The organism is Streptomyces endophytica (assembly GCF_026153355.1).
Lineage (GTDB): Bacteria > Actinomycetota > Actinomycetes > Streptomycetales > Streptomycetaceae > Streptomyces > Streptomyces endophytica.
In genome coordinates this window covers 1,439,118-1,496,788 of the sequence record NZ_CP110636.1, presented here as the reverse complement: position 1 = coordinate 1,496,788, position 57,671 = coordinate 1,439,118, and the positions used below count along the sequence as shown (strand labels likewise).

Annotated in this window: 43 protein-coding genes, 3 rRNA genes and 7 pseudogenes (2 of these 53 cut by a window edge); 33 read left to right on the top strand and 20 right to left on the bottom strand. The window is 70.7% G+C overall.

Going from position 1 to position 57,671, the window contains the following annotated elements; all coding sequences use genetic code 11:
- Positions 1–489 carry the 3' portion of a hypothetical protein gene (locus OJ254_RS06785; protein WP_265361642.1) on the top strand. It extends 141 nt beyond the left edge of the window, so the window shows 489 of its 630 coding nt (coding positions 142–630); its start codon lies off the left edge, out of view; it ends in the stop codon at positions 487–489.
- Positions 490–781: 292 nt separating this feature from the next.
- On the opposite strand, the gene OJ254_RS06780 is transcribed toward OJ254_RS06785, so the two are convergent.
- Genes OJ254_RS06780 through OJ254_RS06770 form a run of 3 tightly spaced genes read right to left on the bottom strand, consistent with a single transcriptional unit; the run spans position 782 to position 2,575 of the window.
- Positions 782–1,732 (bottom strand): hypothetical protein, encoded by a 951-nt coding sequence (locus tag OJ254_RS06780; RefSeq protein WP_265361641.1) that lies wholly within the window; start codon positions 1,730–1,732, stop codon positions 782–784.
- Positions 1,733–1,754: 22 nt separating this feature from the next.
- Complete coding sequence (locus tag OJ254_RS06775; protein ID WP_265361640.1) at positions 1,755–2,288, bottom strand: hypothetical protein; 534 nt, start codon at positions 2,286–2,288, stop codon at positions 1,755–1,757.
- Positions 2,285–2,575 (bottom strand): TetR/AcrR family transcriptional regulator, encoded by a 291-nt coding sequence (locus tag OJ254_RS06770; RefSeq protein ID WP_265361639.1) that lies wholly within the window; start codon positions 2,573–2,575, stop codon positions 2,285–2,287. Before OJ254_RS06770 ends, OJ254_RS06775 begins: the two co-directional genes overlap by 4 nt.
- Before the next feature lie 114 nt (positions 2,576–2,689).
- On the opposite strand from OJ254_RS06770, the gene OJ254_RS06765 reads away from it, so the two are divergent.
- From OJ254_RS06765 to OJ254_RS31470, 5 genes and pseudogenes are all read left to right on the top strand, one after another.
- On the top strand, positions 2,690–3,517 hold the full coding sequence (locus OJ254_RS06765; RefSeq protein ID WP_265361638.1) for a class I SAM-dependent methyltransferase: 828 nt from the start codon (positions 2,690–2,692) through the stop codon (positions 3,515–3,517).
- 370 nt (positions 3,518–3,887) lie between these two features.
- Positions 3,888–4,817 carry an RNA polymerase sigma factor SigJ gene (sigJ, locus tag OJ254_RS06760; RefSeq protein WP_265365076.1) on the top strand — a complete coding sequence of 310 codons (930 nt, stop codon included), beginning with the start codon at positions 3,888–3,890 and terminating at the stop codon, positions 4,815–4,817.
- A 153-nt stretch (positions 4,818–4,970) separates the two neighbouring features.
- Positions 4,971–5,921 carry an NAD(P)/FAD-dependent oxidoreductase gene (locus OJ254_RS06755; protein WP_341483574.1) on the top strand — a complete coding sequence of 317 codons (951 nt, stop codon included), beginning with the start codon at positions 4,971–4,973 and terminating at the stop codon, positions 5,919–5,921.
- Positions 5,834–6,130: a hypothetical protein gene (locus OJ254_RS30935; RefSeq protein ID WP_341483573.1), complete on the top strand. Its 297-nt coding sequence runs from the start codon at positions 5,834–5,836 to the stop codon at positions 6,128–6,130. The genes OJ254_RS06755 and OJ254_RS30935 overlap by 88 nt, the downstream gene beginning before the upstream one ends.
- Before the next feature lie 27 nt (positions 6,131–6,157).
- Positions 6,158–6,232 (top strand): annotated as a pseudogene (locus OJ254_RS31470) (pentapeptide repeat-containing protein); the annotation flags it as partial.
- 9 nt (positions 6,233–6,241) lie between these two features.
- Here the strand turns inward: OJ254_RS31470 and OJ254_RS31465 are convergent.
- Together OJ254_RS31465 and OJ254_RS06745 are read right to left on the bottom strand one after the other, a co-directional pair.
- Positions 6,242–7,649 (bottom strand): annotated as a pseudogene (locus tag OJ254_RS31465) (M1 family metallopeptidase).
- 418 nt (positions 7,650–8,067) lie between these two features.
- Positions 8,068–9,581, bottom strand: a pseudogene (locus OJ254_RS06745) (SulP family inorganic anion transporter).
- Between the two features lie 2,173 nt (positions 9,582–11,754).
- Here OJ254_RS06745 and proC point away from each other — a divergent pair.
- Entirely contained in the window at positions 11,755–12,564 is an 810-nt protein-coding gene (proC, locus tag OJ254_RS06740; protein ID WP_265361637.1) for a pyrroline-5-carboxylate reductase, read from the top strand.
- A gap of 100 nt (positions 12,565–12,664) precedes the next feature.
- On the opposite strand, the pseudogene trpS reads toward proC, so the two are convergent.
- A pseudogene (trpS, locus tag OJ254_RS06735) lies at positions 12,665–13,737 on the bottom strand (tryptophan--tRNA ligase).
- 910 nt (positions 13,738–14,647) lie between these two features.
- Between trpS and OJ254_RS06730 the strand changes: the two are divergent.
- From OJ254_RS06730 to OJ254_RS06640, 19 genes and pseudogenes are all read left to right on the top strand, one after another.
- Positions 14,648–16,175 (top strand): 16S ribosomal RNA (locus OJ254_RS06730).
- Positions 16,176–16,477: 302 nt separating this feature from the next.
- A 23S ribosomal RNA gene (locus tag OJ254_RS06725) occupies positions 16,478–19,600 on the top strand.
- Positions 19,601–19,676: 76 nt separating this feature from the next.
- Positions 19,677–19,793 (top strand): 5S ribosomal RNA (gene rrf / locus OJ254_RS06720).
- The 16S, 23S and 5S rRNA genes sit together here, the layout of an rRNA operon.
- A gap of 221 nt (positions 19,794–20,014) precedes the next feature.
- Positions 20,015–21,075 (top strand): annotated as a pseudogene (locus OJ254_RS06715) (saccharopine dehydrogenase family protein).
- The gene (locus OJ254_RS06710) at positions 21,072–21,719 is read left to right on the top strand and encodes a TetR/AcrR family transcriptional regulator (protein WP_265361636.1); all 648 of its coding nucleotides are present in this window, start codon (positions 21,072–21,074) and stop codon (positions 21,717–21,719) included. The pseudogene OJ254_RS06715 and the gene OJ254_RS06710 overlap by 4 nt, the downstream one beginning before the upstream one ends.
- 40 nt (positions 21,720–21,759) lie before the next feature.
- Positions 21,760–22,938 (top strand): cytochrome P450 family protein, encoded by a 1,179-nt coding sequence (locus OJ254_RS06705; protein WP_265361635.1) that lies wholly within the window; start codon positions 21,760–21,762, stop codon positions 22,936–22,938.
- Between the two features lie 41 nt (positions 22,939–22,979).
- On the top strand, positions 22,980–23,174 hold the full coding sequence (locus OJ254_RS06700) for a ferredoxin (protein ID WP_261956333.1): 195 nt from the start codon (positions 22,980–22,982) through the stop codon (positions 23,172–23,174).
- 3 nt (positions 23,175–23,177) lie between these two features.
- Positions 23,178–24,362 (top strand): NAD(P)/FAD-dependent oxidoreductase, encoded by a 1,185-nt coding sequence (locus OJ254_RS06695; protein WP_265361634.1) that lies wholly within the window; start codon positions 23,178–23,180, stop codon positions 24,360–24,362.
- A gap of 691 nt (positions 24,363–25,053) precedes the next feature.
- Positions 25,054–25,632 carry an acyl carrier protein gene (locus OJ254_RS06690; RefSeq protein ID WP_265361633.1) on the top strand — a complete coding sequence of 193 codons (579 nt, stop codon included), beginning with the start codon at positions 25,054–25,056 and terminating at the stop codon, positions 25,630–25,632.
- Positions 25,633–25,677: 45 nt separating this feature from the next.
- Positions 25,678–26,982, top strand: a complete 1,305-nt coding sequence (locus tag OJ254_RS06685) for a beta-ketoacyl-[acyl-carrier-protein] synthase family protein (protein WP_265361632.1) — start codon at positions 25,678–25,680, stop codon at positions 26,980–26,982.
- 8 nt (positions 26,983–26,990) lie between these two features.
- A pseudogene (locus OJ254_RS06680) lies at positions 26,991–27,590 on the top strand (beta-ketoacyl synthase N-terminal-like domain-containing protein); the annotation flags it as partial.
- A 236-nt stretch (positions 27,591–27,826) separates the two neighbouring features.
- Positions 27,827–28,186: a hypothetical protein gene (locus OJ254_RS06675; protein WP_265361631.1), complete on the top strand. Its 360-nt coding sequence runs from the start codon at positions 27,827–27,829 to the stop codon at positions 28,184–28,186.
- A complete protein-coding gene (locus OJ254_RS06670) occupies positions 28,183–29,469 on the top strand; it encodes a beta-ketoacyl-[acyl-carrier-protein] synthase family protein (protein WP_265361630.1) in 1,287 nt (428 codons plus the stop codon). Before OJ254_RS06675 ends, OJ254_RS06670 begins: the two co-directional genes overlap by 4 nt.
- A gap of 132 nt (positions 29,470–29,601) precedes the next feature.
- Positions 29,602–30,858 (top strand): beta-ketoacyl synthase N-terminal-like domain-containing protein, encoded by a 1,257-nt coding sequence (locus OJ254_RS06665; RefSeq protein WP_423835847.1) that lies wholly within the window; start codon positions 29,602–29,604, stop codon positions 30,856–30,858.
- Between the two features lie 22 nt (positions 30,859–30,880).
- Entirely contained in the window at positions 30,881–33,766 is a 2,886-nt protein-coding gene (locus tag OJ254_RS06660; RefSeq protein ID WP_265361629.1) for an aminotransferase class III-fold pyridoxal phosphate-dependent enzyme, read from the top strand.
- A 32-nt stretch (positions 33,767–33,798) separates the two neighbouring features.
- Positions 33,799–34,545, top strand: a complete 747-nt coding sequence (locus tag OJ254_RS06655; RefSeq protein WP_265361628.1) for a 3-oxoacyl-ACP reductase family protein — start codon at positions 33,799–33,801, stop codon at positions 34,543–34,545.
- 13 nt (positions 34,546–34,558) lie between these two features.
- Positions 34,559–35,389 carry an SDR family NAD(P)-dependent oxidoreductase gene (locus OJ254_RS06650; protein WP_265361627.1) on the top strand — a complete coding sequence of 277 codons (831 nt, stop codon included), beginning with the start codon at positions 34,559–34,561 and terminating at the stop codon, positions 35,387–35,389.
- On the top strand, positions 35,379–35,705 hold the full coding sequence (locus tag OJ254_RS06645) for a thioesterase domain-containing protein (protein ID WP_265361626.1): 327 nt from the start codon (positions 35,379–35,381) through the stop codon (positions 35,703–35,705). Before OJ254_RS06650 ends, OJ254_RS06645 begins: the two co-directional genes overlap by 11 nt.
- Positions 35,693–36,274 (top strand): thioesterase II family protein, encoded by a 582-nt coding sequence (locus OJ254_RS06640; protein ID WP_265361625.1) that lies wholly within the window; start codon positions 35,693–35,695, stop codon positions 36,272–36,274. The genes OJ254_RS06645 and OJ254_RS06640 overlap by 13 nt, the downstream gene beginning before the upstream one ends.
- Here OJ254_RS06640 and OJ254_RS06635 read toward each other — a convergent pair.
- From OJ254_RS06635 to OJ254_RS06605, 7 genes are all read right to left on the bottom strand, one after another.
- The gene (locus OJ254_RS06635) at positions 36,164–37,711 is read right to left on the bottom strand and encodes a type VI secretion protein (RefSeq protein ID WP_265365074.1); all 1,548 of its coding nucleotides are present in this window, start codon (positions 37,709–37,711) and stop codon (positions 36,164–36,166) included. The two genes, OJ254_RS06640 and OJ254_RS06635, sit on opposite strands and share 111 nt — an antisense overlap.
- 158 nt (positions 37,712–37,869) lie before the next feature.
- On the bottom strand, positions 37,870–39,300 hold the full coding sequence (locus tag OJ254_RS06630) for an ATP-binding protein (protein WP_261957498.1): 1,431 nt from the start codon (positions 39,298–39,300) through the stop codon (positions 37,870–37,872).
- Between the two features lie 29 nt (positions 39,301–39,329).
- Entirely contained in the window at positions 39,330–40,895 is a 1,566-nt protein-coding gene (locus OJ254_RS06625) for an SCO6880 family protein (protein ID WP_265361624.1), read from the bottom strand.
- Complete coding sequence (locus tag OJ254_RS06620) at positions 40,892–42,208, bottom strand: hypothetical protein (protein ID WP_265361623.1); 1,317 nt, start codon at positions 42,206–42,208, stop codon at positions 40,892–40,894. The genes OJ254_RS06625 and OJ254_RS06620 overlap by 4 nt, the downstream gene beginning before the upstream one ends.
- A complete protein-coding gene (locus OJ254_RS06615; protein WP_265361622.1) occupies positions 42,198–43,058 on the bottom strand; it encodes a DUF8175 domain-containg protein in 861 nt (286 codons plus the stop codon). The genes OJ254_RS06620 and OJ254_RS06615 overlap by 11 nt, the downstream gene beginning before the upstream one ends.
- 661 nt (positions 43,059–43,719) lie before the next feature.
- Positions 43,720–44,028, bottom strand: coding sequence for a hypothetical protein (locus tag OJ254_RS06610; protein ID WP_030415911.1), 309 nt, complete (start codon positions 44,026–44,028; stop codon positions 43,720–43,722).
- Positions 44,029–44,318: 290 nt separating this feature from the next.
- Positions 44,319–44,441 (bottom strand): hypothetical protein, encoded by a 123-nt coding sequence (locus OJ254_RS06605; RefSeq protein ID WP_265361621.1) that lies wholly within the window; start codon positions 44,439–44,441, stop codon positions 44,319–44,321.
- Between the two features lie 174 nt (positions 44,442–44,615).
- Between OJ254_RS06605 and OJ254_RS06600 the strand changes: the two are divergent.
- Positions 44,616–45,634 (top strand): annotated as a pseudogene (locus tag OJ254_RS06600) (C40 family peptidase).
- Between the two features lie 203 nt (positions 45,635–45,837).
- Positions 45,838–46,563: a phosphatase PAP2 family protein gene (locus tag OJ254_RS06595; RefSeq protein ID WP_265361620.1), complete on the top strand. Its 726-nt coding sequence runs from the start codon at positions 45,838–45,840 to the stop codon at positions 46,561–46,563.
- A 106-nt stretch (positions 46,564–46,669) separates the two neighbouring features.
- Here the strand turns inward: OJ254_RS06595 and OJ254_RS06590 are convergent, their stop codons facing one another.
- Positions 46,670–48,277 carry an FAD-binding oxidoreductase gene (locus OJ254_RS06590; RefSeq protein WP_265361619.1) on the bottom strand — a complete coding sequence of 536 codons (1,608 nt, stop codon included), beginning with the start codon at positions 48,275–48,277 and terminating at the stop codon, positions 46,670–46,672.
- 145 nt (positions 48,278–48,422) lie between these two features.
- The gene (locus tag OJ254_RS06585) at positions 48,423–48,602 is read right to left on the bottom strand and encodes a hypothetical protein (RefSeq protein WP_423835846.1); all 180 of its coding nucleotides are present in this window, start codon (positions 48,600–48,602) and stop codon (positions 48,423–48,425) included.
- Between the two features lie 173 nt (positions 48,603–48,775).
- Here OJ254_RS06585 and OJ254_RS06580 point away from each other — a divergent pair, with 173 nt between their 5' ends.
- Together OJ254_RS06580 and OJ254_RS06575 are read left to right on the top strand one after the other, a co-directional pair.
- Positions 48,776–49,642, top strand: coding sequence for an SCO4651 family lipoprotein (locus OJ254_RS06580; protein ID WP_265361617.1), 867 nt, complete (start codon positions 48,776–48,778; stop codon positions 49,640–49,642).
- 124 nt (positions 49,643–49,766) lie between these two features.
- Positions 49,767–49,979 carry a hypothetical protein gene (locus tag OJ254_RS06575; protein WP_423836002.1) on the top strand — a complete coding sequence of 71 codons (213 nt, stop codon included), beginning with the start codon at positions 49,767–49,769 and terminating at the stop codon, positions 49,977–49,979.
- Positions 49,980–49,986: 7 nt separating this feature from the next.
- Here OJ254_RS06575 and OJ254_RS06570 read toward each other — a convergent pair whose 3' ends face one another.
- A complete protein-coding gene (locus OJ254_RS06570; protein ID WP_265361615.1) occupies positions 49,987–50,403 on the bottom strand; it encodes a metal-sensitive transcriptional regulator in 417 nt (138 codons plus the stop codon).
- 194 nt (positions 50,404–50,597) lie between these two features.
- Between OJ254_RS06570 and OJ254_RS06565 the strand changes: the two genes are divergently transcribed.
- Together OJ254_RS06565 and OJ254_RS06560 are read left to right on the top strand one after the other, a co-directional pair.
- A complete protein-coding gene (locus OJ254_RS06565) occupies positions 50,598–51,218 on the top strand; it encodes a DUF47 domain-containing protein (RefSeq protein ID WP_265361614.1) in 621 nt (206 codons plus the stop codon).
- A 10-nt stretch (positions 51,219–51,228) separates the two neighbouring features.
- On the top strand, positions 51,229–52,227 hold the full coding sequence (locus OJ254_RS06560) for an inorganic phosphate transporter (protein WP_265361613.1): 999 nt from the start codon (positions 51,229–51,231) through the stop codon (positions 52,225–52,227).
- Between the two features lie 135 nt (positions 52,228–52,362).
- Here the strand turns inward: OJ254_RS06560 and pstB are convergent, their stop codons facing one another.
- The 4 genes from pstB to pstS form a co-directional block, all read right to left on the bottom strand.
- Positions 52,363–53,139: a phosphate ABC transporter ATP-binding protein PstB gene (gene pstB / locus OJ254_RS06555; RefSeq protein ID WP_265361612.1), complete on the bottom strand. Its 777-nt coding sequence runs from the start codon at positions 53,137–53,139 to the stop codon at positions 52,363–52,365.
- A gap of 52 nt (positions 53,140–53,191) precedes the next feature.
- Entirely contained in the window at positions 53,192–54,274 is a 1,083-nt protein-coding gene (pstA, locus tag OJ254_RS06550) for a phosphate ABC transporter permease PstA (RefSeq protein WP_265361611.1), read from the bottom strand.
- Positions 54,271–55,260, bottom strand: a complete 990-nt coding sequence (gene pstC, locus OJ254_RS06545; protein WP_265361610.1) for a phosphate ABC transporter permease subunit PstC — start codon at positions 55,258–55,260, stop codon at positions 54,271–54,273. Before pstC ends, pstA begins: the two co-directional genes overlap by 4 nt.
- Before the next feature lie 133 nt (positions 55,261–55,393).
- Entirely contained in the window at positions 55,394–56,518 is a 1,125-nt protein-coding gene (pstS, locus tag OJ254_RS06540) for a phosphate ABC transporter substrate-binding protein PstS (RefSeq protein ID WP_265361609.1), read from the bottom strand.
- Between the two features lie 447 nt (positions 56,519–56,965).
- Between pstS and OJ254_RS06535 the strand changes: the two genes are divergently transcribed.
- On the top strand, positions 56,966–57,671 hold the 5' portion of the coding sequence (locus OJ254_RS06535) for a C40 family peptidase (RefSeq protein WP_265361608.1). The gene runs 395 nt beyond the window's last position; only the first 706 of its 1,101 coding nucleotides appear in the window; it begins with the start codon at positions 56,966–56,968; the stop codon falls past the right edge of the window.

Sequence of the window (57,671 nt, the reverse complement as noted above, 5' to 3'; positions counted from 1 at the left end):
TGGTTCTCCACCTACATCGGGGTGACGCTCCTCGCGCTGATCTTCACCTTCCAACGGCTGCCGGAGCGGAGGCCCGGTCCCGGCTCCGCGTACCTGCGGAGCCTGGCGGCGTACTCCCTGGTCGTCGGCCTGTGCGTGGCGATCACTCTGGCGCCCGCGCTGCAGCGCTGGGCGTGGCTGTTCCCCATGCCGGGCACGCGCGCCGCGTGTCCTGCGGTGGGCAGGTACGAGGGCATCCGGGCGGAGGCCGCGCTCGCGAACCTGGCCGGTCGCGACGGCGTCGCCCTGGCTCATGCGCGGGCGGCCCAGAGCCATGTCGCCGTCGCCGACTGCCTGTCGGCCACCACGACCCTGTGGCTGCCCGTGTACGGCGCAGGGGCGGCCGTACTGACGGGCCTGTGCGTCTGGTCTCTCGACCGCGCCCGGACAAGGAAGGCGGCGGTCACGGCCCTGGCCCCGGCCCCGGCGCCGTCCGACCGGAGCGGGTGACGTGCGGGGGTCCGCGGAATGCACCTCTCCGAGGAATGGACCTCTCCGCGGAAGGCACGCCTCCGCGGAAGGCACGTCTCCGCGGAAGGCGCGGCTCCGCGGAAATAGGCCGCACCTCGGAATTCGCCGCACCTCGGAAGTTCGCCCCCCAGACCCGGAATACCTCTCACCGCGCCGGAGTTGTGGACCCGCAGGGGGCGCGTTCGTCCCCTACGGGATCTGTTCGCCCGCCCCCTAGCTAGGGCCCAGGCCCCCCGGCCCTCGGCCCCCCAGCCCCACCCCCCGAGGCCACCTACCGAGCGGAACCCTCCCCGTACCGTTCCGCCATCGCCGCGAACACCGCCCGCTGCTCCCACCGCGTCTCGTCGAGCATCGTCACCACGCCGTACGACGTGAGGTCGGCGCCCTTACGGGTGTTGAACGCGGCGAAGGTGAACCACAGCGCGGTGTCCACGCCCTCCTCCTCGAAGACGTCCAGCAGCTCGCCGAAGTAGCGCACCTGCTCGCCCTCGTCCGGCACCGCGCCCGCCGGCGGCTGCCAGGCCAGCCCGCCCCGCTCGCCCGCGCCCCGGTAGGCGCAGGTACCGAATTCGGTCACCGCGACCGGCTTGCCGTGCGCGAAGTGCCCGCGCACCTCCTCGCGGAACCTCGCCGCGTTGTACGCCGCCCGGTACGCGTCCACGCCCACCAGGTCGAACGGCCGCCAGTCGACCTTCTCCCACGGGCCCGAGGCGTAGGTGATCCGCCCGCCGAAACGCCCCCGCACCAGCTCCGCGACCTCGCCGAGGAACGCGTTGAGCCGCTCCTGCACCGGCCCCAGCGACATCCACCAGTCCCGGTCCCCGGTCACCATCGCGTCCAGCCGCTCGCCGTACTTCTCGCCGGGGATGAAGCCCGAACAGAACGCGCTGATCTCGCAGCCGGCGACGAACACCACCTCGGCCCCGCCGGCCCGTACGGCCTCGGCGCGGTCCGCGCAGTCCGCGAAGAACGTCCGCAGCTCCGTCGGCCCCAGGTCCACCGGGAACGGCGCGAACCACACCTCCAGCCCGGCCTCGGCCGCGCAGCGGGCCGCCACGCTCAGCCGCTCCGGATCGCCGCCCGATATCCGCACCGCGTCGCAGTGCAGTTCCCCGGCGATGACCGCCATGTCCTTGCGGACGGCCTCCTCCGCGAAGCTCTTCCGCGAAAGGTCCTCGCCGGGAAGGAAGCCGGTGTCGTAGTTGATTCCCCGTGCGCGCATGGTCTGTTCCGTTCCCCTCGGGTCAGTTTCTGCTGGGTCTGGCGCTGTGGTCGGTGTGGTCGGTGTGGCTGGTGTGGGGTGTGGCGCTGTGGTCGGTGTGGTTGGGGTGGTTGGTGTGGTCGGGGTGCGGCTCAAGGCCGTCCGCCAGCAGGGAGAACGCCAACTCGACGTCCTCGGCGAGCCGTTGGCGGGCTTCGCTGAGTGAGGCGCCGTCGGCCAGCCGGCGGAAGAACGCCTCCTGGAGCGTGACCAGCGACGCGCTGATCTGAGCCGCCATCAGGACGGCGGCCATCTCCCCCTGCCTGCCGGTGCTCCGCTCCCTGCCGGTGCCCCGTTTCCCTCCGGAGTCCCGTTGCCCGCCGTCATCCCCGATCGCTTCGCCCTCATCTCCAATCGCTTCGGCCTTATCCCCGACCGCTTCGGCCTCGGCCTTGAGGGCCTCGGCGAGCTGCTGTCGCTGCTCGTAGAGGAGGGCGTTGGCGGCGGCGCTGAGGGCGGGGCTGTCGAAGATCACCCGGATCCGGGAGACCAGTACCTCGGGGTCGAACCCGGTCATCGGCCCGGCCGCCAGGGCCCGGAAGTGCGCCCGGAGCGCCGCCAGCGGCGACTGTCCGGCCGGCCGCCCGGTGACGATCCCCGCCAGGTCGTCGTCCCCGACCCCTGGAGCGCCAGCGACTCCTTCGTCGGGAAGTACGCGAACAACGTCGCCTTGGCGACCTCCGCGGCCTCCGCGATCTCGTTGACCGTCACCGCCTCGAACCCGCGCTCCGCGAACAATCGCCAGGCCACCGCCGCGATCCGCTGCCGCGTCTGCTCCTTCTTCCGCTCCCGCAAACCAGCCATGACAGGACTATAACCAGACCGAGCCTAAAAATGAACCCGGTCTGGTTTTTGGTCGCGCTCCGGATTTTTGCCAAGCGGCGGCGCGACGGGGCGGCCGCGCGGCAGCATGCCCGTATGACCGGCACCCCGCCCCCGTCCGTGCAGCCGCCGCCCCCGGGCAGCCTCGCCCGCTCCTTCGACGCCGTCGCCGGGCAGTACGCGTCCGCCCGGCCCGGCTACCCACCGGCCCTCTTCGCCGCGATCGAGGAACTGGCCGGACGCCCGCTGGCCGGCGCGCGGGTGCTCGACGTCGGGGCGGGAACGGGCATCGCGACCGGGCTGCTCACGGCGCGCGGCGCGAGCGTGACCGCCGTGGAGCCCGGCGCGGCCATGGCCGCCGAACTGCGCACCGCCCATCCGGACGTCCCACTCGTCCGCGGCATCGGCGAGGCGCTCCCGTTCGCAGGCGGCGCGGGCTTCGACCTCGTCGGCTACGCCCAGGCATGGCACTGGACCGACCCGGCGCGCTCCGTCCCGGAGGCGCTGCGCGTGCTGCGGCCCGGTGGCGCGCTCGCGCTGTGGTGGAACCTGCCCGACCCGGACGTCCCCTGGGCCGCCGAACAGGAGGCCAGGCTCGCCCGCCGGCTCCCCGGCTACCACGCCCACCCGATCGCACCGGAGGCCCCCGCCCTGCTCCGCGGCCTGGGCCTCGGCCTGCGCCCGGAGTGCCGCGTGCTGCACTGGACCCGTCGGGTCCCCCTCGACACCCACCTCGCCATGCTCGGCAGCCGCTCGTACTTCGCGGCCCTCGGCCCGGCGGCGGCCGCCCCCGTCCTGGAGGCCGAACGGGCCGCCCTGCTCGACGTCTTCCCGGACGGCACGGTCGAGGAGGCGTACGCCCTCGACCTCACCGTCGCCCGCCGCCCGCCGATGTCACACCCGGCCCCGCCGCGTCGTCCCTAGGGGCAGGCCCCGGAGGGGCCGGACCTCGACCCGGCGGCGGACCGGGCGGGGCGAGGCGTACGAAGCGAGGGGGACACCGCACGTGGCGGAAGCGAGCAGGCACACCACGGACAGGCACACCACGGACAGGGACACCACGGACGGGAACACCACGGACGGGAACACCGCAGACGGGAACACCGCAGACGGGAACGCCGCAGACGGGAACGCCGCAGACGGGAACGCCGCAGGCGGGGACGCCGCAGACAGGCACACCCCAAACGGGGAAACCACAAACAGGGAAACCGCAGGCAGGGACACCGGCCCGGCTGCGAGCAGCCGCCCCGGCCCGGCCGCGAGCAGCCGCCCCGGGCGCCCGGCCGAGGGCCACCTGGCGGTGTTCGAGGCGGAGCGGGGACGGCTCTGGGGGATCGCGTACCGGATCACGGGGACGGTCAGCGACGCGGACGACGCCGTGCAGGAGGCCTGGCTGAGGTGGCAGGCGCTGCCCGTCGACCCACCCGTGGACAGCCCGCGCGGCTTCCTCACCACCGTCGTCAGCCGGATCTGCTACGACCTGCTGGGCTCGGCCCGGGCCCGCCGCGAACGCTACGTCGGGCCCTGGCTGCCGGAACCGCTGGTCGACGGCACCGGCGCCGACCCGCTGCCCGGCAGCGCGTACGGCGACGCGCCCGAGGACCGGGTCACCCTCGACGAGTCCGTGGGCATGGCCCTGCTCACCGTCCTGGAACGGCTCACCCCCGCCGAACGCACCGCCTTCATCCTCCACGACGTCTTCGCCGTCCCCTTCCCGGACGTCGCCGAGGCGGTCGGCCGCACACCCGACGCGGTACGGCAGCTGGCCTCCCGCGCCCGCCGGCGGGTACGGGCCGAGGCGCCGCGCCGGACCGTCGACCGGGCCGAACACCGGCGCACCGTCGAGGCGTTCCTGTCCGCCGTCATCGGCGGCGACCTCGACGCGCTGCTCGCCGTCCTCGACCCCGAAGTGGTCTGGCGCTCGGACGGCGGCGGCCGGGTGAGCGCCGCGCGCCGCCCGGTGCTGGGCCGCGAGAAGGTCGCCCGCTACGCGCTGGGCCTGGTCGCCCGCGGTGCCGAACGCGGACCGGTGCGGGTCGCGCTCCAGCAGGTCAACGGTGCGACGGGGCTGGTCTTCGCCGACGCGGCGGGGCGCCAGGCCGGGGTGTTCGCCTTCACCGTCCACGACGGACGGATCACGGAGGTCGACGCCGTCGTCAACCCGGAGAAGCTCGGCCACGTCGATCTCGATCTCGACCGGGCGCTCACCCCCGGCCAGGAGTGACGTCCCCCCCCCCCGGCCAGGAGTGACGTCCCCCCTGGCCCGCGCCCCGCTGTCACACTCCCGCCGGCCGTGTCGTCCCCCTTCCGGCGACGCCGCGCCGGCCCGGTGCGACGCCTCCACCCAGGAAGACGACATCCCGCCCAGGAGGACGCGATGAAGAAGCTGAACAAGATCGCGAACGGCGTGACGGACCACCGGCCGCGCGGCGCACGCCCCCGTAAGGCCGCAAGCGGCAGGGTCGTCGTCCTCGGCGGCGGCTACGCCGGCATGATGGCCGCGCTGCGGCTCGCCCCGCACGCGCGCGTGACCCTGGTCGACCCCGACGACCGGCTCACCGAACGGGTCCGGCTGCACGAAGTCGCCGCCGGACGGCCCGAAGTCGCCCATTCCCGGGCCGAGTTGCTGCGCGGCACCGGCGTGGAGCACCTCGCGGCCCGGGCCACCGCCCTCGACCCGGACGCCCGCGTCGTGCATACCGACCGCGGCCGCACCCTCCGCTACGACCGCCTGGTCTACGCCCTCGGCAGCCACACCGACCCGCGCGGCGCCGGGCAGCGGTCCTTCACCGCCGAGACCGCCACCGCCCTCCACCGGCGGCTGCTGACCGGCCCCGGCGCGCTGGCGGTGGTCGGCGGCGGCCTCACCGGCATCGAGATGGCCGCCGAACTCGCCGAGGCCCACCCGGAGTGGCAGGTCCGGCTGCTCACCGGCGGCGAACTCGGGCCAGGCCTGTCGGTCCGCGGCCGGACCCACGTACGGACCGTCCTCGACCGGCTGCACGTCCGCGTCACCGAGGGCCGGCGGGTCACCGACGCGGACGACCTGGACGCGGACGCCGTGGTGTGGACGGCCGCCCTGCGGGCCACCGGGGCCTCGCCCGGGACGCGGGCCTCGACACCGACCCGGCAACCGGCCGCATCCGGGTCGACGCCGCACTGCGCTCGGTCAGCCACCCGGACGTCTACGTCGCCGGTGACGCGGCCGAGGCCCGCTCCCTGCGGGCCGGCACCCTCCGCATGGCCTGCGCCACCGCCCTGCCGACCGGCGCCCACGCGGCCGGCGGCATCATCGCCGAACTCCGCGGCGCCGCACCCCGGCCGCTGACGTTCGCCTACTTCGTGCAGTGCGTGAGCCTGGGCCGGCACGACGGCCTGATCCAGTCCGTACGCGCCGACGACACCCCGCGCGAAACGGTCCTGACCGGCCGCCCGGCCGCCCACGTCAAGGAACAGGTGGTCCGCTCGACCCGCCGCTTCCTCACCCTCACCGCCCGCCACCCGGCGGCCGTCCGCCTGATCCCCAACGTCAGCTAGCGGGCATCCCCATCCTCAGAACACCACCTGTCCGACGCCACCCTCTCCAGCACCACCTTGTCCGAGGCCACCCTCTCCGGCACCACCCTGTCCGACGCCACCCTGTCCGGCTCAGAACACCTTGTCCGGCTTGCCCTTCCCGTACAGCCACGCGTCGAAGAGGGGCTTCAGGTCCACGTCCGTGCGGGCCTGGCAGAAGGCGATGTAATCCTTCGAATCGGCGTTGGAATAGCGGTACTTGGCCGGCCACTCCTTCAGGATCCGGAAGAACGTCTTGTCACCCACGGCCCTGCGGAGCTGCTGGAGCAGCATCGCGCCGCGCTCGTACACGGCCGTGCCGGTGACGTTCTTCGCGGCGCCCGGGCGGCCCGGCGGGAAGTCCCAGCGCTCGTTGTGCGGGTCGTCCTTGTAGAGCGCGTCGAACTGCTGCTGGGGCGTCTTGCCGCCCTCGTGCTCCCCCCACAGCCACTCGACGTACGTCGCGAAACCCTCGCTGAGCCAGGTGTCCTGCCAGGTCTTCGGCGTCACCGAATCGCCGAACCACTGGTGCGCCATCTCGTGCACGACGGTCACGGTGTCCGGCGCCCCGGCGTAGACCGGCTTGGTCTGGGACTCCAGCGCGTACCAGTCGATCCGCGGCGGGGTGTGGTCGACGATGGCGCCCGCCGAGGCGAACGGGTACGTCCCGAACAGCCCGCTCTCCCACTTGATGATCTCCGGCAGCCGGGCCAGCGGCTTCCGGCTCGCCGCGGCCTCCGCCGGGTCCACCGCGACGTACAGCGGCAGCCCGCTCGGCGTGCGGGAGGTGTGGACCTCGAACGTGCCGATGGTGGCGGTCGCCAGATAGCTGGCCATCGGCTCCGGGTTGTGCCAGGTGAACGTGGCCTTCCCCTTGGACACCTTCTCCGACCGCAGCTCCCCGTTGGCGACGGCCGTGTAGCGCCGCGGAACGGTGATGGTGAAGTCGTAGGTGGCCTTGTCCTCCGGGTGGTTGTTGCCGGGAACCACGTCATCGCACCGGCCGGCTCCCCCGACACGAACGCCCCGTCGGGCGTCTTGACCCAGCCCTCCGTCGACCCGTCCGGGTCCTTCAGCTCCTGCGGCGTGCCCGCGTACTCGACGGTGGTACGGAACCGGGTGCCCTTCGCGATCCCCACCGGCGGCTGCACCGTGAGCTTGTGGCCCTTGCGGGAGAACGACGCGTCCTTGCCGTCGACGCGGACCGCGGACACCCGCAGCCCCTCCAGGTCCAACTTGAAGGAGCGCAGGTCCTGGGTGGCCCGGGCGGTGATCTCCGCGGTCGCGTCCAGATGCTTCCGCTTGACGTCGTAGGCCAGGTCGAGGCCGTAATGCCGTACGTCGTAACCACCGTTCCCGAGCGCCGGGAAGAGCGGGTCGCCCACCCCGCCACTGCCGCCGTCCCGGTGGCGCTCAGGGCGGCACCGGTGCAGGAGGACAGCAGCAGGGCGACGGACAGCGCGGCGGTCGCCCCGCAGCGACGAAGGGGCCGGCGGTTCACAGCGCTCCTCGGGGTCGATGGTCACCAGCTCCTGACCCTACGGTCATTTCCGCCGGAACGCCGCTCTGTTGTTGTAAGGGCCCTTCGATGCCGTAAGGCCCGATAGCTGCCGTAACGGTCCGCCGGTGCCGTAACGCTCCGCCGGTGCCGCAACGGCCCCGTAGCTGCCGCAACGGCCTCGTCGGTGCCGCAACGGCCTCGTCGGTGCCGCGATGACCTTCTGCCGCCGTAGGGCCCCGCTGCCGGCGGTATCGGCTCGTCGGGGGCCTACGGGACCACGGCTCTACGGCTCTACGGCTCTACGGCTCTACGGCTCTACGGCTCTACGGCTCTACGGCCCTACGGCCCTACGGCCCTACGGGCTACGGATCTACTGGTTCACGGGCTTACGGGCTTATGGGCTTATGGGCTTATGGGCTTACGGCGCCACGGACGGCGTGGTCCGCCGCGCCGTCCCATCCGTCCCATCCGTCCCGTCCGGCCCGCGGCGCTGCTCCTCCCAGTTGCCGAGCGCGGCCGCACACGCATGATCGAGATGGCGCAGCCCGGACAGATCCAGCTCGATCTCCCGGTCCCGGGGCAGCGCCTCCAGCTGGTCCAGCAGCTTCGGCAGCCGCAGGAACGTCGCATGGCCCACGGCCCGCACCCGGATCGGCCCACTGCCCTCCAGGCCGGTCACCTCCAGGTGCACCTGCGAGGTCGCCCACGCCGACTTGGCGACGGCCAGCAGCAGCCCGAGCAGCACCCCCTCGAACATATTGGTGGCCACGATCGCCACCGCCGTCGCCGCCAGCACCACGGCCTCGCCCCGGTGCTCCCGCCACAGCGGCCGCAACGTCCTCACCGGCAGCAACTTCCATCCCGCGTGCACCAGTACGGCCGCGAGCGCCGCGATCGGAACGATGCCCAGCGCCGCCGGGAACGCCGCCGCGAACACCAGCAGCCAGACCCCGTGCAGCACCCGCGACGCCTTGGTCCGCGCCCCCGCCTGCACATTGGCGGCACTGCGTACGATCACCGCGGTCATCGGCAGCGCGCCGAGCAGGCCGCACACCGTGTTGCCCGCGCCCTGGGCCAACAGCTCCTTGTCGTAATTCGTCTTCGGCCCGTCGTGCAACCGGTCCACCGCCGCCGCGCTGAACAGCGACTCGGCGGAGGCGATCAGCGCGAAGGCGAGCACGGTGCCCAGCACCCCGGCCACCGCACCGGCCTCCACCAGCCGGGCGACATCCGCCCCGCCCGGCGGCTGGACCACCTCCAGCAGCCCGGAAACCTCCACCCGCGCCACCGGCAGATCCAGCACCGCCACGGCGACGGTGGCCAGCGCCACCGCGACCAGCGGCGCGGGCAGCACCCGCGCAGCCCGCCGCCACTTCGGCCAGAGCACCAGCACCGCCAGCGTCGACGCCCCGACCGCCAGTGCCACCAGCGCCGGGTCGGACCCGATGGTGTCCACCGCGAGGTCCGGCAGCCCGCCCAGGTTCGCCGGCCCGTTGCCCGGCGCCTTGGCGTCCACCAGCGCGTACAGCTGCCCGGCGATCAGCACCAGCCCGATGCCCGCCAGCATCCCCTGGACGACCGCGACGGAGATCGCCCGGAACCAGCGCCCCAGCCGCAGCGCCCCCATCACCAGCTGCAGCACCCCGGCGCTCAGCACCAGGACGCCCAGCGCACCGAGCCCGTACTCCTGCACGGCCTCGTAGACCAGCACGGTCAGCCCCGCGGCCGGCCCGCTGACCTGCAGACTGCTGCCCGGCAGCAACCCGGTGAGCAACCCGCCGACGATCCGGTGACCAGCCCCAACTCAGCCGGCACCCCGGACGCCACGGCCACCCCGACACACAGCGGCACGGCGACGAGGAACACCACGAGCGAGGCGGTGACATCGGCCCGGACATGGGACGGCCGCGCCGCACGGGGCGCCCGCGCCACACGCGCCTCATGAGGCCGTGCGACGTCGTGCCGTGAAGGTCGTGAAGGTCGTGAAGGCCGCGAGGGCGAGTCCTTCCGGGACGACGTGCCCTGCCGGAAGGAAGTGTCCTGCCGGGACGACGTGCCCTGCCGGGACGACGTGTCCTGCCGCGGTGATGCGCCCTGCTGGGATGACTGGGGTGACGTGTCCTGCCGGGACGATATGGACGGCTGGACGGAACGTCCGCGACGTACTCGGAACCTACGCATGAGATGCCTCCAGCGAATCGGAACGCGGCGGCCCAGCACACGGACACACACGGCAGGCACGAACCAGGACGGCCGGATACGGGCACGAGGCCGCGCACGGGCGCGTACGGGTCCGCACCGGCACGCGCGAACCGCGCGGCAGGCGCCATGAAGGGTGCGGAGCGATGACGGCTGGATTCCGTCGAATGCGCGGGCCGGGGGAGGGCCCTGGGGCAGCTCTCTGCTCTCAGCTCTCAGCAGCGGAAAACGAGGTGGTGGACCGGCAGTTCACCCGATCGCGACAACGGCACGGCCTGACGCCCTGTCAGCGGCGCAGTGATCGCCGTCCCGCCCTCAACGGTCCGCACGGGCGCGGCAACCGACACCGCGTTCCCCGACGGCACGGGAGCACACAGCGAACCGGAGGACCGCCCACCCCGCCGCCCCGGACAACGCCCCCGGGCCGCCTGCGGATGCTCGAACCCCTCCCCAACCACCGGCCCCTCAGCAACCGTTCGCCGAGACTCAACCACTCGCCCAGACTCAACTGTTCGCCCAGACTCGGCCGCTCGTCCGAACTCGGCAGAACGCCCCGACTCGGCAGATTGCCCCGACTCGGCATATCGCCTTGCCTCAGAACCGTCCACGCGCCCGGATTCACCGACGGTGTAGCCGCCCGCATCCGGCTCCCCGTGCCCGGCCGGCGAGGCCGAAGCGCCCCGCCCGCCCGCCCCGTATACACCCGCGCCAACGGAGGAAAGCGAGCCCAACGCCGGTACGAACGCCACAACGAGGCCCACGACAACGATCACGACGATCAACAGGAGCCGGCCGAGGCCGCCGACCCGGATCTTCGCCATCGTCGCCCCTTCCGGCGCGGCTGGACAGGTCACCCCATTGTGTCGAGCCTCAGCCGCCAAGCCGCCACTTATCAGGTAACCACCCTGTAAACGCGGAGTTATCCAACAGGACGGAATGGTTCCGTTCGCGCCAGCGCCCGCCGGCGCACCCCACCCACCCCCACACGCCACCCCGCACCCCACTTCCACCCCCACTCCGGCCCACCCTCACTCCGGCCCACCCTCACTCCGGCCCACCCCCACTCCGGCCCGCAACGCCCCAGGTAGCCCCCGGCCCCGGAACGCCCACCCAGCTCCACCCCACCCCACCCCCTCTCACTCTCTGCTACTCTCAACAGGAACTAATCACTCTCCGTAATTGTTGCCAGAATAAGGAGGCAGCGGCGCCGGCCCAGAGGCACCCCCGCAGCCACCCCCAACCGAAGAACAACCGAAGAACGCTCAACCAAAGACGCACCGACGCATCACCCCACCCCCCCCGCCCCTCACACCCCACCCCAGCCCTCACACCCCACCCCTCACACCCCCACCCCAGCCCTCACACCCCACCCCTCACACCCCGACCCCAGCCCTCACACCCCGCCCCTCACACCCCGACCCCAGCCCTCACACCCCACCCCTCACACCCCGACCCCAGCCCCAACAACCGCCCCAGCCCACAACCGCCTCCACGAACCGCCCGCCGCACCGCCACCCCGCCGCCGACGTACGCCCCGCCACCCCACCCCGCCGCCCCGCCCCCAGCGCCCCAGCCCCCTCCCGCATCCCCACACCCCCGCCCTGCCGTCCCCCCCACCTCTGCCTACATCACGTGTCACGTGCCCATGCCACGTGTCACGCGCCGGCCACCGGCCAGGCGCGGCCCGTGCCGCGGTCCACCCAGCGGAACGCGCCGCCGCCGGCCAGCCCACGGTGCGAGGATGACGGACGACAGCACGCACACGGGTGGCAGCGGTCAGCGGCGGACCAGCGGGCGGACCACAGGCACAGTCACCCCGCCACCGCCACCGCCCCCCCCGGCCACCACACGCACGCACCAGAACAAGCAGCACCGGCACAGCGCAGCGGAAAGGCGAACCGGCACCATGACCCAGAAGGTCGCAGTCCTCGGCACCGGAAAGATCGGCGAAGCCCTCCTCAGCGGAATGATCCGCGGCGGCTGGGCCCCCTCCGACCTGCTGGTCACCGCCCGCCGCCAGGAGCGTGCCGCCCAGCTGCACGACCGTTACGGCGTCGAAGCGGTCAGCAACGCCGAGGCCGCCAAGTCCGCCGACACCCTGATCCTCACCGTCAAGCCCCAGGACATGGGCACCCTGCTCCGCGAGCTGGCCCCGCACGTGCCCGCCGACCGCCTGGTCGTCAGCGGCGCGGCCGGCATCCCCACCTCGTACTTCGAGGAGCGCCTGGCCGCCGGCACCCCGGTCGTGAGGGTCATGACGAACACCCCGGCCCTGGTCGACGAGGCGATGTCCGTCATCTCCGCCGGCACCCACGCCACCGCCGCTCACCTCACCCTCGCCGAGGAGATCTTCTCCACCGTCGGCAAGACCCTCCGCGTCCCCGAGAGCCAGCAGGACGCCGCGACCGCCCTCTCCGGCTCGGGCCCCGCGTACTTCTACTTCCTCGTCGAGGCCATGACAGACGCCGGCATCCTGCTCGGCCTGCCCCGCGACAAGGCCCACGACCTCATCGTCCAGGCCGCGATCGGCGCCGCCGTGATGCTCCGCGACAGCGGCGAACATCCGGTCAAACTCCGCGAGAATGTCACCTCGCCGGCCGGCACCACCATCAACGCCATCCGCGAACTGGAGAACCACGGCGTCCGCGCCGCCCTCATCGCCGCGCTCGAAGCCGCCCGCGACCGCAGCCGCGAACTGGCCACCGGCAACGGCTGACGGGTCCCCCCCCGCCACCCTTGTCACTGTGGGCCCCGGCAACGAGGTGCCCGCCCCCAAGGGCGGGCACCCGAATACCTACGCCTTACGCCCCAGGCCCTTAAACCCCCACGCCCCTAAACTCCCACCCCATAGCCCGATAAGCCGCGTCCACCCGTGGCTTCGCCAAGCCGCGGGCCCGGTCGGCTCCGGCGCGCAGGACGTCGTCGACGTACGCCGGGTCGGCCGCCAATTCCGCATGGCGTTCGCGTAGCGGTCGCAGGGTTTCCACCACCGCGTCCGCCACGTCCTTCTTCAGGGCCCCGTACGACGCGTAGCCCTCGGCCAGCCGCTCCGGATCCCCGTCCGTACAGGCGGCCAGCACATCCAGCAGGTTCGCGATGCCCGGCCGCGCCTCCGGCTCGTAGACGACGTCATCGCCGCCGTCGGTCACCGCCCGCATCACCTTCTTCCGCACCACCTCCGCCTCGTCCAGCAGAAAGACGGTCCCCGCCGTCGGGCGTGCGACTTGCCCATCTTCGACGTCGGTTCCTGCAGATCCATCACCCGCGCGGCAACCCGCGGAGGCATCGCCTTCGGTACGACGAAGGTCGCCCCGTACCGCTGGTTGAACCGCACCGCGAGGTCCCGGGTCAGCTGCACGTGCTGGGTCTGGTCGTCCCCGACCGGCACCTCGTCCGTTCCGTACGCGAGGATGTCCGCCGCCATCAGCGTCGGATACGTCAGCAGCGACAGCCGCACACTTCCGCCGCGTGCCTGCTCCCGCGCCGCCTTCTCCTTGTACTGGATCATGCGCCGCATTTCCCCGTCGGTGGCGGTGCACTCCATCAGGTACGCCAGTCGCAGATGCTCATCCACCTGGCTCTGCACGAAGACCGTGCACAGCTCCGGGTCCAGCCCCGCCGCCAGCAGCAGCGACGCGGCCTGCCGGCTCAGCCGCCGGACCCGCGCCGGACCGTGTTCCACGGTCAGCGCATGCAGATCGACCACGCAGAACAGCGTGTCCGCCCGGTGCTGGTCCTCCGCCACCCACCGCCGCACCGCCCCGAGATAGTTCCCCAGCGTCAGATGCCCCGTCGGCTGCACCCCGCTGAACACCCGCACGCGTCCGCCGCGCCCCCGCACCAGGTCGCCCCCGGCCACGCAGGCCTGCTCCCGCACCAGTTCCTTCATCCGTCATCTCTCCCGATTCCCGCACTCCCGGAGCTCCCGGGGTGCGCATCGAGACCGCCGAACTCGCCGGCCGGCTACGAGAAGCAGAAACGCGAACGGCCGCCGAAGCGGCGGCCGTGGTCATGCATGCGCTGTGGTCGGCCGCCGTCAGGCGGGCCACCACTGCTGTACGAGCGCATGCGTAGTCATGCCGCCCAAAGTACCGGGCAAATCCGCGCCCGGCACGGGTTTGAAGCACCTCACCCGCTCGTGTAGTGTTCTCCGAGTTGCCACGGAGCCGAACGGCCCCAGGCGACCATCCCGCCGCCTCGCGGCACACCACTACTGCACGGTCCCTCACCGGGAACAATTTCGGCATGCCGAAATTCGGACCGCGGCGCGATTATGCGTCGACGAGGAATTCCGCTAACGTAGTGGACACGCCGAAAGGCGCGGCAAAACCCCCTCCGACGGGGAATCGGAAACGAATTCGGACCGGTCAACGGAACGAACAAGGTCTGATAGAGTCGGAAAGGCCGAAAAGCGAAAGCGAAGCGGCCGAGCCCGCTCCAACAGGGCACCGGAGACGGAAACGGATCTGGTAAGGTTGGAACCGCGAAGAAGCCGAAAGGCCGAAACGCACCGGCGAAAATCAGGACCGCGAGGATCTGATAGAGTCGGAAACGCAAGACCGAAGGGAAGCGCCCGGAGAGCCTGGTGAAACAGGCACAAAGGAAGCGTCCGTTCCTTGAGAACTCAACAGCGTGCCAAAAGTCAACGCCAGATATGTTGATACCCCGTCTACCGGACCGGATGGTCTGGTGACGAGGTTCCTTTGAAGAAAAACACAGCGAGGACGCTGTGAACCGAGGGATTATTCCTCCCTCTGGTTCCGCTCAACGCGAGTGTTCACCGGGAGTACCCGGAAGCATTCACGGAGAGTTTGATCCTGGCTCAGGACGAACGCTGGCGGCGTGCTTAACACATGCAAGTCGAACGATGAACCTCCTTCGGGAGGGATTAGTGGCGAACGGGTGAGTAACACGTGGGCAATCTGCCCTTCACTCTGGGACAAGCCCTGGAAACGGGGTCTAATACCGGATACGACACGGGGTCGCATGACCTCCGTGTGGAAAGCTCCGGCGGTGAAGGATGAGCCCGCGGCCTATCAGCTTGTTGGTGGGGTGATGGCCTACCAAGGCGACGACGGGTAGCCGGCCTGAGAGGGCGACCGGCCACACTGGGACTGAGACACGGCCCAGACTCCTACGGGAGGCAGCAGTGGGGAATATTGCACAATGGGCGAAAGCCTGATGCAGCGACGCCGCGTGAGGGATGACGGCCTTCGGGTTGTAAACCTCTTTCAGCAGGGAAGAAGCGAAAGTGACGGTACCTGCAGAAGAAGCGCCGGCTAACTACGTGCCAGCAGCCGCGGTAATACGTAGGGCGCAAGCGTTGTCCGGAATTATTGGGCGTAAAGAGCTCGTAGGCGGCTTGTCGCGTCGGATGTGAAAGCCCGGGGCTTAACCCCGGGTCTGCATTCGATACGGGCAGGCTAGAGTTCGGTAGGGGAGATCGGAATTCCTGGTGTAGCGGTGAAATGCGCAGATATCAGGAGGAACACCGGTGGCGAAGGCGGATCTCTGGGCCGATACTGACGCTGAGGAGCGAAAGCGTGGGGAGCGAACAGGATTAGATACCCTGGTAGTCCACGCCGTAAACGTTGGGAACTAGGTGTGGGCGACATTCCACGTCGTCCGTGCCGCAGCTAACGCATTAAGTTCCCCGCCTGGGGAGTACGGCCGCAAGGCTAAAACTCAAAGGAATTGACGGGGGCCCGCACAAGCAGCGGAGCATGTGGCTTAATTCGACGCAACGCGAAGAACCTTACCAAGGCTTGACATACACCGGAAAACCCTGGAGACAGGGTCCCCCTTGTGGTCGGTGTACAGGTGGTGCATGGCTGTCGTCAGCTCGTGTCGTGAGATGTTGGGTTAAGTCCCGCAACGAGCGCAACCCTTGTTCTGTGTTGCCAGCATGCCTTTCGGGGTGATGGGGACTCACAGGAGACTGCCGGGGTCAACTCGGAGGAAGGTGGGGACGACGTCAAGTCATCATGCCCCTTATGTCTTGGGCTGCACACGTGCTACAATGGCCGGTACAATGAGCTGCGATACCGCGAGGTGGAGCGAATCTCAAAAAGCCGGTCTCAGTTCGGATTGGGGTCTGCAACTCGACCCCATGAAGTCGGAGTTGCTAGTAATCGCAGATCAGCATTGCTGCGGTGAATACGTTCCCGGGCCTTGTACACACCGCCCGTCACGTCACGAAAGTCGGTAACACCCGAAGCCGGTGGCCCAACCCCTTGTGGGAGGGAATCGTCGAAGGTGGGACTGGCGATTGGGACGAAGTCGTAACAAGGTAGCCGTACCGGAAGGTGCGGCTGGATCACCTCCTTTCTAAGGAGCATCTAGGCAGCCGCAAGGTTGTCCAGAGCCATAACGCAGGCGAATGTCCTGCGGTGGTTAGCTCATGGGTGGAACGTTGACTACTCGGCACGGTCGGTTGGGATCATTAGTACTGCTTCGGCGTGGAACGTGAGTTTTCAACTGGTCGGGTCGGGCACGCTGTTGGGTATCTGAGGGTACGGACTGTGAGTCTGGACCTTCGCGATGCCGGCCCCAGTGAACTCAGCCTTCGGGTTGGGGTGGTGGGTGGCTGGTCGTTGCTTGAGAACTGCACAGTGGACGCGAGCATCTGTGGCCAAGTTTTTAAGGGCGCACGGTGGATGCCTTGGCACCAGGAACCGATGAAGGACGTGGGAGGCCGCGATAGGCCCCGGGGAGCTGTCAACCGAGCTTTGATCCGGGGGTGTCCGAATGGGGAAACCCGGCAGTCGTCATGGGCTGTCACCCGCTGCTGAACACATAGGCAGTGTGGAGGGAACGCGGGGAAGTGAAACATCTCAGTACCCGCAGGAAGAGAAAACAACCGTGATTCCGGGAGTAGTGGCGAGCGAAACTGGATGAGGCCAAACCAGTCACGTGTGATACCCGGCAGGGGTTGCGTGGTTGGGGTTGTGGGATCTCTTTTCTGCAGTCTGCCGGCTGTGGGACGAGTCAGAAACCGTTGATGTAGGCGAAGGACATGCGAAAGGTCCGGCGTAGAGGGTAAGACCCCCGTAGCTGAAACGTCAACGGCTCGTTTAAGAGACACCCAAGTAGCACGGGGCCCGAGAAATCCCGTGTGAATCTGGCGGGACCACCCGTTAAGCCTAAATATTCCCTGGTGACCGATAGCGGATAGTACCGTGAGGGAATGGTGAAAAGTACCGCGGGAGCGGAGTGAAATAGTACCTGAAACCGTGTGCCTACAAGCCGTGGGAGCGTCGCGTTGAGTCTTCGGATTCAACGTCGTGACTGCGTGCCTTTTGAAGAATGAGCCTGCGAGTTTGCGGTATGTTGCGAGGTTAACCCGTGTGGGGAAGCCGTAGCGAAAGCGAGTCCGAATAGGGCGTTGAGTAGCGTGCCCAAGACCCGAAGCGGAGTGATCTAGCCATGGGCAGGTTGAAGCGGAGGTAAGACTTCGTGGAGGACCGAACCCACCAGGGTTGAAAACCTGGGGGATGACCTGTGGTTAGGGGTGAAAGGCCAATCAAACTCCGTGATAGCTGGTTCTCCCCGAAATGCATTTAGGTGCAGCGTCGTGTGTTTCTTGCCGGAGGTAGAGCACTGGATAGGCGATGGGCCCTACCGGGTTACTGACCTTAGCCAAACTCCGAATGCCGGTAAGTGAGAGCGCGGCAGTGAGACTGTGGGGGATAAGCTCCATGGTCGAGAGGGAAACAGCCCAGAGCATCGACTAAGGCCCCTAAGCGTGTGCTAAGTGGGAAAGGATGTGGAGTCGCAGAGACAACCAGGAGGTTGGCTTAGAAGCAGCCACCCTTGAAAGAGTGCGTAATAGCTCACTGGTCAAGTGATTCCGCGCCGACAATGTAGCGGGGCTCAAGCACACCGCCGAAGTCATGTCATTGCGATATTACTCCTAACGGGGATCGTGATGGGTAGGGGAGCGTCGTGTGCCGGGTGAAGCAGCCGTGGAAACGAGTTGTGGACGGTTCACGAGTGAGAATGCAGGCATGAGTAGCGATACACACGTGGGAAACGTGTGCGCCGATTGACTAAGGGTTCCTGGGTCAAGCTGATCTGCCCAGGGTAAGTCGGGACCTAAGGCGAGGCCGACAGGCGTAGTCGATGGACAACCGGTTGATATTCCGGTACCCGCTTTGAAGCGCCAAACATTGAATCAGGCGATGCTAAGTCCGTGAAGCCGCCCTGAGCTCTTCGGAGCGTAGGGGAGTGGTGGAGCCGACGAACCAGACTTGTAGTAGGTGAGTGATGGGGTGACGCAGGAAGGTAGTCCAGCCCGGGCGGTGGTTGTCCCGGGGTAAGGGTGTAGGCCGTGTGGTAGGCAAATCCGTCACACGTTAAGGCTGAGACCTGATGCCGAGCCGATTGTGGTGAAGTGGATGATCCTATGCTGTCGAGAAAAGCCTCTAGCGAGTTTCATGGCGGCCCGTACCCTAAACCGACTCAGGTGGTCAGGTAGAGAATACCGAGGCGTTCGGGTGAACTATGGTTAAGGAACTCGGCAAAATGCCCCCGTAACTTCGGGAGAAGGGGGGCCATTGCTGGTGATGGAATTTTCTTCCTGAGCTGGTGGTGGCCGCAGAGACCAGCGAGAAGCGACTGTTTACTAAAAACACAGGTCCGTGCGAAGCCGTAAGGCGATGTATACGGACTGACGCCTGCCCGGTGCTGGAACGTTAAGGGGACCGGTTAGTCATGATTCGTCATGGCGAAGCTGAGAACTTAAGCGCCAGTAAACGGCGGTGGTAACTATAACCATCCTAAGGTAGCGAAATTCCTTGTCGGGTAAGTTCCGACCTGCACGAATGGCGTAACGACTTCTCGACTGTCTCAACCATAGGCCCGGTGAAATTGCATTACGAGTAAAGATGCTCGTTTCGCGCAGCAGGACGGAAAGACCCCGGGACCTTTACTATAGCTTGATATTGGTGTTCGGTTCGGCTTGTGTAGGATAGGTGGGAGACTTTGAAGCATCAACGCCAGTTGGTGTGGAGTCATTGTTGAAATACCACTCTGGTCGTGCTGGATGTCTAACCTGGGTCCGTGATCCGGATCAGGGACAGTGTCTGGTGGGTAGTTTAACTGGGGCGGTTGCCTCCTAAAGGGTAACGGAGGCGCCCAAAGGTTCCCTCAGCCTGGTTGGCAATCAGGTGTTGAGTGTAAGTGCACAAGGGAGCTTGACTGTGAGACTGACGGGTCGAGCAGGTACGAAAGTAGGGACTAGTGATCCGGCGGTGGCTTGTGGAAGCGCCGTCGCTCAACGGATAAAAGGTACCCCGGGGATAACAGGCTGATCTTCCCCAAGAGTCCATATCGACGGGATGGTTTGGCACCTCGATGTCGGCTCGTCGCATCCTGGGGCTGGAGTCGGTCCCAAGGGTTGGGCTGTTCGCCCATTAAAGCGGTACGCGAGCTGGGTTTAGAACGTCGTGAGACAGTTCGGTCCCTATCCGCTGTGCGCGTAGGAGTCTTGAGAAGGGCTGTCCCTAGTACGAGAGGACCGGGACGGACGAACCTCTGGTGTGCCAGTTGTCCTGCCAAGGGCATGGCTGGTTGGCTACGTTCGGAAAGGATAACCGCTGAAAGCATCTAAGCGGGAAGCCTGCTTCGAGATGAGGGCTCCCACCTCCTTGAGAGGGTAAGGCTCCCAGTAGACGACTGGGTTGATAGGCCAGATATGGAAGCCGGGTAACCGGTGGAGTTGACTGGTACTAATAGGCCGAGGGCTTGTCCTCAGTTGCTCGCGTCCACTGTGTAGGTTCTGAAGTAACGACCGTTGAGTCATGCTCCGGTTGGTTAACTTCATAGTGTTTCGGTGGTCATAGCGTTAGGGAAACGCCCGGTTACATTTCGAACCCGGAAGCTAAGCCTTTCAGCGCCGATGGTACTGCAGGGGGGACCCTGTGGGAGAGTAGGACGCCGCCGAACAAATTTTGATAAAGCCTCGCCCCGAGTTGAAGTAATTCAACTCGGGGCGAGGCTTTTTTGCGTTCTGGGGCGTCGTGGCGTTCCGGGGGCGTCGTGTGGATGGGGGACGGGCGGTCGGTGGGCCTGGGCGTGGGGCGTGGGGGCAGGTCGTGGGCCTGGTCCGGTCGGTGTGACGTAGATCGTTGTTGTGATTCTAGGTCGCGTGACCTAGTCTCGGGGTTGTGGACGATGACATCCAGCTTGATGTGACGGGCCCGGTTCTTGTGGTGGGTGGCTACGGGACCGTAGGCGGGGACTTGGCGCGGCTGGCGGCTACTTCGTGGCCGTTGCTCCTGACGGGGCGTACGCCGGAACGTGGGGCGGCGCTGGCCGAGGAGGTCGGTGCGGCGGTGCGGCGGTGGGATCTGAGTGATCCGGAGCCGTTCTCGGCGAAGGTGCGGGCCGTGATCAGCACGGTGAACGACCCTGAGGACCGGGTGCTGTTGGCGGCGATCCGGGGTGGTGTCCCGTATGTGGACATCACGCGGTGGACGGCGCGGCTGCAGCGGGCGGTCGCGGTGGCGGCGGTGAACCCGCCGAAGGCGCCGGTGCTGCTGTCGTCGAGCTGGATGGGCGGGGTGACGGCGCTGGTCGCGGCCGCGCTGGCGGCCGAGGTCGGCGGGGCGTCGGCGGTGGAGATCGCGATCCGGTACGACCTGAAGGACCGGGCGGGCACGGACTCGGTGGAGTTCATGGACCGGCTGGGGCTGGACTACGAGGTGACCGAGGGCGGGCAGCGGCGGATGATCATGCCGCTGTCCGGGGCCGGTCATGTGGCCATCGGGGAGCACCGGACGAAGGTCGCGCGGATCGACACGCCGGAGCAGTTCACGCTGCCGCTGGTGCTGGGGGTGGACACCGCCCTCACGCGGATCGGGTTCAGTGCCAACTCGTCGACGTCGACGCTGCTGGCGCTGAAGAAGACCGGGTTCTTCCGGTGGGGGCGTGGCGAGAAGTTCCAGTCGACGCGGCGGTCGATGCTGTATTCGCCGGGTGAGGGCGGCAGCGCGTGCCTGCGGATCGATGTGCGCGGGCGGGGCGGTGAGCGGCGTACGGCCGTGCTGACGGATCCGGCCGGGCAGGCTCATCTCACCGCGCTGGGCGGGCTGTTGGGGCTGCGTCGGGTGCTGGGTGAGGACGGGGCGGCCGCGCCCGCGGGGTGGTGTTCCCGGAGATGACGCCGGTGCCGCAGGACGTCGTGGCGGCGCTGGAGAAGGCCGGCGTCGGGGTTGAGGTGTCATGAGCGAGGAGAAGGACGGCGGGGCCGGTAAGGGCTCGACGCTGACGCGGCAGGGGAGTATCCGGCGGACGAGTCTGCTGGACGCGGCCGAGGCCGTGCTGGTGGCCAAGGGGTCGGATGCCTCGTTGCGGGCGATCGCCGGTGAGGCGGGGGTGCGGGTCGGGCATCTGCAGCACTATTTCCCGACCCGGGCCGATCTGATCAAGGCCGTGCTGGAGCGGGCGCTGGAGCGTTCGCTGGAGCGGCTGGCGGAGACGACGGGGCTGCGGATGGTGCGGGACGACCCGTCGGCCATCGAGCTGCCGGCGGGGCAGGCGAACCCCGACGAGGTGGTGGGGGTGGTCCTCGCCGAGCAGGAGGATCCGCAGCTGGTCCGGCTGTATGTCGAGGTGTGGGCGCTGGCGGCGCGGGACGACGAGATCGCCACCGTGGTGCGGGAGTTCTACCGGAAGTACGTGGCCCATGTGGAGGCGTACGTCCAGCAGGGGCGGCCGGACTGGCCGGGTGAGTTCTGCCGGGCCCGGGCCGAGACGTTCGTGGCGCTGGTCGAGGGGGCGGCTCTGATGCGGTCGGGGATCGCCGGCAGCCGGTCGTCGTCGATGGATGCGCAACTGGCGCAGTTTGCCGTGCAATTGCTCCGGGACTGAGCGTTCCGGGCCAACCAGGGGGATCAGGGGGAAGTACGTCATGACCGAAGTGGTGGATCTGGCCGAGCTGGCGTCGACGGCGGGGCTGGAGCAGGAGCTGGACCGGCTGGCGAAGCGCCATGGGATCATCCGCACCCGGCAGTTGAACGGGCAGGAGACCTGGACGGTGCTCGGGGCGGCGCTGACGCGGGAGCTGTTGAGCGATCCGCGGCTGTCCAACGACGTGCACACGCATGCCCCGCACGGGGCGCTGGTGCCGGGGATGGCGGTGGCGCTGCTGGAGCAGGACGACCCGGATCATGCGCGGCACCGCCGGCTGGTGAGTGCGGCGTTCGCGTCGCGGGCGGTGCGGCAGCTGGAGCCGCGGATCGCGGAGATCACCGACCAGTTGCTGGACAAGCTGGGGGACCGCGGTACGGCGGACTTCATCGAGGAGTTCACGTATCCGATGCCGCTGGAGGTGATCTGCGAGCTGCTGGGGGTGCCGGCGGAGGATCGGGATCCGTTCCGGCAGTGGGCGATGGACATCTCGGCGGCGCCGTCGTTGGAGGCGATGCAGTCGGCGGCCGCGGAGCTGTTCGGGTACTGCATCGGGCTGATCGGGGCGAAGCGGGAGCGGCCGACGGAGGATCTGCTCAGTGAGCTGATCGCGGCGCGGTTCGAGGACGGGAGTGCGCTCAGTGATGAGGAACTGTCGTCGTTCGCGGCGGTGTTGCTGATCGCGGGGCATGACACGGTCACGAATCTGCTGGCCAACGCGTTGCACGATCTGTTGGCGCATCCGGAGCAGTTGGCGGCGCTGCGGGCGGATCCGTCGCTGGTGGGTGCGGCGGTGGAGGAGGCGTTGCGGTTCCGGGGGTCGGCGATGACGACCGTGAACCGGGTGGCGCTGGAGGACGTCGAGGCGGGCGGGGTGGTGATCCGTAAGGGGGAGCTGGTGCGGTTCCTGCTGAACGCGGCGAACCGGGATCCCGAGGTGCGGGACGATCCGCATGCGTTCGACCTGGGGCGGGCGACCGCGCAGCATCTGTCGTTCGGGGTGGGGCCGCACTTCTGCCTGGGGCAGCGGCTGGCCCGTCAGGAGGCGACGATCGCGCTGACCGAGATCCTGCGGCGGTTCGGCACGCTGGAGCTGGCGGTGCCGGCGGAGGAGGTGCGGTGGCTGCCGTCGGATGCGATCCGGGGGCTGGTGGAGCTGCCGCTGCGGTACGAGCGCTGACGCGGTATCAGGAGCAGGGTGAGAACGGTGGGGGCAGCGGGATGGTGGAGATCCGGGTCGACCGGGACGTGTGTGACGGGCTCGGGCAGTGTGCGCTGGTGGCGCCCGAGGTGTTCGCGCTCGATGACGACGAGCGCCTGGTGGTGGCGCCGGAGGTGCCGGACGGGCTGGCGGGTAAGGTGGCCGCCGCGGTGCGGGCGTGTCCGGTGCGGGCGCTCGTGGTCGAGGGGGCCTGAGCGTTGCGCGAGGTCGTCGTGGTGGGGGCGGGGCTCGCGGGGGTGCGGGCCGCGGGGGCGCTGCGGGCCGAGGGGTTCGACGGCCGGTTGACGGTGGTGTCGGACGAGCGGGAACTGCCCTATGACCGGCCGCCGCTGACGAAGCAGGTGGTGGCCGGGACGATGACCGGGGACGACATCCGGCTGGCGGGTGAGGGGGAGTTCGGGGCCCGCTGGATCCGGGGGACGGCGGCGGTCGGGCTGGACCGGGAGCGGCGGCGGGTGCGGCTGGCCGACGGTGCGGAGCTGCCGTATGACGGGGTGGTGCTGGCGCCGGGTGCGAAGGCGCGGGAGTGGCCCGGGGCCGGGGTGCCGGACGGGGTGGTGACGGTGCGGGGGCTGGCGGACGTCCGGCGGTTGCGGGCGGAGGTGGCCGGCGGGGCCGATGAGGTGGTGATCGTCGGTGCCGGGTTCGTCGGGGTGGAGCTGGCGTCGTCGCTGAGCGGGCTGGGGGTGAAGGTGACGCTGGTGGAGCCGTTCGGTGTGCCGCTGCGGGCGCTGGGCGGCACGGTGGCGGAGGTGGTGTCGGCGGCGGCGGGCCGGGCGGGGGTGGTGCTGCGGCTGGGTGTGGGGGTGCGGGGTTTCGCGGCGGCCGGGGGTGGCCGGGTGCGGGCGGTGGTGCTGGCGGACGGGGCGGAGGTGTCCGCGTCGTTGGTGGTGGTGGCGATCGGGATGGTGCCGGCCACGGGGTGGCTGGTGGGGTCGGGGCTGGCGTTGCCGTCCGGGCGGATCCACTGTGACGAGCGGTTGTTCGCGCGGGCCGCGGGTGGTGCGGGTGTGGCGGATCCGGCGGTGGTGGTGGCCGGGGACGCGGCGTGGTGTGAGGCGGTGCGGACGGCGGAGGGGCCGGTTCCGTTGGAGCACTGGAGCAATGCGGCCGCGCAGGGGGAGCTGGCGGGGCGGAATCTGCTGGCGGGGCCGGTGGCGGCCGAGCCGTATGTGCATGTGCCGTCGTTCTGGACGGCTGCGTTCGGGTTGCGGATCCGGTCGGTGGGGCTGCCGGGTACGGGTGACCGGGAGGTGGTGGAGGCGGGGTCCGCGGCGGAGGGTTCGGTGCTGGTGGCGCACTACCGGGGGGAGCGTCTGGTGGGTGCGGTGAGTGTGAATCAGGGGAAGCTGCTGCCGGGGTATGCGCGGCGGTTGAATTAGGCGGCCGGGTCGGTTTTTGGGCCGGGTTCGGGCCGGAAAAACTGGCCCGCGGGTATGTGAATCCCACGTTAAGTTTTTCATTACCACGGAACCTTTTGAGTTGACCCCGCGGGGAAGAGATTGGGTCACGTGACCTATCGCACATTTCCGTGACGCTTCTGGGGAGCTCTGGTAACGTTTTTATCGCGCCTCCGGGAGAGGCGGTGCAGGTCCTTTCGGCGGGCCACGACGAGGTGGCCGCCGACGTTTTACGGCCTGTTCCTGTGTAAGCAGGTATCGGGGGGATCATTTGCTACGGGGGATGGCATGTGTCACGCGTTCAGCGATGTCTGAAGCGATGTCTGAAGCAATGTCCGTAACGATGTCAGGTGGCCGGGCTTCCCGCTTCCCGGGAGAGTGCCCCGGCGTTCCGCGGCCCATGGCCGAGTGTGCCGCGCTGGCGGCCGCCGCCTCTTGCCGGGCGTACTGAGCGGAATTCTCCGACGGTTTTCCGGTAATTCATTCCGGCTTTGCGAAGCCGTTCCGTGTAAAAGCGTCGCGGTGCTCAGTCGTGTCCTCTCACCGCACTTTCCTTCCGGTTTTCGGCCGGTCGACGAAACGTGCCGCCAGGTAATTTCCGCTGCCGTTTTCCAGTGTTTCCATGGCCGGTAAAAGGTGGCGTGCAGAGTGCTTTCGAAACGAGGAGAGAACCATGCAGAACCCGTACGAGGCAGACCGCATCCACGACATCGTCCGCGAGGGACTGGCGCAGGTGCTGGGCAGCAGCGTCGATGAGATCACCGCGGACGCCACCCTCGTCTCCGACCTCGGGGCCGAATCCCTCGACCTGGTCGAATTCCGCTTCGAGATGGAGACCAAGCTCGGCGTGGCGCTGCCCAAGTCCAATGTGCTCGACCAGCTGGCGTCGGCGCTCGGCGGGTCGGAGCAGCTCTACGACGAGCGCGGCGGGATCTCCGAGCTGGCCGCCGAGGTGCTGCGGCGCAGCGCGTTCGGCTACCGCGAGGAGCAGGTGCACGCCGGGATGCGCCCGTACGAGGTCGCCGCGGCGGCCACCAGCGCGCACTGGGCGGCGTTCACCCACCGGATCTTCGACCACCTTCCCGAGGCCTGCACCGAGTGCGCCGCGGACAAGGCGCAGATCGCGCCGTCCGGCAAGGTCCAGTGCGCCGGCTGCGGTGCCGCGCTGGAGGCGGCCACCGGTGACGAGGTGATGGCCGAGGGCGTCCGTACGGCGCTGGCCGCGCTGGGGCACGCCCAGCCCGTCGGCTGACCCCGGCCCGCCGCCGAAGGCGTTCGACGTGCGAAAGGAAAGCAAGTGAACCCCCACATACCCGCCGGGGCCGGTCATGAGGTCGTGGTGACCGGTATCGGCCTGGTGGCCGGTCGACTGACCGACCCCGAGGCGCTGTTCGACCATCTCGCGCAGGGGAACACCCTCATCGCCGAGCACCCGCTCCACAAGGAGTGGGGCGTGCCCTGCGCCGTCTCGGCCCACATCGACCCCGAGGTGCGGCGGTCCCTGGAGGAGGCGGTGCCGCCGGAGGCCCGCCCGCTGGGGCCGGCCGGCGCGCTCGCCTGGCACGCCGCCGCCCAGGCCTGGGAGCGCAGCGGGCTGCCGCGGCGCCTGGACTCCGAGCGCGGCGGCGTCTTCCTCGCGTGCAACCGCATGGTGATGGAGCCCGACGAACTCGCCGGTCTGGCCGGCCATGTGGACTTCGAGGCGGGTGCGCTGGACCTGGACGGCTATCTCGACGCGGGCGGGCCTGACCCGCGGCGGCACGAGCGGGTCCAGCCGGACACCGCCACCGCGCGGCTGGCCGACTACTTCGGTGCGGCCGGGGTGCTGGAGACGCACGCGGACGCCTGTGCCGCGGGCGGGATGGCCATCGGCAGCGCGTACCGCTACATCCGCAGCGGCACCCTCGACGTGGCGCTGGCCGGGGGCGCGGAGAGCCTGACGACGCTGACCTCGGTCGCCGCGTTCTACGGGATCGGTGCGCTGGCGCCGGCCGGGGAGCGGGCCGCGGCGGAGCTCAGCCGGCCGTTCGACAAGGACCGTTCCGGGTTCGTCATCGGGGACGGCGCCGCGTTCCTGGTGCTGGAGTCGCGGGCGCACGCGGAGGCCCGGGGCGCCCGGGTGCTGGCCCGGATCGCGGGCTACGCCGGGGTGACCGAGGCGGTGAAGATGACGTCCAGTTCCCGCGACGGCTCCGACTACGCCACCTGTATCCGGGCGGCGCTCGCGGACGGCGGGCTGACCCCGGACGACATCGACCACGTCAATGCGCACGGCACCTCGACCGAGGCCAACGACACCTGCGAGGCGGCGGCGCTGCACACCGTGTTCGGACAGCGGGTGGGCCGGATCCCGGTGACCGGCAACAAGTCCGCCATGGGGCATTCGCTGGCGAACAGCGGGGCGGCCGAGGCGGTGCTGTCGGTGCTCAGCCTGCAGCGGCAGGCCGTGCTGCCGACGCTCAACTTCCACGAGCCGGACGAGGTGACCCGCGGTCTGGACATCGTCACCGAGCAGCGGCACACGCCGGTGACCACGGTGCTGTCCAACTCCTTCGGCTTCGGCGGGCAGAACTGCTCGCTGATCCTGGCGCAGGCGGGGTGAGCGGCGCGATGACGAACCTCGATGCGGTGCGGCTGACCGCACCCGGCTTATACACCGCGGCGGGCGCGGACCCCGCGTCGCTGTGGGAGGCCCTGGTGGCCGGCAAGGACACCGGCCGGCCCGACGAGCTGCTCGCCGAGGCCTGGCCCGGCGCGGGGACCGCGTTCCTCGTGGACGACCCGGACGCGGCGACGCTCGGTGTGCACCGGCGGGTGCTGCGCACCTCCGAGAAGCAGGCCCGGATGGCGCTGTACGGGGCGCGGCTGGCGCTGACCGGGCCCTCGGTGACCGGCCCGGTGGGCGGGGAGGGCTGGGGGCTGTACCTCGGACTGCCCACGGTCGACGAGCAGTTGTTGCGGTTCTCCGCCCTGGACGGGCTGCGGCGGGCGGCGGACGAGTCGCCCGGTGCGGTCGCGGCGCTCTACGGTCGGGAGGTCCCGCCGTTCAGCGGGCTGTCGCACCTCAACAGCACGGCCGCGGCGCACATTTCGGCGGTGTTCGGGCTGACCGGTGCGATGGCCGCGTACTCCCCGTTCTCCGACGCGGGCCTGGTGGCGCTGGTCGACGGGGTGCTCTCGGTCGCCGAGGGCGAGAACGAGGCGGCCGTCATCGGTGCGGTCAGCCCGAAGGTGCATCCGCTGCTGTTCCCGCAGTACGAGGAGCTGGGCTGGACCGGCGCCGCCCCGGGGAGGGGGCCGCGTTCCTCGTCGCCCGGCGTGCGCAGGACGTACCGGGGGCGCAGGACGTACCCGCGGCGCCCGAGGGTCCGGCGGTGCGGCTGGCCGGTTACGGGCGCGGGTTCGGTGCGGACGGTGCGGACCGCACCGAGGCGCTCGCCGAGGCGGTGCACGCGGCGCTGGCGATGGCCGGTACCGACGCCGCGGGGATCGGCTGGGTGCTGCCGGACGCCGGGTGGACGGCGGCCGGCGAGCAGGTCCAGCGGGCCGCGCTCGACCGGGTCTTCGGGCCGGCCGGCGCCCGGCCCGCGGTGGCCGGGGCCGAGCGCGCCACCGGTGTGCTCGGGCCCGCCCATCCGCTGGCCCATGTGGTGCTGGCGCTGCACGGGCTGGCCACCGGGCGGCTCCTCGCGGACGACGGGGAAACCGTCCGCGAGGAGCCGCTGCCGGTCTCCCGGGTGCTGGTGCTGGCCTGCGGCGCACGCGGTCAGGTGTGTGCCGTCGTACTGGAAGGAGCCGGATCATGAGCCGCCGCGTCGTGGTGACCGGACTGGGCGCCGTCTGCGGACTGGGGCTCGACTGGCAGACCATGTGGGAGGGCCTGTGCGAGGGCCGCTCGGCGATCCGCGGCTGGCAGCCGCCGGGCGTGGACGACTTCCCGGTGCGCTACGCGGCGCCGGTCGACGACGCGGCGTTCGCGGCGCGGTACGGGGCCGACGAGGACCCGGGGCCGGTGGAGCGGCGGGTGCGGTTCGGGCTGGCGGCGGCCGGCCAGGCGCTGGCCGACGCCGGTCTGGCGGCCGGTGGGGACGGGACGCGGCCGGCGGGCCGGATCGGCACCGCGGTCGGCTCGGGCGTACCGGAACGCGACCCGCTGGAACTGCTGCCGGCCCTCGGCGAGGACGGGCAGCCCAGCTGGCGGGCGCTGTACGCGCGGCGCGACCAACTGGACCGGGCCAGCGGCCTGTTCTGCACCAATGACGCGCTGGCCGCCGGGATCGCGGCCCGGCACCGGCTGCGCGGCCCGGCGCTGAACTTCAGCACCGCCTGCGCGGGCGCCACGCACGCCATCGGGCACGGGTTCCGGATGATCCGGCGCGGTGAGGTGGACGCGATGGTGGTGGGCGGCGCCGACTCGGTGCTGAACCTGCCCACCATGACCGGGCTGCACCTGCTGGGGGCGCCGTCCACGTCCGAGCTGTTCGGGGACCGGCTGTGCCGCGCCTTCGACCGGGACCGCAGCGGTCTGGTCGCCGCCGAGGGCGCCGCGATGCTGGTGCTGGAGAGCGAGGAGAGCGCCCGGCGGCGCGGCGCGACCGTCTACGCCGAGGTGGCGGGTTTTGGGAGCTCCCTGGATGCGTATCAGGTCACGGCTCCGCATCCGGACGGTGTGGGCGCGGCGCTGGCGATGCGCCGGGCGCTGGCGGACGGCGGCGTGGCCCCGGAGGCGGTGGACTCGGTCAATGCGCACGGTACGTCCACGCCCCTGAACGATCCGATCGAGACCCGGGCGATCAAGGACGTCTTCGCCGGCGGCGAGCACTACCGGAAGCTGGCGGTGACCGCCAACAAGACGATGCTCGGGCATCTGATCGCCGCGGCCGGCGCGCCCGAGCTGATCGCGACGGTGCTGTCCGTGCGCGACGGCATCGTGCCGCCCACGCTCAACCTGGAGAACCCCGACCCGGCCTGCGATCTCGATTACGTCCCGGACAAGGCCCGGCACCAGGAGGTGTCGGTGGCAGTGAGCAATTCCTTCGGCTTCGGCGGCCTCAACGCCAGTCTGGTGGTACGCGGTTATGACGACTGACCTCCCGAGTACGAACCCCTCGGACGAGCTCCACGACGACCCCAACCCCCACACCCCCACACCCCCCACACCCCCGGCACCTCGGCCACGGCCTTCGACCCGGACGCGATCGTCGTCACCGGCATCGGCGCGGTGCTGCCCACCGGGCGCGGCCCCGAGGCGCTGTGGTCGGCCTGGCGGCAGGCGCAGCCGGCGCTGTCGCCGTACCGGGACCCGTACGTGCGGACCCGGAAGATCAGCCACTTCGGGCACGTGCCGGACGCGCTCCAGGAGGAGAGCCGGGACAGCGTCCCGCACAAACTGCGCAAGTTCGGGACGCCGTTCACGTTCAACGCGGTGCTCGCCGCGCAGGACGCGATGGCGGCGGCCGGGGAGAGCTGGCAGCAGGTGCCGGAGGAGCGGCGCGGGCTGTACGTCGCGCAGGACGACTCCACCGACCTGAGCGCGGCGGCGTTCCACAAGGCGCTGGACAACGCCCGCACGGACCACTCGCCGGAGGCGGGGGTGAACCTGACGCGGCTGGTGGCGGAGGCGTTCGGCAACGCGGCCACCTTCAACCCGTTCACCGTCATCCGGGCGCTGAACAACAACACCCTCGCGCTGATCAGCATCGCGCAGCGGTTCCGGGGCGACTGCGCGGCGTTCGTCCAGGACGCCGGGGCCGCGCTGGGCGCGCTGCAGCGGGCGGCCTTCACGCTGCGCGAGGGGACGTGCGACACCGCGCTGGTGGTCGGCGCCGGCAGCTACAACGAGCCGCTGAAGCTGGCCGCGCAGTACCGCGCCGGCCATCTGACGCCCGGCGGGCCCGACGGGGCGGCGGTGCGCAGCTTCGACGCGGAGCGGGACGGCACCGTGCTGGCCGAGGGCGCGGTGGCGCTGGTGCTGGAGCGGGCCGGGGACGCGGCGGCGCGCGGGGCGCGGCCGCTGGTGACGTTCCTGGGCGCGGCGCTGCGGCCGGCGGTGGACAGCGGCGTCGGCCCGTCCGCCCTCGCCGAGGGCCCGCGCGGGCTGCTGGCCGAGCACGGCCTGACGCCCGACACCCTCGGCGCCCTCCTCGCCGACGGCAAGGGCACCGTCCGGCACGACGCCGCGGAGGCGGAGCTGCTGCGGGCGCTGCTGAAGGACAGCGGGGTGCCGGTCGGCTCGCTGCGGCCGGTCACCGGCACCCTCGGTGCCGCCGGGCCGCTGGCCGAACTCGCCCTGGCGCCGCACCTGTTCGCCACCGGGGAGCTGCCGCCGATCGCGCATCTGCGGACGCCGCCGGACGACGGCACCGACTTCGTCATGGGTGCGCCCAGGAAGCGGCGGATCGACTCCGTCCTGAGTCTGCACAGCACCTTCAACGGGTTCGCCGGAGCCCTGCTGGCCCAGCGGCCGCACACGGACTGACGCACGAGGGGACCACCAACACATGTCGCAGTTCACCGAGTTCGTGCAGCCTCAGATGGGCCGGATCTTCACCGCCCTGGGGCTGGACGTGGAGTACGTCCGGGCGGCGGGCAACACCCTCCACCACCTTGACGAGCAGGGCGCCGAGGTGCCCGTCCTGGACCTGATGGGCGGCTACGGCTCGCTGATCCTGGGCCACAACCACCCCGAGATCGTCGCCCACGCGCACGATCTGCTCGACCAGCGGCGGGCCGTGCACGCCCAGTTCTCGCTGCGGGAGGAGGCCGGCCGGCTCGGCGCCGCGCTCAGCGACGTCGTCCGCCGGGAGACCTCCGTCAAGGAGCCGTACGTCGCCACGTTCGGCAACAGCGGCGCGGAGGCCGTCGAGGCGGCCGTCAAACACGCCGAGCTGGTCCGGGTCCGGGCCGTCGCGGAGCTCGCCGACTCCGTCGCCGCCCATGTGGAGCGGGCGCGGGAGGCGGTCGGCCGGGGCGAGGCCGTCGTCGACGCGGACGCCTTCCACGCCCCGGCGGTGCGGGAGCGGGCGCCGGAGGGCGAGGGCATCGAGGCGCTGCTGGCGGCGGTCGGCGCGCACAACGCGGCGGCGCTGGCCACCCGGCCGCTGTTCCTGGCGCTGGAGCGGTCCTTCCACGGCAAGCTCGTCGGCAGCGTCCAGCTGACGTACAACAGCGGCTTCCGGACGCCGTTCGCGCACCTCGGGACGCGGGTGCGGTTCGTGCCGATGGACCGGCCCGAGCTGCTGGACGACATCGCCGACGAGGAGCGGGTGACGCTGCTCGACGTCGAGACCGACGGCGGGCGGGTCCGGGTCGTCGAGCGGGACCTGCCGGTGATCACCGCGTTCCTGGTGGAGCCGGTGCAGGGCGAGGGCGGCATCCACGCGCTGACCGTCGAACAGGGCCGGGCCATCCGGCTGTTCTGCAACAAGGTCGGCACCGCGCTGATCATCGACGAGGTGCAGAGCGGCCTGGGCCGCTGCGGCGCGTTCCTCGCCAGCTCGCTGATCGGGCTGCGCGGCGACTACTACACGCTGTCCAAGTCGCTCGGCGGCGGCCTCGCCAAGATCTCCGCGATGCTGGTGCGGAAGTCGCTGTACCAGGGCGAGTTCGACATCATCCACAGCTCCACGTTCGCCATGGACGACTTCTCCTCGGGCGTGGCCCGGAAGGTCGTCGAGCTGCTGGAGGCCGGCGACGGGCAGCTGTACCGGCAGGTCACCGAGCGGGGCGAGCGGCTCACCGCGGTGCTGAACGACCTCAAGGCCGCCTACCCCGACGTCATCGAGGACGTCCGCGGCAAGGGCCTGTTCCTCGGCGTGCAGCTGCGCGACCAGGGCGGGGCCCGCTCGATGGTGCTGCGCGGCAGCGCGTACACCGGGTCGCTGGGCTATCTGCTCTCCGGCTACCTGCTGCGGCAGGAACGCATCCGCATCGCGCCGACCGGCAGCGCCGGCAACGTGCTGCGCATCCAGCCGTCCGCGTACCTCACCGACGAGGAGATCGAGCAGCTGCGCGGGGCGCTGGACCGGCTGTGCCGCATCCTGCGCCACGAGGACACCCTGCACCTGGTCCACCCGGCCAGCGACCGCCGGATCCCCAAGCCGCGCGCCGAGATCCGGGACTTCCGGGGCGCGCTGCCCGGCTACGAGCAGGACGCGCCGCGGCCGGTGACCGGGCCGGTGCGCAAGGTCGCGTTCCTCAACCACCTCATCGAACCGGCCCACCTGCGGCAGGTCGACCCGGCGCTCGCCGACCTGAGCGACGCCGCGCTGCGCTCGTTCGTCCTGGGCATGGACCCGGTCAAGAAGGCCGCGCCCTATCCGGGCATACGGATCGACTCGCCGCTGGGCAGCGCCGTGGAGTTCGCGCTCTACCCGCTGATGGTGTCGTCCGAGCAGATGGGCGGCTATCTTGCGTCCGGTGACGTGACGGGGATCCGCGCGGACATCGAGGAGCGGGTGCAGGCGGCCCGCGACGACGGCTGCGCGGCGGCCGGACTGGGCATGTACACCTCGATCGTCACGAACAACTGCACCTCGCTGCAGGTCCCGGGCATCGCGCTGACCAGCGGCAACGCGCTGACCGTGGCGATGGGTGTGCAGGCGATGGAGCGGGGCGCGCGGGACCGCGGCTGGAAGGTCGAGGACGCCACGCTGGCCGTGGTCGGCGCGGCCGGCAACATCGCGTCGGTCTACAGCCAGCTGTTCGCCGAGCGGCTCGGGCGGATCGTGCTGGTCGGCAGCCGCCGCGACGGCTCCGTCCGGCGGCTGCGCAACACCGTGCACGGCATCTACCAGGAGTGCTGGTCGCGGATCGCGGCCGGCGGCGAACTGACCGGCATCCCGGCGCGGCTCGCGGAGGAGCCGCTGATCACCAAGTGGCTGGCCGAGGGGCCGGGCGGCGACGACGCCGGGCGCGGCCGGGCCATCGCCGAGCACCTTCAGGAGCGCTACGGCAGCGACCCGTTCCTGACCGTCACCCAGGACAGCGCGGCGCTGCGCGAGGCGCAGCTGGTGCTTGCCGCCTCCAACAGCCCCGAACCGTTCCTGACCGGCGAGCACTTCGCCGACGGCGCGGTGATCTGCGACATCGCGGTGCCCAACAACGTGGTGCCGGGTGTGCCCGAGCAGCGGCCCGACCTGGCGTACATGCTCGGCGGGATCGTCGCCACGCCGAACGGCGAGAGCCTGCACCCGTCGGCGCGCGCCTTCCTGGAGGCCGGCCAGCTGTTCGCCTGCATGGCGGAGACCGCGCTGATGGGCCTGGCGGGCCTGGACCAGCACTACTCGTACGGGAACATCAGCCGCCAGCAGGTCATCGACATCGCGGCGCTGGCCGACGCGCACGGGCTGCGGCTGGCCGACTACAAGAGCGCCCACTCGGTCTGAGACCGGACCGCACCGACTTGCGAGAGGACATCATGGAATTCGAAGGCCAGGTGGCGCTGGTGACCGGCGGCAGCCGGGGCATCGGCCGGGCCATCGCCCTGAAACTGGCGGAGGGCGGCTGCGACATCGCGCTCAACTACCGCAGCGCCACCCGCGAGGCGGAAGCGGCCGCCGAGCGGATCGCCGCGCTCGGCCGCCGCGTCGAGCTCATCCAGGGGGACGTCTCCGACCCCGACGTGCCGCAGCAACTGGTCGCGGGCGTACGCGCCGCCTTCGGGCGGATCGACGTCCTGGTCAACAACGCCGGCATCACCCGCGACGAACTGCTGGTCAACCAGAGCCTGAAGGACATCGAGCAGGTGCTGGCCACCAACCTCGTCGCGCCGATGCTCACCGTCCAGGCCGTGGCGCCCCTGATGATGCGCCAGCGCTACGGCCGGATCGTCAACATCTCCTCGTCGGCGGCCTCCAAGCCGGGCCGCGGGCAGTCCAACTACGCGGCGGCCAAGGGCGGTCTGGAGGCGTTCACCAAGGCGATGGCGGTGGAGCTCGCGTCCCGCGGGATCCTGGTCAACGCGGTCGCCCCCGGCGTCATCAACACCGAGATGACCGACACCATCCGCAGCCACGGCGAGGACGAGATCATGCGCCGGCTGCTGGTGAAGTCCTACGCCGAACCCGAGACGATCGCCGACGCCGTGGCGTACCTGGCAAGCCCGCGCAATACGTACGCGACGGGCGAGGTGCTCCACATCGACGGCGGCCTGAAGATGGCGTGAGGGGACGACGACCATGACCGATGACGTGACAACGACCGGGGTTCCGGGCGGGCCGGGCGGCGGTCCGGCGCCCGGCGAACTGGCCGGGAAGACGGCCGTGGTGACCGGCGCGGCCCAGGGCATCGGCCGGGAGACGGCCCTGCTGCTGGCGGAGGCCGGCGCCGCCCGGCTGATCCTCCTCGACCGGGACGCCGGGCAGCTGGAGACGGTCGTCAAGGAGGCCGCCGGCCTGGGCGCCACCGCCGTGGCGGTCGCCGCGGACCTGCGCGACCGGGAACTGGTCCGCAGGCGGCTCCGCGCCGAACTGCGGGCCGCCGGCACCCTCGACATCCTCGTCAACAACGCCGGCGTGGCCGACGAGAACGGGCCCGACGACGAGACCACCTGGCTGCGGGTGCTGGACATCAACCTGCACGGCACCTTCGCGGTCACCGCGGCCTGCCTGGAATACCTCGTCGCCCACGGGCGGATCGTCAACGTCTCGTCGATCCTCGGCAAGGCCGGCAAGATGCGGAACACCGCCTACTGCGCCTCCAAGCACGGCCTGATCGGCTACACCAAGGGCCTCGCCCTGGACCTCGCGGCCCGCGGCATCACGGTCAACGCCGTCCTGCCCGGCTGGATCGACACGCCCATGCTGCGCCGCGAACTCGCCGCGCAGGCCGACGAGATCGGCGCCGACCCGGCCCGGATGCTGCGCCAGGCCCGCAAGGGCATCCCGCTGCGCCGGCTGGTCGAGGCGCGGGAGGCCGCGGAGCTGATCGGGTTCCTGGTGTCCGGCCGGGCGGCGGCGATCACCGCGCAGAGCCTGACCGTCGACGGGGGCTACACCCGTGGAATGTAGCCGGTGGCTGCGCAGACTGGGCCCGGCGCCGCCCGCGGACGGGGCGCCGCCGGCCGCCCGGGTGGTGTGCTTCCCGCACGCCGGCGGTGGCGCGGCCGCGTTCCGGCCGCTCGCCAAGGCGGTGGCGGCGGCCGCCGCCGAGGAGGGGGCCGGCCCGTACGAGGTGCTGGCGGTGCGCTACCCGGGCCGCCACGACCGCCTCCACGAGGAGCGCCTGGAGGACCTGCGCGAGCTGGCGGCCCGGGCCTTCGGGGACTGCTGCCGCTCGCCGGGCGGCAGCCCCTGGTCCTGCTCGGGCACAGCATGGGCGCGCTGATCGCCTACGAGGTGGCCCGGCTGCTGGAACGGACCGGCGCCGGCCTGCCGCTGCGGCTCATTGTCTCCGGTGCCTGGGCGCCCTCCCGGGTCCGCGGCGGCACCGTCCACCTGCGGGACGACGACGGGCTGATCGAGGAGATCCGCCGCACCCGGGGCACCGACCCCCGGGTGCTGGACGACCGGGAACTGCTGGCCATGGCACTGCCCGTGGTCCGCAGCGACTACAAGGCCGTCGAGACCTACCGGCACCGCGCCGGCCCGCCGCTCGACACCCCGCTCACCGCGCTGGTCGGGGACGCCGACCCGCTGGTGGCGGTGGACGACGCGGCGGCCTGGCGCGCGCACACCGCCGGGGACTTCCGGCTGCGGGTCTTCCCGGGCGGCGACCACTTCTACCTCACCGGGCACTGGCCGGACCTGGCGCGGGCCGTCGTCGCGGCACCGGACCGGGCGGCCTCAGACCGGCAGGGAGCGGTGCGGCCAGCGGGCCCGGGCCTGCTCCGCGGAGCGCAGGGTGGCGAGCGTCAACAGGCCGCGCGTCCGGCCCGCCTCCAGCAGGTCGGGTAGCGCGGGCAGCGGCGCGAGGGCCGCGATGTCGTCCAGGACGAGGGTGAGTGGTGGGTCGAGCCGACCGGCGGATGACCGTTCGGCCATGCGGCGGCCGTGCTCGACCACGTACGAGAGGAGTGCGGTGAGCAGCGGCATCGCACCCGGGTCGGTACGCGGATCCTCGACGGGCTCGCCTACCACGTAGAGCGTTCCCCCTTCGTCGATGAATGATTCGAGAAGGAGCGAATCCGCGCGCAGCGGATTGCAGGCGTCCCGGATGTGGATCGACGACAGCGCGCCCAGCGCCCGCCCGACCAACTCCTTTGCCGCTTCCCGGCGTTCGGCGTGCGCGGTGAGCACCGACTCCAGCTCACCGGCCTGCCCGGCGGACGCCTGGGCGCTGGTGCGCAGGATCCGCACCGGTTCCTGCGCGCCGCCCGCGGCGTGCGCCCAGCGGTGCAGCTGCCGGAACGGCCGGCCGTCCACCGCGGCGGCGTGCAGCCAGCAGCGCAGCAGTGTCTCCGCGGCGTCCGCGAGCGCCGAGTCCAGCGAGCTGGTGGGGCGTACGGGGGCCAGCAGGGCGGCGGCGCGCGCGGCCGCGGTGGCGAGGTCCTCGCAGCCGGCGGTGGGCGACCAGCGCATCCGGGCCGGGGTGTCGAGGCGGTGCGTGGGGTCGTAGGTCAGCAGTGGACCGAGCTTGGCCCGGGCGTCCTTGGTCCCGGCCCACAGCGCGGGGTCCGTGGTGGCCACGATCAGCGCGCCGGGGGCCGCGGCCGCGACGGTGCTGGCGGCGGCCCGGGCGGCGGCCCGGTCGGCGGTGAACTCGACGCGGGGGAGCGCCGGTTCACCGGGCGCGGCGACCGCGCCGGGCCCGCCCGGGGACGCGGTGCGCTGCTCGGGGACGGGGCCGGGCGGGGCGGGGGCGGCCGCATCGGCCGGTGTCCCGGGAACGGTCTGCGCGTCCGGTACGGCCGGGGCTTCCGGGACGGCCTGCGCGTCCGGGACGGCCGGTACGGGCTGTGCGGCGGGGGCGGCCGGTGTCGCCGGAGCGGCCGCCGCGACCGGCTCGGCCGGCGCGTCCTCGACGAGCCCCGCCCGTGCCGCCCGTGCCGACGCCCGGGCCCTGGCCCGGCGGGCGGCCCGTACGGCGCGGTAGCGGGTGACCGTACCCATCGTGAAGATCGTCAGGACCAGCAGGACCATCAGCTCGCCGATGAGGATGCCCCAGAACAGGCCGTACCCGGAGAGCTGGCCCTTGGGGGTGCCCGGCCAGGCGGCGGCCATGTCGTGCGGCGCGGACACCAGATGGCGCAGGGCCAGCGGCGTACCGGAGTAGTCGACGCCCGCCGGCCAGGCGCCGTGCGCGAACAGCCCGGCCAGCCCGGTCGCCGTCCACACCAGCAGGGTCAGGCCCAGCAGGAAGGCGAGCAGGCCGACCAGCAGGGAGTCCGGGATGCCCCGGCCCCGGCCGCCGTGCCGGTCGCGGGGGTGCGGGCGGTCCGGGCGGTCCGGGTGGTGCGGACCTCCGTACCACCCGTCCCGGTCGTCGTCCCGCCGGTCGTCGTACCGTTCGCCGTGCCGGCCGTCGTAGGGCCCGTCGTCGTATCCGCGCCTCACGCCACCGTCTCGCTCGACTCGTCTCTCCACCGGCGCTCCATCGCCATCGCCTCGGCGCGCGCCTCGGCCTCCGCGTCCGCCGCCGCGTTGAGGGCGGCCCGGGTGTCGTCGTCCGCCGGCAGCGGGGACGACTCGGTCATCGCCCGGTCGGTGTAGACCAGCGGCCGTTCGGCCTCCGTGATGAGGTGCTTGACGACCTGGACGTTGCCGTTGACGTCCCAGACCGCGATGCCGGGCGTGAGGGTCGGGATGATCTCCACGGCCCAGCGCGGCAGGCCCAGCACCCGGCCGGTGGCCCGCGCCTCGTCGGCCTTCTGCGCGTAGATGGTCCGGGTCGAGGCCATCTTCAGGATCGCCGCGGCCTCCCGCGCGGCCGCGCCGTCCACCACGTCCGACAGGTGGTGGACGACCGCCACGAACGACAGGCCCAGCCGGCGGCCGAACTTCAGCAGCCGCTGGAAGAGCTGCGCCACGAACGGCGAGTTGATGATGTGCCAGGCCTCCTCGACCAGGAAGATGCGTTTCTTCCGGTCGGGGCGGATCCAGGTGTGTTCCAGCCAGACGCCGACGATCGCCATCAGGATCGGCATCGCGATGGAGTTGCGGTCGATGTGCGAGAGGTCGAAGACGATCAGCGGGGCGTCCAGGTCGATGCCCGCCGACGTCGGCCCGTCGAACATGCCGCGCAGGTCACCGTCGACCAGCCGGTCCAGCACCAGCGCCACGTCCAGGCCCCAGGCCCGCACGTCGTCTATGTCGACGTTCATCGCCTCGGCCGACTCGGCCTCCGGATGCCGCAGCTGCTCGACGATGTCCGTCAGCACCGGCTGCCGGTCGGTGATCGTCTCGTTGACGTACGCATGGGCGACCTTGAGGGCGAAGCCGGCCCGCTCGTCGAGGCCGTGACCCATCGCCACCTCGATGATCGTCCGCAGCAGGGCCAGCTGGCCGGTCGTGGTGATCGACGGGTCGAGCGGGTTGAGCCGGATGCCGCCGTTGAGCGCCGCGGTCGGGTCCAGCCGGATGGGAGTTATCCCCAGCTCCTGGGCGATGAGGTTCCACTCGCCGACGCCGTCCTCGCCCTGCGCGTCGAGCACCACGACCTGCCGGTCCCGGAACCTCAGCTGCCGCAGCACGTACGTCTTCTCCAGCGCGGACTTGCCGTTGCCGGACTCGCCGAGCACGAGCCAGTGCGGGGCCGGCAGCTGCTGGCCGTACAGCTGGAACGGGTCGTAGATGTAGCCCTTGCCGCTGTAGACCTCACGGCCGATGATCACGCCGGAGTCGCCGAGGCCGGGCGCGGCGGTGGGCAGATAGACCGCCTGGGCCTGTCCGGTGGAGGTGCGTACCGGCAGCCGTGTCGTCTCCACCTTCCCGAACAGGAAGCTGGTGAACGCCTCGGTGAGCGCTCCGAGCGGATCGAGCATGGCCATGACGTACGCGCCTCCCAGCGGCTTTAGCGGCGGATCCCGGTCGCGAACGGCAGGGTGTTGACGAACGCCCGGTGGTGCTCCCGGTCGCACCACTCCAGCTTGAGGTACGACTTGCCGGCCGACGCCCGGATGGTCCGCTTGTCCCGGGCCAGTGCCTCCGGTGACCGGGACGAGACGGTGAGGTAGCCGACGAGGTTGACGCCGGCCGCGCCGGACGCCAGGTCCTCGCCGCGCTGGTCGACGCGGCCGTGGTGGGCGACGTCCCGCGGGTCGACCACCCGGTTCATCTTCGCCGCGCGGCTCGCCTCGGCGTCGTCGTTGGTCTTCTCCGTCAGCATCCGCTCGATGGCGACCTCGGTGGGCTCCAGGTCCATGCAGACCGCGACCGTACGGATCACGTCCGGGGTGTGGACCAGCAGCGGCGCGAGGAAGTTGACGCCCACCGGGGTCAGCGGCCACTCCTTGACCCAGGCGGTGGCGTGGCACCAGGGCGCCCGGGTCGACGACTCCCGGGTCTTCGCCTGGAGGTACGTCGGCTCCATCGCGTCGAGCTCGGCCGGCCAGGCGTTGCGCTTGCTCATCGCCTGGATGTGGTCGATGGGGTGGTCCGGGTCGTACATCGAGTGCACCAGGGACGCCAGCCGGGCCTGGCCGAGCGGCTGGCGGACCCGGATGTCGGCCTCCGCGAGCCGGGCGCAGATGTCGGTCAGCTCACGGGCCATCACCACCGCGAGCCCGGCGTCCCGGTCGAGCTTCTTGCGCAGCAGCCCGCCCTGGTGCATCCGGCCGGCCCGCGCCATGGTGTGCGCCTCGGAGGCCAGCTCGCGGGTGTAGTGCATACAGGCGACGAGGTACGCGCGGTGCTGCTCGCTGCTCGTCGACACCATCGACTGCAGCTGGTCGTAGGAGTCCCGCAGCCACTGCGGGGACGTCCGGTCGCCCCGCTGGGCGACGTCCTTGGCGTGCGCGTCCGGGTCGGCCGGGAGGGTCCGCGCCAGCATCTGCAGCCGCGTCACGAAGCCGTCGCCGTTGGCCACGTGCTTCAGCAGCGTCCCGAACCGGTCGACCAGCGCCTCCTGGTCCTCGCTGTCCCGCAGCCCGACGCCCGGGCCCTCGATCTCGATCGCGGCGGTCACCGTCCGCCGGTCGGCGTGCAGCAGCACCGCGATCTCGTCCGGGCCGAACGGCGCGCTGAGCCAGTTGATCCGGCCGATGCCGGGCGGCGGGCCGATCTCCACCTCGCGGCCGTCCAGCCGGGTGCCGGCCTCCGCCGCGCCGGAACGGTAGACCGCGCCGCCCTTGCGGACCGTGCGCCGGAAACTGCGCCGGATCTCGAACCACCGGTAGAACGTACGGCCCTTGTACGGCACGTAGACCGCGGCGAGCCCCAGCATCGGGAAACCGGTGAGGCTCACGATCCGCAGCGGCAGCATGGGCACCAGCAGCCCGCACATCATGCCGAGGAACGCGCCCGCGATGATCAGCGCGATCTCGCCGGTCTCGCGGTTCTTGCCGACGATCGCGTTCGGCCGGGCGCGGCCGATCAGATACGTACGGCGGGGTGCGACCGGGTGGGACTGGGTGCTCAACGCCCGTCACCTCCTGCTGTCTTGCCGGTGCGGGCGCTGCTGCTCGGGCCGGGGCCGGGATTCGTACGGGGAGCGGGGGCGGCGGGGGACGGGCCGCGGCCGCCGCCGGTGCGGGAGCTGTGCGCGGCGACGCCGCCGGAGACGGCGTCGGCCGGCCGGGACTGGCCGCCCTGCGCGCCCTGCGGCTGGCCGCCGTCCCCGCCCGCGCGGCGGGTGCTGTGCGTCTTGATGCCCTGCGAGACCAGCGCGGCGGGCGAGCTGAGCACCGCGGCGGCGGCGTTCTCCGCGCCCCGGCTCATCCGGTTGTTCCGCGAGGCGGCGATCTCGTCGCCGAAGCCCGGGACGAACCGGTAGATCACCGCGCTCGCGAAGATCGCCAGCAGGATGATGGCGAGACCGGACACCACCGCCGAGATGGCGTTCGGGCCCTTGTCGCCGGAGAGCGCCCCGGCGATGCCCAGCACGATCACGATCACCGGCTTCACCATGATCACGGCGATCATGATGCCCGCCCAGCGGCGCACGTGCCCCCACATGTTCTTGTCGACCAGCCCGGCGTACACCACCGTGCCGAGCAGCGCCCCGACGTACAGCAGCGCGGCCCGGATCACCAGCTCCAGCCACAGCACACCGGCGGCCAGCACGGAGACCAGGCTGACCACGATCAGCATGATCGGCCCGCCGCCGATGTCGGTGCCCTTGGTGAGCGCCTGCGAGAACGACCCGAAGAAGGTGTCGGTCTGTGCGCCCGTCCCCTTCGCGATGATCGCGGTCACCCCGTCCGTCGCCGACACGACGGTGTAAAGGATCAACGGCGTGAACGCCGACGCCAGCACGGTCAGCCACAGGAACCCGACCGCCTCACTGATCGCCTCCGTCAGCCGCACCCCCCGCACCGCCCGCTTGGCCACGGCGAGCAGCCACAGCACGAGCGTCAGCACGGTGGACGCGGCGAACACGACGGCGTACTGCCGCAGGAACGCCGCATTCGTGAAGTCCACCTGCGAGGTGGCGTTCACGGCCTCGGAAAGCTTGTTCACGATCCAGGCGGCGGCTTTGGCACAGCCTTTGGCTAGGGATTCGAGGGGGTCGAGGGGGTTGTTGTCGAGGGGGTTGGTGGGGGGAGTGCCGCCGCCGGTTTGGTGTTGCTGTTCGCAGTCCTGTTGGGCCGGACCGCTGAAGACGCCACAGCCTGTCGGGGTGGGAGACGGGGCAGCCATGGCGCGCGTCGCCAGCAAGACGGCGAAGGTCTGCGCGCTCGCCAGCAGGGCGAGAACCGAGACCGCACGGCGATGCATCGACTTACCGGGCATACGTGAAACCTCCGTAGCCTTGCACGGCCTTGGTCATGTCCTCCGCCGAGGCAGCGGATTGGTCGCGCCCGATGGGAGCAGGCCCGCTTTTCTGGGTGAAGTCGGTGACCTTCCAGTCCCCGTTCAGCCACTTAAGGTCGAAGGTGTTCGTGTACCAGCTCTCTGTCACGGGATTCTGTGACTTCGTGCCTGCGAGCCCGAACAGGGCGGAGTACCAGACGGAGACCTTGGCAGTGTCGCCCTTGAACGATTCCACCTTGGTGCCGACCGGATTCGCCCGTGAAACGAACGTCATGCCCTTGGGAGCGGTGCCGTCGGGCTTGAGGCCGATCCGGCCGAGGAAGGCGGGGTTGGCGTATGCCTTGTCGAGGTCGTTCTTCCGCGCCGCGGCCACGGACGGCGCGTAGACCGTCTTGGCGATCTCCTGCCGCCTGGCGGCGTTGTACATTCCGTCGCTGCTCAGCGCCACCACATAATTCGCCGCCGCCGACTGCGCCCCCTGTTCCGTCTTGGGGAAGCCCGCGCCGATGCCGCCGTTCTTCGTGGTGACGGGCTTGGTGCCGGTCGGGGTGGTGGGGCGGGCGGGGCCGGGGGCGTTCTTGGGGGAGTCGCCGGAGGTGTCGGAGCCGGTGCTGCCGCTGTCGCCGCGGTTGGCGAAGGCGATGGCCGCGAGGAGCAGGACGATCACGCCGACGACCGTGATGAGGTTGCGGCTGGACAGCCCGCCCCGGGGCCGGCGTCCCGGGCCGTAGGGGTCGCCGCCGCCGTCGGGAAGTCTGGTGCGGGTCTGGCCCGTCTCGGGGCCGCGGTGGCCGTCGCCGCCGTAGCCTCCGTCGTCGCTGAGACTCATCGCCCCTGTGCCCCCTCTGCCTCTGGCGCCGTCGCCGTCCGTGCCGTCGTTGTGCCGCCCACATATGACCGTAGCCGCGCGGGCGGCAGCTCGGGCGCGGGGATACGAGTAGATCTCACGGTGACGGGTCCTCAGATGCGGTGCCGCGGAGGCGAATGGGGGACTGTGGGTTATTTGTACTCATCGCCTCGCTCCGCGTCGGCCGTCGCCCTCTTGCGCCTTTTCGGGCCTTCCTTCCCCCGGATCCACCTGTCCCCGCCCGGCGGGCAACCCAATCGGCCCGCTGGTGGCGGGCGTGCGAAGGGCGCGTGGCGGGCCCGGTGGACCGGGGTGAGTGGGCGTCAGCATGGGGCCTTCACAGGGGGCCTTCGCGGGGGAGGTGCGGCCGGGTGGGAGCGGGCGGGGGCACGGGACGGCGGAGGGAGGACGGGCGGGGGCGCAGGGGGTGCGGCGCGGGGAAGGACGCCTGCTCGGGTGCGCCCAGGGGCGGCGGTACCGGACCGCCCCGGCCGCGGTATCGGACCGGACCGGCCTCGGTGTCGCGCCGCTGCGGCCTCGGACCGCTCCCTGCCCCGCCCGGATTCCGCGCCGCCCGGATTCCGCCCCGCCCGGATCTCGACCCGCCCGGATCTCGACCCGGCCCCGCCCGGCCCCGGCGGCGCTACACCGCCATTCCGTACACGATGGTGAACAGCGTCCCCAGCGAGCCGATGATGAAGACGCCGGTCAGGCCGGCCACGATCAGGCCCTTGCCCTGTTCGGCGCTGAACGTGTCGCGCAGCGCGGTGGCGCCGATGCGCTGTTTGGCGGCGCCCCAGATCGCGATGCCGAGGCACAGCAGGATCGCCACCGCCATGACCACTTCGACCATCACGCGGGCCTCGTTGCCCAGGCTTCCGAACGGGCCCCAGTCCGGGGCGATTCCGCCGATGATGGTGGTGATGTCGCCCTTCTCGGCTGCAAGGACCATGTGTGACATCTGCGCCATGTGTGAACTCACCGCCCCTTTATGGGTCGTTGATGATGCCGCTGCGCCGGCCGGCGCAGGTCGGCCGTTCCCTTCGCCCTCTATCTTCGCTGACAAAGACGCCGTCAGAAGTCGACTTGACGCCTTTCTTCGACGGATCCCATGGGGGTGGCGTGTACGCGCGGGTGCGGACCACCCATTGAGCCGACGGGTCTCACTGTGTGTATCACGGGGGATAACCGTGAGCAATGATCATCGGTGCGGCGGGGAGGTGCCGCGGACGGCCGCTCCGGCTACTTCGGTGCGTGCGTCATGGCGAAGACCATGACGAGGGCCACCAGGTGGATCGCGAAGAGGAAGTACGCCACCCGCCACCACAGGTGACGGTTCATCTGCCGCTGATTGTTCGGGTCCATGGCTCTCGTCCTGGTTCGGGTGTCCCGTGCAGTGTCGCTCATCCGGCGGTGTGCCGGGTGCCGCGCGGGGCGGATGTGAGCGGGATCGCGTCCGGGGCGGCGCGCCCCCTGCGCCGCCGGTGTGACGCGCGACGCGCACCGCACGGCCGGAAAAAGGCAGTGAACCGCGCCTGAATGGGGGAGGGTTGGGGGGTGCGGAAATTCTGGGTGGCCGGTGGGCTCGGGTCGGGGCTGGTGCTCCTGCTCGGGCTGCTCGTGATCGGTACGTACGTGGCGGCGGCCGGGCTGGCCGGGGTCGGCGGGCGGGCGCTCGGGCTGGCGAAGGGTGCGGTGCCGGCCGCGTACCAGGATCTGGTGCAGAAGTGGGGCACGCTCTGTCCGGCCATAAGCCCCGCGCTGCTGGCGGCGCAGCTTTATCAGGAGAGCGGGTGGAACCCCAAGGCGCAGAGCCCGGCGGCCGCGCAGGGCATGGCGCAGTTCATCCCGGGCACCTGGCAGACGCACGGCATCGACGGCAACGGTGACGGGAAGAAGGACGTCTGGGACCCGGAGGACGCGATCCCGTCGGCCGCCTCGTACGACTGCGAGCTGGCCAGTTACGTGAAGAAGGCGCCGGGCGACGCCACGCACAACATGCTGGCCGCCTACAACGCCGGTGCGTACCGCGTCATCCAGTACAACGGCGTCCCGCCGTACCGCGAGACCCAGAACTACGTGAAGACCATCACGACCCTGGCCAAGAGCTTCGAGGCGCCGCGCGGGCCGGTGGCGCCGTCCCGGCAGGCCGCCGGGGCCATCTACTACGCGCAGGACAAGCTCGGCCGGCCGTATCTGTGGGGCGGGACGGGCACGGCCGCGCAGGGCGGGCGGTTCGACTGCTCCGGGCTGACCAAGGCCGCGTACCACTCGGTGGGCATCGAGCTGCCGCGGGTGGCGAACGACCAGTGGAACGCCGGGCCCCATCCGAAGCGGAGCGAGCTGCTCCCGGGGACCTGGTGTTCTTCGCGTACGACCTGAACGATCCGCGCTCGATCCACCACGTGGGCATCTACGTCGGTGGCGGGTACATGATCAACGCGCCGTACACCGGGGCGGTGATCCGGTTCGACAAGATCGACACACCGGACTACATCGGGGCGACCCGCGTCACCTCGGATGGCGCAAAAGCGCTGCCCGCCGCGAACGCTGCGTGAACATAGGGCCCTGAACTGCAGTGATGAGTCAAGCTTCGATAACGTCCTGGTGATCATCCGGTGGAGAGTGGAACGACCGGGGCGGTCATCACGTTTCCTAGGCGTGGGGACGTAGCAGCTCGCAGCAGCACACGCTCGACGACCACGGGGGTTGGCAGCACACGGACGGCGCACGCGCGCGCGAAAGATAAGGGCCGCGGTAGATGGCTGGACTCGCATTCGAGGGGCCGAACCCCGACGTCGACGTGCTCGACGGCATCAACGGCCTCGCGAAGGACGCCCCCCACTGGGTCAACAAGGCCATGGAGTACATCGGCGAGTACGGCATCATCGCCGCCCTCGCTGTGCTGTGCCTGATCGCCTGGTGGTCAGCGCGCCGCCGGCCGGGCGCCGCCGGTTCCGTCGCCGGCCTGGTGTGGGCCCCGCTGGCGGCCGGGATCGCGCTGCTGGCCAACATCCCGATCCGCGAGTTCGTCGAGCGGCCCCGGCCGTTCAAGGACCACGCCGGACTGGCGGTGCTGATCCCCGGCAAGAGCGACTTCTCGTTCGTCAGCGACCACGCCACGCTGACCATGGCGGTCGGCGTCGGGCTGTTCATCGCGCACCGCACCTACGGCCTGATCGGCATCGCGCTGGCGCTCGCGGAGGGCTTCTGCCGCGTCTACATGGGCGTCCACTACCCGACCGACGTGATCGGCGGCTTCGCGCTGGGCACCGCCGTCGCCCTGCTGCTCGCGCCGCTCGCCCAGGCCCTGCTGGTGCCGCTCACCACCGCGATCGGCCGCTCGAAGGTGTTCTGGCTGGTCCGCGCGCCCGGCGTGCCGGCGGACGGCCGTCCCGGCCAGGACGGCGAGGGCAGCCGGGTGGTCGCCTCCGGACCGGCGCTGCCGCGCGGCCCCAAGGAGCGGGACAAGGACCTGGCGGCCTGACGGACGCCCACCGGCCCGGCCCCCCTTACGGGAACGAAGACCTGGCGGATGCGGACGGCCCGGACCCCACGCGGGGGCCGGGCCGTCCGTATGTCCGCCGGCGGGCTCAGAGCGCCTGCGGGAAGGTGCTGAACAGCCGCTGCGGGTCGTAGGTCTTCTTGACCTGGGCGAGCCGTCCGGCGGCCGCCCCGTAGTAGGCGGTCTTCCAGTCGGTCAGGTTCGGGTCGGTGTAGTTCTGGTACGCGGCGCCCGAGGAGTACCGGCGCATCGCGTCATGGAAGGAATCCAGCCACGCTGTGCGGGTGCCGGGCGAGCCGCTCGCCGGCCAGGACGTCAAGTACTGGGCCAGGAACCGCGATCCGCGGTGCACGAACGCGGTGTCGGTGCGGCCCACGCGGTTGATCGCCCCGCCCAGCGCGGTCAGCGCCACGTTCCCGGCGACGCCCTTGCGGCCGCCGCGCTCGATCTGGTCCATCAGGGTCCGGATGCCGGCCGCCGACAGCGAACGGTCGAAGAAGTGCGAACGGGCCGCGTAGGTCTCGCGGCCCAGCTGGCCGCCGCCGGTGTGCCCGGGCAGCGAACCCGGCATGTGGCACTGCGCGGAGGTCTTCGACGAGCAGCCCGCGTAGCTCTCCATGGCGTCCAGGTAGCCGATCGGGGTCAGGTGCACGGTGGACGCCGGGCCGGGGCCGCCCGCCTGGTCGGCGAGCCGGTCCACGGCGTTCTTCAGATCGCCGTACGTCCCCAGGGAGAACGCCGCCACCGACACCCCCGGGGTGCCGCCGGGCCGGGCGTCGAGATGGCAGGCGGACCATATCTCGTCCGCCTGCACCGGCCCCCACTTCTGCCAGGACGCGACCACCTTCGCCGCCTTGGCCCACGGCCAGGTGATGTACGCCATCACCGCGCGCGGCGCCGGATGCGTACGGAAGCGCAGCTCGGTGACCACGCCGAAGTTGCCGTTGCCGGCGCCGCGCAGCGCCCAGAACAGGTCCGCGTGCTGCTTGGCGTCGCAGTCGACGGTCTTCCCGTCCGCCGTGACGACGGTCGCGCCGACCAGGCTGTCGCAGGTCAGCCCGTACGCCCGGGAGACCACGCCGTGGCCGCCGCCGAGCGTGAGCCCGGATATCCCGACGGTGGGGCAGGAGCCCCCGGGTATCGTCACGCCGTGCGCCGCCAGGCCCTGGTAGACGTCGATGAGCTTGGCGCCGGCGCCGATGCGGGTCACGCCGCCGGACGGCGCGCCCACCTTCGCCAGCGCGGAGACGTCGATGATGAGTTTGCCGTTGCCGCTGGACCAGCCCGCGTAGGAGTGGCCGCCGCTGCGGATCGCGACCTGGGTGCCGTACCGGCGGGCGAACGCCAGGCATTCGGCGACGTCGGCCGGGTGCTTGACGTACGCGATCGCCGACGGCTTCAGGTCGTCGTAGCGGGTGTTGTAGAGCCGCCGGGCGGCCGCGTAGGCGGCGTCCGAGGCGCGGACGAGCTTGCCGTCCAGGCTCTTGCCGAGCGCCGTCCAGGAGGCCGGGGTGGCCCGGCCGGCGGCGATCCGTGCGGGGACGGATGCCGCGTTGGTCTGCAGTGCGTCGGAGCCGGCCGTGGCGGAGGAGGAGGCCGCGCCCGTCCCGCCGCTCTTGTTGTCGCAACCGGTGGCCCAGACGACCGAGGTCGCCGCGAGTCCGCCGCCGGTCTGCAGGAGTGTGCGCCGCTTCACTGGGATGGATCCCCTCGATGTCGAACGGTCCTGCCCCGGTTGCCGGTGGCCCGGCTGGTCGTCGCGGGGCGGTCACGGGACCGCTGTTGCTTCCCTCACTAGGCAGATGCGTGAGGGGCGTTGGGGGTTCCCGGAACGGATTCCCTCATTCCACGGGGTGTTCGGGGCGGGGCCCGTCGCCGGCCTCCGACGCGTGCCGCTCCGCGTCCGTCCGCGCCTGGGAGCGGGCGCGCCGGGCCGGCCCGCGCCAGCCGCAGGCGCAGCGGGCCGTGCAGAAGGAGCCGCGTTCGGTGGTGGAGGTCGCATGCAGCGCTCGGTCGGGCACGCGCGCCACGCTACGCGCCTCGGATGTCGCCAGCGTGACGAGCCCCCGCAACGGTCGTTGAACGGATCGGTCGACGGAACGTCAGGCGCGCACGGGCGGGACGTCGGACCCTCCCGAGCGGACCGGCCGGCCAGGCCGGTCCCGAAGACAGCGGCCGAGGGGGCTCGTACGCGATGGTGGTGCAGGACAGGCGGGGCGGCCGGGCGGCCGCCGTGGCCCTGGCGTGCGGGACGGGTCTGGCGGTCGGACTGCTGACGGCGGGCTGTTCCTCCGAAGGCGCCGTGGCCGACGACCACGAGCCGCCCGGCGGGTCCGCCGCCGCGGCCGCCGCCCGGGTCCGCGGCAGCGCCGACGCCCTGCTCCGGGCCCGCTCGGCCCGGGTCCGCACGGCCATGGAGACGGACAGCGGCGGCACCCGCGTCGCCATCCGCGGCACCGGCGGCTACGACTTCACCACCGCCACCGGACGGCTCGTCGTGGTCCTCCCGGACCCGGCGGGCCGGCCGGGCGAGGGCCGCCAGCCGATCACCGAGATCCTCGCGCCCGGCGCGCTGTACATGAAGAACCGGGGGGCCGGGGTGCCGGCCGACAAGTGGGTGCGGGTGGAGACCGCCGCACTGTCCGACGGCAACCTCGTCACCGGCGGCGCCACCGATCCGCTCGCCGCGGCGGAACTGCTGCGCGGCGCACGGCAGGTGACGTACCAGGGCGAGGAGCGGCTGGACGGCGTGCCGGTGCGGCACTACCGCGGGACCACGGACATCGCGGTGGCCGCGCGGGCCGCCTCGGCGCGGAGCGGGCCGGCGCTGGTCGCCGCGGAGAAGGGGTTCACCACCGACGTGGTGCCGTTCGACGTGTATCTGGACGAGGCGGGCCGGCTGCGCAAGGTGCGCGAAAGCTTCCATTTCGCCAATGGCGCGCCCAAGGGGGCATCGGTGACGTCGACCACCGAACTGTCCGGTTTCGGGACGCCCGTCGTGGTCCGCCTGCCGGACCGCCGGGACATCTACGCCGGCAAGATCGCCTCCGCGGCCCCGTAGGGGCCCCGCCCGTCAGGGCCGGTCGCCGGGAGCGGAAATGGTCCTTCCGTGCCATGCGCGCGGCGTGCGCCCGTCCTTACGCTGGCGGTACCACCGCATGCGTGCGAGGCGCCCGGAGGAGGAGGTGTTGTCCGTGGCCGGCCACCGCCATTCGACGGCCCAGGACCACGTGGCCCTCGTGGAGATCGATCTGACCGGTGAGTTGATGATCGCGGCGGCGGCCGCGAGCGAGGACCGGCTCAGCCCGGACCGTATCGACGAGGTGCTGGACGTGGAGGCGAACGGAGCCGGGGGCGGGGCCGGCGGCGGGCCGTCCGGTGCCGCGGGACGTGGATAGCCCGCAGTCAGCTCCGCAGCATCCGCTCGATGGCCTTGGTGGCCTCCTGGACCTTGGCGTCGATGGCCTCGGGCCCCTTGACCGCCGCGTCGGCGACGCAGTGCCGCAGGTGCTCCTCGAGGAGCTGGAGCCCGAACGACTGCAGGCCCTTCGTGCTCGCCGAGACCTGGGTGAGTATGTCGATGCAGTAGACGTCCTCCTCCAGCATCCGCTGCAGTCCGCGGATCTGGCCCTCGATGCGGCGCAGTCGCTTGAGGTGTGCGTCCTTCTGCTGTGCGTAGCCGTGGACGCCGTGGGCCGGGGAGGTTTCTGCGGTATCGGTCACGGTGCGGGTGGTGCCTCGGGGGTCGTTTTCCGGCTGCGAGGAGTGGTCGGCCGCGGCGGCTGCGGTGCGGCCGGTGGTGTCGGCGTCCGTGGTCGTCATGGCCGTCTCCCGTGGTATTTAGGCGATCTATATACCCCTGGTGGGTATATGGTACCGAACTTTGCGGGCACTCGTGGTACCCCGTGCAGAGCATGCTGCCCGATGGGCGACACTGAAGGAATGCCGGTTAGCAGTGGCTGGATGATGCGCCTAGCATCAACTCGACCGAATCCGATGCACCCCGAGGATTTCACGTGCGTTTTCGTCTGACCCCCAGGGAGACGAGCTTCTACGACATGTTCGCCGCCTCCGCGGACAACATCGTCACGGGCTCGAAGCTCCTGATGGAACTGCTCGGGGCGGACGCCTCCGCACGGGCCGAGATCTCCGAGCGGATGCGAGCGGCCGAGCATGCGGGAGATGACGCGACCCACGCGATCTTCCACCAGCTGAACTCCTCGTTCATCACGCCGTTCGACCGCGAGGACATCTACAACCTCGCCTCGTCGCTCGACGACATCATGGACTTCATGGAGGAGGCCGTCGACCTGGTCGTCCTGTACAAGGTCGAGGAGCTGCCCAAGGGCGTCGAGCAGCAGATCGAGGTGCTGGCGCGGGCGGCGGAGCTGACCGCCGAGGCGATGCCGAACCTGCGGACGATGTCGAACCTCACCGAGTACTGGATCGAGGTCAACCGGCTGGAGAACCAGGCCGACCAGATCCACCGCAAGCTGCTCGCGCACCTCTTCAACGGCAAGTACGACGCCATCGAGGTACTCAAGCTCAAGCAGATCGTGGACATCCTCGAAGAGGCGGCGGACGCGTTCGAGCACGTCGCCAACACCGTCGAGACCATCGCGGTCAAGGAGTCCTGAGCCCTACGCCATGGACACCTTCGCGCTCATCGTGACCATTGCGGTCGCGCTCGGTTTCACCTACACCAACGGCTTCCACGATTCGGCGAACGCGATCGCGACCTCGGTCTCGACCCGGGCGCTGACCCCGCGGGCCGCCCTGGCGATGGCCGCGGTGATGAACCTCGCCGGTGCTTTCCTGGGCAGCGGCGTCGCCAAGACGGTCAGTGAAGGGCTGATCGCCACCCCGCACGGCAACCACGGGATGGGCATCCTGTTCGCCGCGCTGCTCGGCGCGGTGGCCTGGAACCTCGTCACCTGGTACTTCGGCCTGCCCTCGTCGTCCTCGCACGCCTTGTTCGGCGGCATGGTCGGCGCCGCGCTGGCCGGCGGGACCGAGGTGATCTGGTCCGGGGTGATCGAGAAGGTCGTCCTGCCGATGTTCATCTCGCCGGTGATCGGCCTGGTGCTCGGCTACCTGGTCATGGTCGTCATCCTCTGGCTGTTCCGGCGGTCCAACCCGCACAAGGCCAAGCGGGGCTTCCGCATAGCGCAGACCGTCTCGGCCGCCGGCATGGCGCTCGGGCACGGCCTGCAGGACGCGCAGAAGACCATGGGCGTGGTCGTGATGGCCCTGGTCATCGCCGACGTCGAGGACAAGGACGCGGCCATCCCGATCTGGGTCAAGCTGGCCTGTGCGATCACCCTGTCGCTCGGTACGTACGCGGGCGGCTGGCGGATCATGCGCACCCTCGGCCGCCGGATCATCGAGCTGGACCCGCCGCAGGGCTTCGCCGCGGAGACCACCGCCGCGTCGGTCATGTACACCGCGTCGTTCATGTTCCACGCGCCGATCTCCACGACGCACGTCATCACGGCCGGGATCATGGGCGTCGGCTCGACCAAGGGCTCGCGTGCGGTCCGCTGGGGCGTCGCCAAGAACATCGTGATGGGCTGGTTCATCACGATGCCCGCGGCGGCACTGGTCGCGGCGCTCGCGTTCTGGCTGATCCAGCTGGCCTTCGGCTGACGCACCGGCCGGCGAGCACTCCGGCCACCACCACGCAGTGGGCCCGCCCCCGGGAAGGAGGGGCGGGCCCTTCGCCTTGCGGTGGCACCGCCATGCAGCACCGCAGGACGTTTCTGGGGCGGCCGGCCGGTGGGCCTAGCCGAAGCGGCCGGAGATGTAGTCCTCCGTGGCCTGCACCGACGGGTTGGAGAAGATCCGCTCGGTCTCGTCGATCTCGATCAGCTTGCCGGGCTGGCCGACCGCCGCGAGGTTGAAGAACGCCGTACGGTCCGAGACCCGCGCCGCCTGCTGCATGTTGTGCGTCACGATGACGATCGTGAAGCGCTCCTTCAGCTCACCGATCAGGTCCTCGATGGCGAGGGTGGAGATCGGGTCGAGGGCGGAGCAGGGCTCGTCCATGAGCAGCACCTGCGGTTCGACGGCTATCGCGCGGGCGATGCACAGCCGCTGCTGCTGGCCGCCGGACAGGCCCGAGCCGGGCTTGTTCAGCCGGTCCTTGACCTCGTTCCAGAGGTTGGCGCCCTTGAGGGACTTCTCGACGATGTCCTTGAGCTCGTTCTTCTTGTACGAGCCGTTCAGCCGCAGCCCGGCCGCGACGTTGTCGAAGATCGACATCGTGGGGAACGGGTTGGGGCGCTGGAAGACCATGCCGACGGTGCGGCGGACCGCGACCGGGTCCACACCGGTGCCGTAGAGGTTCTCGTCGTCCAGCAGCACCTTGCCCTCGACGCGGCCGCCGGGGGTGACCTCGTGCATCCGGTTCAGGGTGCGCAGGAACGTGGACTTGCCGCAGCCGGACGGGCCGATGAAGGCGGTCACCGTGCGGGGCTCGATCGTCATGGAGATGTCGTCGATGGCCTTGTGGCCGCCGTAAAACGCGGAGAGGCCGCTGACGTCGATTCGCTTGGCCATGGAAATCACTGCTTCTTTCGCGGGGGTACGTCTGGTCGCTGGGTGGGCCGCGTCAGCGACCGGCGTGCTGGGGGGCCTTCCAGCGGGCGATGCCGCGGGCCACCAGGTTGAGGATCATGACGAAGGCGATGAGGACCAGTGCCGCGGCCCAGGCGCGGTCGTAGGAGGCCTCGGAACCCTGCTGCCACTGCTGGAACACGTACAGCGGGAGCGACTGCTGGGCGTCTTCGAAGGGGTTGTTGTTGATCGTCTTTGCGCCCCACACGAGGAGCAGCACCGGTGCGGTCTCGCCGGTGATGCGGGCGATGGCGAGCATCACGCCGGTGGTGATGCCGCCGATCGACGTCGGCAGGACGACCTTGAGGATGGTGCGCCACTTGGGGACGCCCAGGGCCAGCGAGGCCTCGCGCAGCTCGTTGGGGACGAGCTTGAGCATCTCCTCGGTGGAGCGGACCACGACCGGCATCATCAGGATGGCCAGCGCCATCGACCCGGCGAAACCGGACGGGCCGAAGCCGAGGATCAGGATCCACACGGACAGGATGAACAGGCCGGCGACGATCGACGGGATGCCGGTCATCACGTCGACGAAGAAGGTGACGGCCCGGGCGAGCCGGCCGCGGCCGTACTCGACGAGGTAGATCGCGGTGAGCAGACCGACCGGCGCGGCGATCAGGGTGGCCAGGCCGACCTGCTCCAGGGTGCCGATGATCGCGTGGTAGATGCCGCCGCCGGGCATGGCGTCCGGCAGGGTGCCCATCGAGTGCGACAGGAAGTAGCCGTTCAGGACCTTGCTGCCGCGGGCGACGGTCTCCCAGAGCAGGGAGGCCAGCGGGACGACGGCGAGCAGGAAGGCGACCCAGACCAGGCTGGTGGCCAGCCGGTCCTTGGCCTGCCGGGTGCCCTCGACGGCCGCGGACAGCACGAAGGTGCCGCCGATGAAGAGCAGGGCGGCGATCAGGCCCCACTGGACGGTGCTGTCCAGTCCGGCGGCCAGCCCGATGCCGCAGCCCACGCCGACCGCGACCAGCGCGAGCACCGGCGGGGTCCAGCGGGGCAGCCGGGCCTGCTTGAGGGAGACCGGGAGCGGATTGCGGCCGTTGGCGACCGTACGACGGTCCGTCACCATACTCATGCGGCGGCTCCCGAGTACTCCTTGCGGCGGGCGATGATCAGGCGGGCCGCGCCGTTGACGAGCAGCGTGATCACGAAGAGGACGAGACCGGAGGCGATCAGGGCGTCCTGGCCGAACTGGTCGGCCTCGCTGAACTTGCTGGCGATGTTCTGCGCGAACGTGCCGCCGCCCGGGTCGAGCAGGCTGGCGCTGATCAGGAAGCTGGGCGAGAGGACCGTGGCGACGGCCATGGTCTCGCCGAGGGCGCGGCCGAGGCCGAGCATGGAGGCGCTGATGACGCCGGAGCGGCCGAAGGGGAGCACCGACATCCGGATGACTTCCCAGCGGGTGGCGCCGAGGGCCAGCGCGGCCTCCTCGTGCATCCTCGGGACCTGGAGGAACACCTCGCGGCTGACGCTGGTGACGATCGGCAGGATCATGATCGCGAGCAGGATGCCGACGGTGAACAGCGAGCGGGCGGCGCCCTGGGAGTAGCTGAAGATCCCGGTCCAGCCGAGGTAGTCGTTCAGCCAGCCGTAGAGGCCGGACAGGTGCGGGACGAGGAAGAGCGCGCCCCACAGGCCGTAGACGATGCTGGGCACCGCGGCGAGCAGGTCGATGACGTAGCCGAGCGGCGAGGCCAGCTTGCGCGGGGCGTAGTGCGAGATGAACAGCGCGATGCCGACGGCGACCGGGACCGCGATCAGCATGGCGATCACCGAGCTGACGACCGTGCCGAAGGCGAGCACCGCGATGCCGAACTTCGGCTCGGTGCCGGTGGCGTTCCAGTCGAACGTGGTGAGGAAGTCGGCCTTGTCGCCGGAGATGGCGAGCACGGACCGGTAGGTGAGGAAGACCGCGATGGCGGCCATGATCACCAGCAGGGCGATGCCGGAGCCCCGGGAGAGCCCGAGGAAGATCCGGTCACCGGGGCGGACCGCCTTGCCCGAGACGGACGGACGCACGTCTCCGGGTGGTGGCGGGTTGTCTATGGAAGAAGCAGTCATGGATTCTCCGGTCTGCGGAGTCCCGGGGGACTCCAGGCGCGGCGGTGCACCGGACGGGTGGCGGCCCGAAGGGGGCCCTTGTGGAAGGGCCCCCTCGGCCGTGTGGCGACGGTCGGGCCGCCACCCGGGTGGGTCAGGAGAGGGTCTTGACGGTGGCGCGGACCTTGTCGGCGATCTCGGTGGGCAGCGGGGCGTAGCCGAGGGCCTTCAGGGCGTCCTGGCCGTCCTTGCTGGCGACGTAGGTCAGGAAGGACTTGGTGGCCGGCAGGGTCTCGGCCTTGTTGCCCTTGTCGCAGGCGATCTCGTACGTCACCAGGGTGATCGGGTAGGCGCCCTCGGCCTTGGTGGTGTAGTTGAGCTGCAGGGCCAGGTCGTTGCCCTTGCCGACCTGCTTGGCCTCGGAGATGGCCTTGGAGGCGTTGTCGACCGTGGCCTCGACCGGGGCCTTGGCGCCGGTGTTCAGCTTGACCGTGGGGATCTTGCCGGAGGTCGCGTAGGACAGCTCGAAGTAGGAGATCGCGCCGCTGGTCTGCTTGACCTGCGAGGAGACGCCGGCCGAGCCGGACGCCGCCTGGCCGCCGGTGCCCTCCCACTTCTTCGCCGGCTCGTGCTTCCAGTCGCCGGGCGCGGCACCCTTGAGGTACTTGGTGAAGTTGTCGGTGGTGCCGGAGTCGTCGGAGCGGTGGAAGGCCTGGATCTTCAGGTCCGGCAGCTTGGCGCCCGGGTTCAGCTTCTTGATCGCGGCGTCGTTCCACTTGGTGATCTTCGAGTCGAAGATCTTCGCCAGGGTCGGGGCGTCCAGGACCAGGTTGTCCACGCCGGGGACGTTGTAGCCGACCGCGATCGGGCCGCCGACCATGGGCAGGTCGACGGCCTGGCCGCCCTTGCAGACCTGCTTGGACTTGGTGATTTCCTCGGGCTTGAGGGCCGAGTCGGAGCCCGCGAAGGCGGTCTGGCCCTGCAGGAAGGTGGTCACGCCGGCGCCGGAGCCGGTCGGCTGGTAGTTGATCTCGGTGTCCTTGCAGGCGCCCGAGTAGTTCTGCACCCAGACGTCCATGGCGTTCTTCTGCGCGGACGAGCCGGACGCGAGCAGCTTGCCCTTGCCCTCGCACTTGATGTTCGAGGTCTTGGCGGCGCTGCCGCCACCGCTGCCGCCGGTGGTGTCGTCGGAGCCGCACGCCGTCAGGGCCAGGGCACCGGAGACGGCGAGAGCGCCAACGGCGAGGGCGCGAACCCGGTTCTTGCGCTGAAGCTTCACTGTCGGGAATTCCTTCCTGGGGCGCGCCGCATCGTCGGCGTGCGAAGTGGTGAGCTGTGTGGTGACCGCCGTGGGGGTGCGGTTGAGGCGTGTTTTCTGCCGTGTCGCGCTTGCCTTCCGGGCGTGACGCGCACTCGGTACGGCCGAAATTAGGCAGATCAGGTGAAGCCGCCGATGGAGGGGAGTGAACGCAGGGTGAACCTCGGCCATCGGCTGGGTGCGTGGAAAGAAGTGCTCGCCCACCCGTACTAAAGGGCCCGTCGCTCTGTTGAATTACCGGCCGGTATGGCAGCATCCGCGCCGGAGAGTTGACGCGAATCGGTGCGGAACGACCGGAGGTGGCTGGTGGGGAGCCAGGGGGCACGGCAGGGCGTTCGGGATGTACGGGGTGCACAGGGTGTAACGGGTGAATCGGGCGGGCCGGCCGGCACGGGCCGCCGGCTGGCGGTGTGCACCGCCGTCGTCCTGTGCGCCACGGGCCTGCTGGGCGCCACGGCGTCCACCGCGTACGCCGACGACCCGAAGGACCCGCCCGCGGGCGCCGGGAAGGCCTCAGGCGATGCGGACGCCGGCGCCCGCCACCTCGACGACGTGCGGAAGAAGATCGACGCCCTCTACCGCAAGGCCGAGCAGGCCACCGACGCCTACAACGCCGCCAAGGAGCAGGTCGAACGCCAGCAGAAGGAGATCGTCAAGCTGGCCCGCACCATCGACCGCACCCAGCACGACCTGGCCGCCCTCAAGCGGCAGGCGGGCGCCCTGGCCAGCGCGCAGTACCGCGGCGGCGGGCTGCCGGCCGAGGCGAAGCTGATGCTCGCCTCCGACCCGGAGGCCTTCCTCGACAACGCCACCCTGGCCCGCAAGGGGCAGCTGGCCGCCAAACGCGTGATCAGTCAACTCGCCCACCTCCAGGGCGATTTGCAGAACTATTCCGACGCCGCGACCGACCGCTGGGAACAGCTGGAGGCGAACCGCAAGAAGAAGGAAAGCGCCCGCAAGGACATCGAGAAAAAGATCGACGCGGCGAAGGAGCTGGAATCCCGGCTGGCCGCGAAGGAAAAGGCCCGGCTGCAGAAGCTGGAGGACGAAGCGGCCTTCCGGGAGCAGCAGAAGTGGCTCGACTCGGGCGTACTGGACGAGATCAGCAATAAGG

Bases quoted from the DNA above. Each gene is read 5' to 3' on its own strand.
- OJ254_RS06780 (WP_265361641.1), bottom strand. From the start codon at position 1,732: ATGCGCGCACGGGGAATCAACTACGACACCGGCTTCCTTCCCGGCGAG.
- OJ254_RS06775 (WP_265361640.1), bottom strand. From the start codon at position 2,288: ATGACCGGGTTCGACCCCGAGGTACTGGTCTCCCGGATCCGGGTGATC.
- OJ254_RS06770 (WP_265361639.1), bottom strand. From the start codon at position 2,575: ATGGCTGGTTTGCGGGAGCGGAAGAAGGAGCAGACGCGGCAGCGGATC.
- OJ254_RS06765 (WP_265361638.1), top strand. From the start codon at position 2,690: ATGACCGGCACCCCGCCCCCGTCCGTGCAGCCGCCGCCCCCGGGCAGC.
- OJ254_RS06755 (WP_341483574.1), top strand. From the start codon at position 4,971: ATGAAGAAGCTGAACAAGATCGCGAACGGCGTGACGGACCACCGGCCG.
- OJ254_RS30935 (WP_341483573.1), top strand. From the start codon at position 5,834: ATGGCCTGCGCCACCGCCCTGCCGACCGGCGCCCACGCGGCCGGCGGC.
- proC (WP_265361637.1), top strand. From the start codon at position 11,755: ATGACCCAGAAGGTCGCAGTCCTCGGCACCGGAAAGATCGGCGAAGCC.
- OJ254_RS06710 (WP_265361636.1), top strand. From the start codon at position 21,072: ATGAGCGAGGAGAAGGACGGCGGGGCCGGTAAGGGCTCGACGCTGACG.
- OJ254_RS06705 (WP_265361635.1), top strand. From the start codon at position 21,760: ATGACCGAAGTGGTGGATCTGGCCGAGCTGGCGTCGACGGCGGGGCTG.
- OJ254_RS06700 (WP_261956333.1), top strand. From the start codon at position 22,980: ATGGTGGAGATCCGGGTCGACCGGGACGTGTGTGACGGGCTCGGGCAG.
- OJ254_RS06690 (WP_265361633.1), top strand. From the start codon at position 25,054: ATGCAGAACCCGTACGAGGCAGACCGCATCCACGACATCGTCCGCGAG.
- OJ254_RS06670 (WP_265361630.1), top strand. From the start codon at position 28,183: ATGAGCCGCCGCGTCGTGGTGACCGGACTGGGCGCCGTCTGCGGACTG.
- OJ254_RS06660 (WP_265361629.1), top strand. From the start codon at position 30,881: ATGTCGCAGTTCACCGAGTTCGTGCAGCCTCAGATGGGCCGGATCTTC.
- OJ254_RS06655 (WP_265361628.1), top strand. From the start codon at position 33,799: ATGGAATTCGAAGGCCAGGTGGCGCTGGTGACCGGCGGCAGCCGGGGC.
- OJ254_RS06650 (WP_265361627.1), top strand. From the start codon at position 34,559: ATGACCGATGACGTGACAACGACCGGGGTTCCGGGCGGGCCGGGCGGC.
- OJ254_RS06640 (WP_265361625.1), top strand. From the start codon at position 35,693: ATGGGCGCGCTGATCGCCTACGAGGTGGCCCGGCTGCTGGAACGGACC.
- OJ254_RS06630 (WP_261957498.1), bottom strand. From the start codon at position 39,300: ATGCTCGATCCGCTCGGAGCGCTCACCGAGGCGTTCACCAGCTTCCTG.
- OJ254_RS06620 (WP_265361623.1), bottom strand. From the start codon at position 42,208: ATGCCCGGTAAGTCGATGCATCGCCGTGCGGTCTCGGTTCTCGCCCTG.
- OJ254_RS06615 (WP_265361622.1), bottom strand. From the start codon at position 43,058: ATGAGTCTCAGCGACGACGGAGGCTACGGCGGCGACGGCCACCGCGGC.
- OJ254_RS06610 (WP_030415911.1), bottom strand. From the start codon at position 44,028: ATGGTCCTTGCAGCCGAGAAGGGCGACATCACCACCATCATCGGCGGA.
- OJ254_RS06605 (WP_265361621.1), bottom strand. From the start codon at position 44,441: ATGGACCCGAACAATCAGCGGCAGATGAACCGTCACCTGTGGTGGCGG.
- OJ254_RS06595 (WP_265361620.1), top strand. From the start codon at position 45,838: ATGGCTGGACTCGCATTCGAGGGGCCGAACCCCGACGTCGACGTGCTC.
- OJ254_RS06580 (WP_265361617.1), top strand. From the start codon at position 48,776: ATGGTGGTGCAGGACAGGCGGGGCGGCCGGGCGGCCGCCGTGGCCCTG.
- OJ254_RS06570 (WP_265361615.1), bottom strand. From the start codon at position 50,403: ATGACGACCACGGACGCCGACACCACCGGCCGCACCGCAGCCGCCGCG.
- OJ254_RS06560 (WP_265361613.1), top strand. From the start codon at position 51,229: ATGGACACCTTCGCGCTCATCGTGACCATTGCGGTCGCGCTCGGTTTC.
- pstB (WP_265361612.1), bottom strand. From the start codon at position 53,139: ATGGCCAAGCGAATCGACGTCAGCGGCCTCTCCGCGTTTTACGGCGGC.
- pstA (WP_265361611.1), bottom strand. From the start codon at position 54,274: ATGAGTATGGTGACGGACCGTCGTACGGTCGCCAACGGCCGCAATCCG.
- pstC (WP_265361610.1), bottom strand. From the start codon at position 55,260: ATGACTGCTTCTTCCATAGACAACCCGCCACCACCCGGAGACGTGCGT.